This is a genomic window from Morganella sp. GD04133 (assembly GCF_029835375.1).
Lineage (GTDB): Bacteria > Pseudomonadota > Gammaproteobacteria > Enterobacterales > Enterobacteriaceae > Morganella > Morganella morganii_B.
Genome location: NZ_JAODZS010000001.1, coordinates 57,672 through 115,342, shown reverse-complemented (window position 1 = coordinate 115,342; position 57,671 = coordinate 57,672). Strand labels below are relative to the sequence as shown.

Here is a 57,671-nt window from a genome sequence, read left to right as displayed (position 1 = left end):
GGTCTTATCACCGCAGACTCCGATGATGTTGCTTACATTGCCGCTGACGAAGCCACCAAACAAGCACTGGTGGAAGTGGTTTACGGACGTTCCCTGTATGCAGGGGCGTCAAACTCACCATCACCGACCGCCGGTGAAGTGATGATTATCCTCGGTGGTCCGAACCCGGCAGAAGTCCGCGCGGGTCTGGATTCCATGATGGCAACGATTGAGTCAGGCCCTGCTTTTCAGTGGGCGAACGACAAAGAAGATACCGCATTCCTGGCGCATCTGATCTCCCGCACCGGCTCTTACCTGTCTGACGGCGACAAAATCAGACACGGTGACCCGATTGCCTATCTGGTGGCACCGCCGCTGGAAGCCACATTCGGGATCGATGCCGCACTGAAAGCCGCAGATGTGCAGCTGGCTACCTACGTGCCGCCTCCGTCAGAAACCAACTACTCAGCAGCCTTCCTGACCGGCAGCCAGGCAGCATGTAAAGCAGCATGTGATGCCTTTACCGAAGCCGTTCTGGATATCGCGCGCAACCCGGTTCAGCGCGCCTGAGCAGTGCAGTCAGTCGTCAGTTCAGTCATTAACACAGGAGAAAGGTCATGATCGATTCACTGGGATTACTTGAGGTATACGGCCTGGTGTCCGGCATTGATGCGGCGGATGCGATGCTGAAGTCGGCCAATGTCCGCATCCTTAACTATGAAATGGTGATCCCGGGGATGGTGACGCTTGTTGTTGAGGGCGATCTGGCGGCGTGCCGTGCGGCGGTGGATGCGGGCATTGCAGCCGCAAACCGCACCGGTAAGGTGATCGGCCATAAGGTCATCGGTCGTCCGGATGGTGATACCGAATGGCTGGTCACCGGTTTCAGCGGTGTGCCGGTGAAGGTAAAACCACAGTCTCCGGCACCGGTTCCGGCGTCTGAACCGGCTCCGGCAGCGACAGCAGTGTCTGCCGCCGCCCCGGATGCGGATGCCATGATGACGTTTACCGCAGAAGCCAAACACCGCCACGGCGTGACCGCCGGAGAAGCGGCCATGCATTTCAGTTGCCTGATAGAGGACAGCCGTGATGTGCTGGAGAGCCTGTTTAAACAGGGTAAACTGCGCAAGCGCGGCAGCCGCTACCGGGTAAAACAGGAGGGAAACCGCGATGAGTAATCTGATGCCGGGTCTGCATGAGTGCGGGCCCGAAATCATTCGTCAGCGTGTGCAGGATGCAGGGGTTGTCGGTGCGGGCGGGGCGGGTTTCCCGACCCACGTCAAACTGGCGGCACAGGCGGAAATCTATCTGGTCAATGCGGCTGAATGTGAGCCGCTTTTGCAGGTGGATCAGCAACTGGCTGTCCGTGAGGCGGATGCGATGATCCGCGGTTTGCTGTATGCCATGCGGGCTACCGGCGCGAAAGAGGGCATTATCGCCATCAAAGGCAAGCATCAGGCTGCCATTGATATCCTGAATGCCCGCGTGCCGGATTCTGTCCGTCTGCATATCCTGCCGGATGTTTATCCGGCCGGTGATGAAGTGATCACCATCTGGCTGGCGACCGGTCGCCGGGTTCCGCCTGCGGCACTGCCGCTGTCTGTCGGCGTGGTGGTCAGCAATGTGCAGACCCTGATTAATGTGGCGTATGCCGTTGAACAGGAACAGGCCGTGATACACCGTGTCCTGACGGTGAACGGCGCGGTTCACCATCCTGTTACCGTTTCCGTCCCGGTCGGCACCACACTGCGTGAAGTGCTGGCGCTGGCGGGCGGAGCCACCATCAGCAACCCGGCGTATATCAACGGCGGGCCGATGATGGGCAAATTACAGACATCCCTTGATGATGCTGTGACCAAAACCACCGGCGGCTTATTAGTCCTGCCGGATGACCATATTTTAATTCAGCGCCGGACCCGTTCGGAGCGCACGGTGATCAACCAGGCGCGTACCGTCTGTGAACAGTGCGGAATGTGTACCGAGCTCTGCCCGCGTCACATGATCGGCCACGAACTGCCGCCGCACCTGATTGTCCGCGCGGTGGGTTATGAGCAGATCTCCGCGCCGTCAGCCGTCGTTGCGGCACTGACCTGTTCGGAGTGTGCGATTTGCGAAGCCTGGTCCTGCCCGGTGGAAATCTCACCGATGCGGCTCAACCAGATGCTGAAAGTGAAACTGCGCGAAGAAGGGATCCGCTACGAAGGTGAACTGCGCCCGGAAGATCCGATGGCTCAGCACCGTATGCTGCCGGTCAAACGCCTTGTCCGTCGTCTGGAACTGACGGAATACATGCACAAAGCGCCGATGACCGATGAGATCTACGCACCGCAGCAGGTGATTATCCCGTTACGCCAGCATATCGGTGCCCCGGCGGTACCGGTTGTCAGTGAGGGGGATAACGTCACGGCGGGCATGCTGATCGCCGCTGTCCCGGAAAACGCACTGGGTGCGCCGGTTCACGCCAGTATCAGTGGTGTGGTTCGTCATATTGACAGCACGGCTGTCACGATAGAGAAGGAATAACTATGCACAGTGCAATTGCGATGGTGGAATTGTCCAGCATCGCCAAAGGGATGGAAGTCACCGATTTTATGCTCAAAAGTGCGGAAGTCACTTTGCTGATGGGCAAAACCGTGTGTCCCGGTAAATATGTGGTGATGGTCGGCGGTGATGTTGCCGCCGCACAGCAGGCAATGCAGTGTGGTGTTGAAAAAGGCGGCGCCCAGGTGGTGGATGAGTTTCTGCTCAGTAATATCCACCCGGATGTACTCCCGGCTATCGGCGGTGTCACCGATGTGAATGCCCGCGAAGCCGTCGGGGTCGTGGAAACCTTTAGTGTCGCGACCTGTATTGAAGCGGCGGATTTTGCTGTTAAAGCCGCCGGCGTCACGTTAATACGACTTCATATGGCGTATGGTATCGGGGGTAAATGTTACTTTGTGATGAGCGGCGATGTCGCAGACGTCGAAACCGCTAAAAAAGCCGCATCACAAGTCGCCGCAGATAAAGGTGCGCTGGTTTACAGCATGGTCGTACCGAATCCTCATCCCGATTTCTGGCAGCAATTGGTCGCTGGTTAACATTGATGGCGGCCGTTCATTTTGGGGAAAAAATAATGATGAAAAAAATCACACCCGATTTACATTACCTGAATGATGAAGTGCCGCATGACCGCGATCTCAGCCCTATCGTGATCGAGCAGAATTTTACACAGCGTTATACGCATGATGCTTACGAACAGGCCTGTTCCATCACCGCCTGGCAGCAGCTGTATGATCAGCTGACGCCGGGCCGGTTTGAAGGGGAACTGACCGAAACCCTGTTTGACGGCCTTCAGGTGTTCCACGAATACACCAATCTGTCTCTGCGCCAGTCCTGCATGGTCTGGCCGAATGCTTTTTGGTTCGGCATTCCCGGGGAGCAGCAGAATACCGGTTATATCGGCAATCAGATGCTGTGCCGCCAGAAAATCGCGGTGCGTCCGGGCGGAAAAGAGTTTGAACTGAGCACACCGGATGACTATCACATCCAGGGGCTGGTGATCTCTCACGATATCCTGAAAAAACACTCGGTTGTGTTACAAAACCCGGAGCGGCTGATGAATCTGCTCAGCGAAAATCCGGCTGTGGGCGTGAACCCCTTCAAAAAAGAGGCGATTTGGCAGTATATCCGCCATGCCCTCTGGCACTCCAAAATTGAGCAGGAACGCAATCGTACCGTCAGCCGCGTCCTGAGCCACAACCTGCTGACGGCATTCCTCGGGTTACTGGAAGATGCCAGCACCGTGGCGGATGAGCACTACACCAACCGTGTGAACTACCTGAAACTGGTCTCCAAAGCCCGTGAGTATCTGTTTGAGAATGCCACCGAACCGGTGACTGTCCTGGAGCTGTGTAACGAGCTGTATGTCAGCCGCCGTACCCTGCAGAATGCCTTCCAGCAGGTGCTGGGGATCGGCCCGAATGCCTATCTGAAAACCATCCGCCTGAACGCGGTGCGCCGTGAACTGGTCAGCCCGTATTCAAAACAGACCACCGTCAAAGACGCGGCAATGCAGTGGGGATTCTGGCATCTCGGGCAGTTCGCTACCGATTACCAGCGCCTGTTTAATGAAAAACCGTCGGAGACGCTGAGCCGCCGTCTGATGTAGTTTTGTCCCGCTTTCCGCTTTCTGACCTGCATCGTGTTTTTTTCCGGCAGGTCAGAACGGCTTCTTCTGAGTTACCGTTTTAAAATCCCGCTTCTGATCTCATTTTTAGCATCTTGCTGTGAATATTTTCCATAAGAAGAATTTAAATATCCAATTAGTTCTATATTTATTAATTGGCTATTTATAATTCTACTGAGCAATGGAGTATTCAGGTATGAAAAACCGCAACAAGATTCTGCTGTCCGCGTTGATATCTCTCTTTATGACCCCGGCGTTTGCACTTCCTTCCGTGACGGTTCTTGCCACCGGCGGCACCATTGCCGGGGGCGGAGAATCGCCGGTTTCGTCCGGTTACCAGGCCGGAAAAGTGGGAATCGGTGCGCTGATTGATGCCGTACCGGAAGTCAAAGCACTGGCAAATCTCAGTGGTGAGCAGATTGTGAATATCGGCTCACAGGATATGAATGACAAGGTGTGGCTGACGCTGGCAAAAGAAATCAACCGGACCTGTGATAAAACGGACGGATTTATCATCACGCACGGCACCGATACGCTGGAGGAAACCGCGTATTTTCTTGATCTGACGGTATCGTGCCGTAAACCGGTTGTGCTGGTGGGGGCAATGCGTCCGTCCACCGCGCTGGGCGCGGACGGCCCGCTGAATCTCTATAATGCGGTGGTTTTGGCAACGGATAAATCGGCAGCCGATCGCGGTGTGCTGATGGTGATGAATGACAAGGTGATCAGCGGGCGTGATGTGGTCAAAATGAACACGACGGAAGTGCAGGCATTTGAAGCGGTGAATGCCGGTGATACCGGGTTTATTCATAACGGTAAAGTGACCTATTATCAGACCGCGCAACCACGTCAGGCCGGTGCGGTATTTGATATCAGTAAACTCAGTGAACTGCCGAAAGTCGGCATTGTTTATAATTATGCCAATGCGTCAGATGCGCCGGTAAAAGCCCTGCGGGACGAGGGAAATGCCGGGATTGTCAGTGCAGGTGTGGGTAACGGCAATATGTATAAAGGCATTTTTGATGCATTAGCCGCGGCATCCAAAGAGGGTGTGGTGGTTGTCCGTGCCAGCCGGGTACCGGCAGGTTATACAACACGTAACGCAGAAGTGGATGATGACGCATACGGCTTTGTCGCTTCCGGCAGACTGAATCCGCAAAAAGCCAGAGTATTGCTGCAACTTGCCCTGACACAAACCACTGATCCGCAGAAAATTCAGTCATTCTTCGAAAAATATTAATTACGCGTTTTTTCAGGCCGCAACCCTCCGTATTCAGAGAGTTGCGGTTTTTTATTACCGAGTCTGTTTTTATGCCATTATTGTTATGTTATAACATATCAATTAAATGGATCCGAAGGAGATAGTTGTCATTAATGATAATTAACAAATGAAACAAAAAAGACACAGCAACCCACAGGAATTTAAAGAAAAAAGGGGCTGAATCTGTCCGTATTCACAAAGCGGGAAAAAGAACGGTTTTCATATTTACCCCTTGAATTTGTTCAGTATATTGTCTGTTTCTGAGTCAGGGCGACTCTGTCTTCACGGCATGTATCACAACAAAATAATAAAAGAGAAAGGTATGAAATCAGTTAAGTTTGCATTGGCACCATTATCCGCCATGGTGTTGTTATCGTTCTGCGCACACGCCGGAACTCAGGGGAATAATGGCGACACGATTATTGTCCGATCTTCCACCATTGAATCCACCACCGTGAATGAACTGGCTGACTACGGGAACAAATTACAGGTTATTACCCGTGAGGAAATTCAGCGTTCAGGGCCGTCATCCGATTTAAACCAGGTATTACAGCAATATGTGCCGGGGTTATATGTTTCTCTGGGACAGGGGGCTTACGGCTACGGGAAATATTCCTTTATGGGCGGACGTCCGGATGACACCTTAATTCTGATTGACGGTGTTCGTCTGAATAACCGCCTGTTCGGCGGGATCTATCTCGATACTCTGCCGCTGATTGCGATTGACCGTATCGAAGTGTTACAGGGGGCGCAGAGTCTCTCTTTCGGTACTCAGGCGATCAGCGGTGTGATTAATATTGTTACCAAAAAACCGACTTCAGAGGTGCTGTCCGGTGAATTCAGTGTCGGCGCGGATACGGATAAAGGCCGTTACGGTGAAGGGTATATTGAGAAAGCGTTTGATAACGATATCGGCAAAACCGGCCTGATGGCATGGGTAACCCGCAGTAAATCAGATGGTTATCAGCCGTACCGCGACAGTGATTACAATGGCACGATCGGTCAGAAAAAACGTGGCTATGACGTGACCTCTGTGGGTGTTCAGGTCACACAGACCATTGCGGATGCTGCGCAGTTACAGGGATTCTACCAGTATACACAGGCCGATCTGGATATGGTGTCCCCGAACAATCACCGCCAGGCGATGAACAAACGTGATCACCATCTGGCGACGGTTTCCTTTGAGCATTTCCTGAGTGCGGATACCAGCTACTCAATCCGCGCTCATCTTAATGACTGGAATACCCGTTATGACCGCAGCCGTTATCTGGCTGACGGCTCTGTGGATATCCAGAATGACGATTCTTACTGGGGATTCCGCGACTACGGCGTTCAGGCGCAGATCAAATCTTACCTGTTCGGGGATAACGAGTTTGTCCTCGGTACAGATAACCAGTGGTACAAAGGTAAAGATGAGGTCATGAAGATCGAAACGGATACCGCGAAAGCGAACGCTGTTTATCTTCAGGTACGTCCGGATGTGCCGGTGTTACCGGAGCTGAAACCGAGCCTCGGCGTGCGTTATGAGCGCTTTGAGGGCGGTCAGGATGCGACGGTCTGGATGGCAAGCACCAAATATGAAGTGAATGAAAAGCTCAATTTACGCGGCCAGGTGGGAACGGCATTTAAACTGCCGAACGCTGAACAGTTGTTTGTGAATGATGAAAGCAAGCAAACCATCGGTGATGCCAATCTGAAAGCGGAAACCAGTAAAAATATCGAAGCCGGATTCGATTATCTGACGCAGTGGGAAAACGGCGGAGCCTGGCAGTTCGGTGCAACAGCGTATGCGCGTGAAATCAATGATCTGATCACGACAGTGAAAGTCGGTAAATACGACAAATGGGTGAATGGTGACGGTGAAATCCGTACCAAAGGCGTGGTGCTCTCTACAAAACTGAACTTCGATGAATCCTGGTATGTCTCCGGGGATATCACCCGTAACTGGCTGGATACCAAAAACGGTGCGACACTCAACGATATCCCGGAACTCTTTACCCGCGGCCGCATCGGTTATGACGCTCCGGCGAAACAGTGGGGCGCGGAACTGGCTGCCCGCTATGTGGGTGAACTGAAATCCGGTGGTGATACCTACGGTCATTACACCGTGTTTGATGCCAGCGCGTATCTGTATGTGGATCATGCGCAGCAGCATAAGCTCACGCTGCTGGTGGAAAACCTGTTTGATCGCGATTATCCGGCGGGACTGACCAGCAACGGCCTGGAAAAAGTGGACAACCTGGGTCGTCCGTTAACCGCTGAACTGCGTTACACCTACCGTTTCTGAGGACACTGAGCGATGGGAAAGAATGTCACACTGTATCTGAACACGTTGCAGAATGAGGCGTGCTTATCTGCGGATTTCTGGCTGTCACTCAGTGAGAAGGGCTTTCCCGGTGATACCGCCTGCTGTGCGGACAGCGGGGCGGTATTGCATCAGCTGAAGGAAACGGTCACACCGGATACCCGCTGTATCCTGCTGATGGTGCTGACCGATCCGGCGCAATCCGCTGAAAAACTGATGTCCCTGACCTCCGCGCTGGAGCAGGAAATAGCAGCGCATTATCCGCAGTTACGGGTATTCCGCAGTTTGTGTGTACTTACCGGGGCGGACGCGGCGGCGGATGCCAAACAGGCCGGTGAGGTGATGACGGAACTGGAAAAGCAGTCGAACAGCCGTGAGCCGAAAGCGGAATCCAACCCGAACTGGGAAAAAACACCGCCGTACCGCTATCACCTTTTCTTCTGTATGGGGCCGCGCTGTGTCTGTCGCGGCGCCAAATCCCTGCTGATGCAACTGCGCCATCAGCTTGCGGCACGTAACCTGTTTGAAAATGAAAACGGCGTACTGCTGACCCGCTCTCACTGTCAGTATCCCTGCAATCAGGGGCCGCTGGTGACGGTGTATCCGGATAATTTATGGTATCGGCTGACCACGCCGGAAGAGATCCATCTGTTTGTGTCTGAACAGATAGAACAGGGAAGAGTGGTGCCGTCATTGCTGGCGGAGCACAAATAACATGAAGATCACCCGGTATGCTGTCAGCGTGGTGTTTTTACTGCTGTCTGCGGGGTCTGCGGCGGGAAATAAGTGCGCCCCGCTGTGGGATAAACCCGCGCCGCCGCAGCATATCATTGCCATGAATCAGCATGCTGCGGATATGGTGCTGGCGCTGGATGCCGGGCCGCAGATGCTGGGCGTGAGTTATATTGATGATTCAGCGGAGGCACTGAAATCAGGGCGCTATCAGGGTATTCCGGTTTTTTCAGCCAAATACCCCGCCACCGAGAAACTGATCGCCTCCGGGGCGGATTTTGTCGTGGCCGGGTTTTCCTCTGCTTTTATGGCTTCAATGGGCGGGCAGGATGATCTGCAACGTGCCGGTATCGGCAGCTATCTGATGGCATTTGCCTGTGAACGTCAGGCATACAGCGGATTTGACAGTATTAAAATGGATTTGCAGCGCCTGGGGCGGGTTCTCGGGCGGGAAAAAGAGGCGGATGCCGCTGTTGCCCGTATCGATGCCACGCTGGCACAGGTAAAAGCCCTGCCGCCGCTGCTCCGGAAACCGGAGATTTTTTATCTCGACAGCCAGAGTGACACCCTGATGTCACAGGGAAAGAAAGGGTTTATGACCGAAGTCATCACCCTGGCCGGGGGCGAAAATGTGTTTATAAACATGCCGATGGCAGGCATTCATGTCTCCCCGGAAACCCTGCTGGATAAACAGCCGGACTATATCATCCTCGCCGATGCGGTCTGGTCACCGGCAGAAAAGAAAAAAGTCTGGCTGGCAAATCATCCGGCACTGTCTCACCTCGAAGCGGTTAAAAACAGGCGCTATATTGTTATCCCGTTCAGCGGCGTTTATCCCAATGTGAAAAGCCCGGATGTGCTGCTGACGATTGCGGAAGCGGTCAGAAAGTAATATGGACAGAACCCGGTGTTATTCTTCGTCCGTCTCCAGATTACGGATAAAACGATAATCAGCCGACGCCGGTTTCAGGCGGTACAGTGCCGCCGGGCGACCGCGCTCCGCCCGTTTTTCACCGGTATCAATCAGCAGATCGGCCTGTTCGAGACGGCGGCGGAATGATTTTTTCTGAATCGGCTGACCAATCAGAATTTCATGAACGTGCTGTAATTCCGGCAGGGTAAAGGTTTCCGGCAGGGCGAATCCCGGCACGACGGAATAGAGCGATTTCTGGCGCAGCCGTGCTCTGGCCTGACGGATAAGTAACTGGTGATCAAACGCCAGTGTCATATTCTCTGCTTCATCCAGCGGTATCCATCTGACGGAATTAACGGTATTAATCTGTTTTTCACACGCCTGCATGGCAATCAGCGCGGTATAGCAGACGGTGACTGACCAGCCGCGTTTGTCCCGCTGATCATTGCCGACCGTACATAACTGCTCAATATACGGTGGTGTCACACCGGTTTTTTCCCGCAGTTTCCGCAGTACGGTATCTTCCAGCGTCTTATCCTGTGCCTCATCCACAAAACCACCGGGCAATCCCCATTTGCCTTTTTCCGGATGTTCCGCGCGTTCAGCCAGCAGTACATGCAGGGTTTCATTGTGATAAGTGAAAAGTACCGCATCAACGGTCATCAGGGGCGACAAAAAATCACGGCGCTGATAACCGGCGAGGTAAGTTTGTTCATCCATTTGTGTCACATCCTGAAATCGGGATAAGTCATTCTATTGTAAGGAGAGAAATCCGGATTGCAAATTAAATGTCATTCAGACACTAATTCGGCTTGACATTAATAGTGTCAATAAGTCACTATATTATTATTGTCATAACGACACTAATGAGGTGATACTATGTTTAATTTAAAATTCTTTAAAGCAGACCCGTCCACATTTGTTATCCGTTCCGTGAACGGTAATGTTAAACGTCAGGGACAAGGGCTGAGCTTCTGGTACAACAGTGCGACCACATCGATCGCCGCATTGCCGTTAACGGCACAGGAAACCCCGTTTATTTTTAATTTTCAGACCGCAGACTTTCAGAATCTCCGTGTTCAGGGACAGCTCTCCTTTCAGGTCAGTGCGCCGGAAAAAACGGCCGGGGTGCTTAATTTTGTGCTGAACCGGGACGGAAAAACTTACGCGACCGACGACCCGATGAAACTGAATGACCGGATTGTCCGTGCAGCACAAACCATTATCCAGGCGGAGATCCAATCCACGCCGCTGCGTCAGGCCTTGTTGCTCAGTCAGTCGCTGGTGGCACTGGTGCAGTCACGTCTGTCACAGCAGGCGGCGGTTGAGGCGCTGGGGATCACAATTCTGGATTTCTCTGTCACCGCGATTACCCCGACACCGGAAACGGCCCGCGCACTCGAGGCGGAAGCCCGGGAATCCCTGCTGAAAGAAGCGGATGACGCGATTTATGCCCGGCGCAAATCCTCGGTTGAGCAGGAGCGCACGATCAAAGAGGCCGAGCTGGAAACCGATCTCTCCGTGCAGAAAAAAGAGCAGCAGATAGAGGAATCCCGGCTGGAAAATGAACGCACACTGCTGCGCGAGCAGGCAGCAATGTCACAGGAACGGCTGGCGGCAGAGATTGGTGAGGAGCAGCAGCGTCAGACACTGGTTTCTCTCAGTGCCGATAACCAGCGCGTTCAGTCCGAAGCGGATGCGTATGCCATTGAAACCAAAATGAAAGCGTACCGTGAGCTGCCGGTGGAGAATCTCAAAGCCCTGGCGCTGAGCCGGATGGCGCCGGAGCAGCTGATGGCGATGGCCTTTGAGTCACTGGCACAGAATGCCGGAAAAATTGGTGAGCTGAATATCGCGCCGGATATGTTCAGTCAGATGATGAGAAAAGGGAGTAAAGCATGAGCCGCCGGGAGGAAGTACGGTTTGTCCTGGTCACACAGAAAACCCGGCTGCAGGAGCTGATCGCCCGTTTCAATACCTGGCCGCAGGCGAAGTTTTATCTGGAGCATAACGGTATCTCTGTCAGTGATTACCTGGCGGAACACGATCGCTACCAGGCGCAGCTGACAGAGGCGAAACGTATTTTGCTGCAGGCAGGACAGGTACAGGTTCCGGATCGCACGCTGCTGCCGGGCTATCAGTTTTCTGACCGCGATATTGTGGTGATTATCGGCCGCGACGGGCTGGTGGCGAATACCCTGAAATACCTGAACGGCCAGCCGGTGATTGCGGTTAATCCCGACCCGGCGCGCTGGGACGGCATACTGCTGCCTTTTGAGCTGCCGCAGCTGGAATCGGTGGTGACGCGGACACTGAACCGGGATATGCCGTCGAAAGCCCTGAGTTTCGCACAGGCGGTCACCAATGACGGACAGAAAATGCTGGCGGTCAATGATCTGTTTATCGGGCCGAAAAGTCACACATCGGCCCGCTATATTCTCAGTCACGGCGGGCAGGCGGAAGCGCAGTCTTCCTCCGGGGTGATTGTCTCAACAGGTCTGGGTTCCACTGGCTGGCTGCAATCGGTTCTGGCCGGTGCGCTGGGGGTGACCGGCGGCAGTTCACATCCGCTGCGTGCCGGGATCGGCTGGGATGAAAAGCGGCTGCAGTTCAGTGTGCGGGAGCCTTTCCCTGGGCGGACATCCGGAACCTCACTGGTTTTCGGGGCGGTCGATAATACGATGACATTACAGCTTGAATCACAGATGCCGGAAAACGGGGTTATTTTTTCTGACGGGATAGAGTCCGATTTTCTGCATTTCAATGCAGGATGTATTGTCACAATCGGTATTGCGGATATACAGGGAAGGCTGATGTATGAATAAGAAACCGGTGTACCGTCAGGGAGCGGATAACAGAACGGGGCACACAGCGTGCCCCGTAAGGAATAAAACCACGTTTGTTTATTGATCAGATAGCCCAGCCACCCGCATAGAACGCGACTAACACGATGGCAATAATCACCGTGCCGGTGTTGAGTTTGCGCCACTCTTTTGCCACCAGACGACCAATCACCAGGGTGACATAACCCAGCATAATCCCGGTGACGATATTACAGGTCAGTACGATAAAGACCGCACACACCAGCCCGGACATGGCATCGACAGAGTCGTCGAAATCCAGTTTTGCCACATTACTCAGCATCAGCAGGCCGACATACATCAGCGCCGGTGCGGTTGCATAGCCCGGGATCAGGTAAGAGAGCGGTGAGAAGAACAGGATCAGCAGGAACAGCACACCGACGGTCACGGCAGTCAGTCCGGTTTTACCGCCTGCGGCTGTCCCCGCCGCGGATTCAATATATACCGCTGCCGGAGAGGCCCCCACCGCACCGGAGATAATGGAGCTGACGGAGTCCACGGTCAGCGCTTTGCCGCCGTTGATAATCTGATTGTCTTTATCCAGCAGGTTGGCCTGTCCGGCGACGGCGCGGATGGTGCCGGTGGCATCAAACACCGCCGTCATCACCAGTGCCAGCACACTCGGCAGAACGGCGGTTTGCAGCGCACCCATAATATCCATGCTGAAGATCAGGGATTTACCGTCCGCGCCACTCAGTGACGGCATAGCGATCAGCCCCTGGTAGGTGACGTTCGGGTCAACAATCAGGCCGATAACCGAAATCCCGATAATCACCAGCAGGATCCCGCCCGGCACGTGCATTTTTTCCAGGCTGACAATCACCGCCAGCCCGATCAGCGACATCGCCACCGGGAAAGAGGTAAACGCCCCCATTGCCACCGGCAGACCTTCGAGCGGGTTTTTTATTACAAGGCCGACGCCGTTGGCGGCGATCAGCAGTAAGAACAGACCGATACCAATCCCGGTGCCGTGGGCTATCCCCATCGGCAGGTTGCGCAGGATCCAGTTTCGTACCCCGGTAACGGAAATCAGGGTAAAAATCACCCCCATCAGGAAAACCGCGCCGAGTGCAACCGGAATACTGATTTGCTGCCCGAGCACCAGGCTGAACGCGGTAAAGGCGGTGAGTGAGATAGCACAGCCGATAGCCATCGGCAGGTTTGCCCACAGTCCCATCATCAGAGAACCGATACTGGCGACGAGACAGGTGGCGACAAAAATAGCGCCCGGCGGGAACCCGGCTTTGCCGAGCATGGAAGGAACGACGATGACAGAATAGACCATGGCGAGGAAGGTGGTGACCCCGGCGAGGATCTCCCGTTTGACGCTGCTGCCGCGGGCGGAGATTTTAAAGTACGCATCCAGTGCGCCTTTTGCTGCCGCCCCGGTGTTATCCGGTGTTGTATTATCAGACATAATTGCAGACCCCGAGAATGAAATTAAAATGTGTTTTAATCACAGCATTGGTGTGCGTCAGGTCCGTTCATAGACCAGGCGTCCATCGATGTAAGTCCGGTAAATCGTGCGGTCATCACCAAGCGCAATCATCACAAACAGTTTCTCCGCCAGCGTGCGAGAGTTGTCATAACGCAACTGCTGGAGCGGGGTCGCGGTCGGTTCAAGTACCACAAAATCCGCTTCTTTGCCGGCGGCAAAGTTACCGATACAGTTATCCAGTCCTAATGAATGTGCCCCGCCGAGGGTGGCGAGATAAAATGCTTCAAAGGCGGTTAAACAGGTTTTCTGCAACTGCATCACTTTGTAAGCTTCACTCAGTGTCTGCAGCATGTTGAAGGTCGTTCCGGCACCGACATCGGTACCAATCCCGACTTTCACTTTTTTCGCCAGCGCCTTTTTCAGGTTAAACAGGCCGCTGCCGAGATAAAGGTTTGATGTCGGGCAAAATGCCACCGCCGAGCCGGTATCGTGCAGGCAGTCCCACTCTTCTTCCTCAAGGTGGATACAGTGCGCAAACACGCTGCGTTCGCCGGTCAGTCCGTAGTGGTGATAGACATCCAGGTAGTTTTTGCTGTCCGGATAGAGTTCTTTTACCCACTCAATTTCTGCTTTATTTTCATTAAGATGAGTGTGAACCCAGGTGTCCGGATACTCCTCGCGCAGCCGCTGACAGACAGCCAATTGTTCCGGGCTGGAGGTCGGCGCAAAACGCGGGGTGATGGCATAGAGCAGACGTCCTTTTTTATGCCAGCGTTCGATCAGCGCCTTACACGCTTCGTAGCTGCTTTCCGGTGTGTCGGTGAGGTAGTCCGGCGCGTTTCTGTCCATCATCACCTTACCGGTGATGAGGCGCATATTGAGCTGGCTTGCCGCATCAAACAGGGCATTGACCGATTCCGGGTGAACAGTACTGAAGACCAGTGCGGTTGTGGTGCCGTTACGCAGCAGTTGTTTGATAAAAAACGCCGACATTTCACGGGCGTAATCAATATCCTGATACAGTTTTTCGGTTGGGAACACGTGGCGGTTCAGCCATTCGAGTAACTGCTCGCCGTGAGCACCGATCATCTCACTCTGCGGATAGTGAACGTGGGTATCAATAAAGCCCGGCACCACCAGTTTCCCGGTGTAATCGCGGACACGGACGGTTTCCGGGATCAGATGCTTCCCGTCTTCCCATTGTCCGAACCACTCTATTTTTCCGTGCCGGATGAGCATCAGGCCGTCATCAATCAGGCGGACTGCATCAGGCAGATCGTCCATCGAGGTCACTACGCGGGTGATATCCAGAAACTTCCCGCGTACCGCTTTGACGGTATGTTCAGATGACATAGCTGACTCCTCTGCTTACAAAAAGCCCTCACCGGAACCGGCGAGGGCAGGGTTGATTTAATTATATTTTGCTCAGGCCGCGCAGGATTTTTTCCGGCGTGAAGTGCCATTCACGCAGCCAGACACCGCAGGCATCATGAATTGCGGTGGCGATCGCCGGTGCCGCGCCGTTAACCGCGATTTCCGAGATGGATTTCGCGCCGTACGGGCCGACCTGGTCATCACTCGGCACCAGGAAGGCACGGAAGTCACGCGGGATATCGCCGATTTTCGGTGCGCCGTAGGTTTTGAGATCGCGGGTCAGCGGCACACCTTTGGCGTCGTAGCGGATCTCTTCTGACATACTGTGGCCGATAGCACGCATGGAGGCTCCGTAAATCTGACCTAAGGCCAGATCCGGGTTCACCGGCGTACCGCAGTCGAGCAGCGCGTAGAATTTATCCAGACGGATCTCACCGGTACGGGTGTTCACCGCCACTTCGGCAAAGTTTGCCCCGTACGGGAAGGCAAAGTCCGGGGTGATATAACTGGCGTTAGCCACCAGCACACCAAACCCGGTGCCACCCTCGGCAGCATGCGCCAGATCCCCGAAGCTGATTTCACCTTTCTTACCGCGCACCACACCCGGAGCCGCCAGGGTGACATCCTCCACCGGCTCGCCGATTTTCGCGGCACCGTGGAACAGGATTTTCTTGCGCAGATTCTCTGCCGCCATTTTCGCCGCATTACCGGAGAAGCAGGTACCGGAGGAGGCATACGCACCTTTATCAAACAGTGCGTGGTCAGTATCCCCGGAGATAACATGGACATCATCCGGGCAGCAGCACAGCACTTCGGCGGTCAGTTTTTTGACCACGGTGTCGAGGCCGGTCCCGATATCCGCACCACCGGAGTGGACGATAAAGGTGCCGTCAGATTCCAGTTTGACCATACAGTTTGCCTGGTCGATATCCGGAATCCCGGATTTCTGCATGATAATCGCCACGCCGCGCCCGGTTTTCCAGTCGCCGTCCTGTTTGCGCGGGGAATCCCAGTTGATAAGTTCGCGGCCTTTTTTCAGGATCGGACCGAGGGCACAACTGGCGGCAGTCGGTACCGAGGTCGGCATTTTTCCTTCCCCGATAGCGCCGAGGATCTTCAGTTCCTGGCCTTCATGCACGCGGTTGGTTTCAATCAGATCCAGCAGGTCGATATCCAGTTCTTTTGCCAGTTCAGCCAGGATCATGGTCAGGGCGAAGTTACCTTTCGGTGCCCCGTAACCCTGATATGCCCCGGTCGGACAGATGTTGGAGTAGTAAGTGGTTACCTGAAAATCGACGTTATCACACGGATAGAGCGGCAGTGACAGCGCCGGGCCGTTACTCGGTACCGTCAGTGAGTGGTTACCGTAAGGGCCGGTGTTCGCCAGGAATTCCATGTTGATGGCGGTGATTTTCCCGTCTTTTTTTGCACCCAGTTTGATTTTCACTTTCGCCACATGGCGGCTGGTGTTCGCGATAAATTCTTCTTCACGGGTGTAGCGGAATGACACCGGACGACCGGTAACATACGTTGCCCACGCACAGACCTCTTCCAGCAGGATATCCTGCTTGGAGCCGAAACCGCCGCCGACACGCTCTTTAATCACATGCACTTTGTTCTGTTTCAGGCCGAGAATACGCGCCACCTGGCGGCGTAAGTGCCACGGTACCTGAGTGGAGGCGTGGATCACCAGACGGTCGCCGTTCATGTAGGTGTAGCAGATATGCGGTTCGGTCGGGCACTGCTGAACCTGGCGGGATTCATAGGTACGCTCGATAACGGTATCTGCTTCCGCAAAGCCTTTATCCAGATCCCCGATATGGCCGTGAACTCCGGCAGCAATGTTTTTGCACGGTTTTGCGCCGATCGGGAAGTTAATCTGCAAATGCTCGCCGCGATCTGCCGCGTTCTTATTCTGCTCTGCTAAGTCAGCCGGTGCGCCGTTAACATAAATCACCGGCTCATCATGCACCAGCGGTGCGCCGTCAGCTTTGGCTTCATCGATAGACAGGACCGGTTTCAGTACTTCATAGTCGACTTCGATTAACGATAATGCTTTCAGTGCGATAGCTTCGTTTTCTGCCACCACCGCAGCCACGCGGTCACCGACGTGACGGAGTTTTTTACCGAACATGCGGCGGTCAAGCGGAGACGGTTCCGGCGCACTCTGTCCGCCCGGGGTGTAATACACATCCGGACAGTTTTTGTGGGTGATAACATGCACCACGCCCGGCAGCGCTTCCGCTTTGCTGACATCCAGACGGGTGATCAGCGCGTGAGCGTGCGGGCTGCGCAGCATTTTAATGACACAGGTATTGGCCGGAATGCGGTCTTCCACATAGCACGGTTTTGCCTGCACCATCACAGCAGCATCGGTTTTCGGCGTGACTTTCCCGACAACGGTCAGGTCATCACGGAACGCCGGGGCGTTATCGGCTTTGTAGTGCGGATCTTTACGGCGTTTTACCAGCAGATCAATGACTTCATAGAATTGCTGATAACCGGCATCACGGCTGAACAGACCGGAAAGCGCATCATCAATCTGGTCGCGATCCGGCTCCGGAATACGTTTGATAAGATCAGTCAGGATCAGGGCCGCCGCCGGATCGTTATAACCGGACTGGATCACCCCCACATCGACCATCGCCTGCTGAACATCACTTAATTCATTCCACTTGCCGAGTGATTCGGCGGTTTCAATCACTGCACCTTCCAGTTGGGCGGCGATCAGCAGCGAGGCGTTAACAATCCGGCCGTTGAATAAAATGGCATCAGAGCCTGCGAAGCCATAGCCGTCATCACTGTTACGCACAGAGTGCATACCCAGGCTGAACAGAATGTTGCGGACGTTTTCGCCCGGGATGCAATCGGGTGAATGCGGGGTGCCGTTAAGTATAAAATGGACGTTCATGTCTTATTCCTCCCCCATTTGCCGGCAGTCTGTCAGCAGATCTGAAACTAAAATTCCGGTGATATAGCGTTTATATTCTTCACTGCCCAATAAATCCGCTTTCGGCTTCACCGCCTGACTGACGGCTTTCTCCAGCGCTTCCCCGCTGAGATTTTTCGCCTCAACCTGCGGCAGACGGCTGATACAGCAACCGACACCGTCCACGGCGATCCGCTGCTCATTATTGCCGGTCAGTGCGACAGCGGCAGTGACCACCGCCCAGCCGTCAGCGGTTTCGCGGACAGTTCGGGTGGCACAGCGGCGGAACGGATCCTGTAAAATAAGATGGGTGATCAGGCGGTCATCCGGTGCGGCGAGATAACTTTCCAGCGGGATCACATCATTGCTGGCCAGTTGAACCTGCGCATCCAGCACCAGCAGCACCGGCAGCAGCGCGTGCTCGCGCTGACAGGCGGCGATCTCCCCGCCGATGGTGGCCTGATTACGGATGTGGCGTGAATAAACGAAACCGAGCGCATCATACAGCGCACGCGGGATCAGCGGGCTTTCACGCAGCGCTTCCAGCGTGACCACCGCGCCGATGCGCAGAATACCATCCTGCCATTCGATGGATTTCAGCGGCAGCAGTGACAGTGAAATAGCGACAGTGCGGTCAGTTTTGGTCGGTACTGCATTCAGTTTACTGCCGCCTGCAAACCAGACGGCATTTTCCTGAAAGCGTTGTTTCAGCTCAGTTGCCTGCGTTAAGGTGGCAGGGCGGAAAAATTGTTCGATCATGGGTTACCCCTACATTGCTCTTCAGACCTGCGGCAGTGCCGCAGGTCATGGTTTTTTTATTACAGTGCGTCCATCCGGGCCCACATCTTTTTCGCGGCTTTGCGTGCTTCTGCAAAGAGCGGTCCGATATCGAACGGGAACTGACGGTTTTCATACACCATCACACCATCCACCATCACGCTGTTGACACTGTTGGATCCCAGACCGAAGGCCAGATGGCCCGGCAGGTTATCCCCCACGAATGGTGTCGGTGGTGTGTAATCACAGATGGTCAGATCCGCCTGATACCCGGTTTCCACGCGGCCGAACTGTTTGCCGAAGTTGCGTGCCAGCAAGCGGTTACCGTTCCACAGGAAACGGGTGAAGCTGTCCGGCCACATCGAACCGCCTGCATCGCGGTGTTTAAAGAAGGCAAACTTCATTTCTTCTAACATATCGGAGCCGATACCGTCCGTGCCGAGTACCACGTTGTTGTAGTCACCGAGGCGGTGGTTGTAGCCGACATGGTTGTTCATATTGGAGCGGGCGTTGTGAACCAGGAAGCCATCTTTTTTATTCAGCAGCTCAATATCTGCGGAAGAAAGATACAGGCCGTGGGCGATCAGGGTTTTTTCATCAATCAGATCAAACTCACCGAGGCGGATCAGCAAATCCTTGCCGTATTTGTCGTGGCTGAAAGAGACGTCATAACTGTCTTCCGCCGCATGGATATGCAGGCCGCGACCGGTTTTCTTAATCGCTTCGCGCAGCATTTTCAGACCTTCATCTGCTACGGTAAACGGTGCGTGTGCCCCGATGTGCGCTTCCACCAGATAGCGGGACTTGCCGCTTTTGCGTTCGCTGTCGATAAGTTCCGCAAAGGCGATATTCTCTTCCACCCCGGCTTCCAGCTCTTTCAGGCCGCCGTTACGGTCGGTGGTTTCGTAGCAGGTCATGCCGCGCAAACCGGCTTTCAGGAAGCCGTCGCGCAGGGTTTTCAGGGAACCGGCGATATAGTTTGGTGAGGCGTGATGGTCAATCACCGAGGTACAGCCGCTCTTAATCGCTTCGAGAGAGCAGATAAGGCCGCTGTAATAAAGGGATTCCTCATCCAGCGCGCGGTCGAGCCGCCACCACAGGTTTTTCAGGGTGGAGATAAAATCCGGGCTCGGCGCGATATTCGCCATAATGCCGCGTGACAGGCCTGAATAGAAATGGTTATGGGAGCAGACGATCCCCGGCATCACCAGTTTGCCGTTCATCTCTTTGACTTCCGCGCCTGGGTAACGGGAATGAAGCCCGTTACCCACCGCCGTAATTTTGTCACCCTCAATGGCGATATCGATTCCTTCGCGGATCCCCGCCGGTTCGAACTCAGTGATGGTGGCATTTTTCAGAATCAGCATAATTATTTCTCCACCCGGCCTAACAGATAACGATAATGTTTATGAACATGGCTCATGATGCGGCACATCTCTTCCAGCTCCTGAGGAACCTGACTGAATTCCCCGTCAGCATCCAGTTGCAGTTTGCTGACTTTGCCGTCGAGGCGCACAGTAAAGGTGCTGCCGTCAGCCAGGAAGCCCGGGTTGGTGCTGTTTTCGAAGTCTTCCGGCAGACTGAAGATAGTGACTTTGTCTTTATACGGCTTGCCCTGCCACGGACAGAACTGGGCACAGTTGCCGCACTCGTTACACATCGCATCCAGGTGCAGGGTCTGATAACGGTTACGGAAGCCCGGAATCGCCACTGAAATGTTGGCGCGGTTCGGGCACACATCGACACATTTCGCACAGATGTAGTTACACTCCAGGCAGCGCTCTGCTTCCTGTTTCACGAACGCTTCGCGGTCGTCGCTGTCCACCATCTGCACGGCGATAGCGCCTTTGCGGTCCGTGATATCCTGCGGATCGACATTGAGCCAGTATTTATCGCTGTAGTGAGAGAGGATATTTTCGCGCGCCAGAATGGCATCCGTTGCACGACCCGCATCACCGATAGCTGCCACGATAGAAGACGGGCCGCTCTGCACATCACCAATCAGGAACACATTGGCACGGGTGGTTTCACCGCTGTTGCGGTATACCGCAGGCCAGCCGTCGTCACCCATCGGCACCCCGATTTGTGACAGTACTTCGCAGTCCTGCTGTTCGCCGATAGCGGTGATCACGCTGTCGATTTTCAGGGTGACAGTCTCTTCTGTCGCCACCGGACGGCGGCGGCCTGATTCATCCGGTTCACCCAGTTTCATGGTGCGGACCAGCAGGGTGCCGTCAGCATTGAACTGCTCCGGATTGTGCAGGAACATGAATTTCACATCATCTTCCACTGCTTCTTCATACTCTTCCGGCCAGGCAGGCATTTCTGCCTGAGAGCGGCGGTAGATAACGGTCACATCTTCCACACCGGCAATCCGTTTGGCGGCGCGGGCGCAGTCCATTGCGGTGTTACCGGCACCGATAACGGCAACATGTTTGCCCATTTTCAGCGGCGCATTGTTGTTGTAATCATGCAGGAACGGCAGGGATTTATAGATGTTGCGGTTGTCACCGGCGAGTTTCACGCCGCTGTTTTTATCTGTTCCGATCCCGACCAGCACATAGGTGAAACCCTGCTCCATCAGCTTATCGACGGTCAGACGCGGGTCACAGCCGTATTCAAATTTCACGCCGTGGTCGGCGACGAACTGAATATCGTGTTCGATGGTTTCACGCGGGATACGGAAGTGCGGGATGATATTCGCCACCACACCACCGGCATTGGCTTCTTTCTCAAACACGGTCACCGGATGACCGGCACGAGCGAGGAAATACCCGGCCGCCAGACCGGCAGGACCGGCACCAATCACCGCCACCGGGTTTTTATCACCGGAACCGGCCGGTTTGTGCCAGCGGGCTTTGTATTCTTTCCAGCCTTTTTCCACCGCCACTTTTTTCAGTTCGCGGATATTCAGCGCACTTTCGTAATCCAGGCGGGTACAGTTGTACTGGCACTGGTGATCACAGATATGACCGGTAATGGCAGGCAGGGCGTTGCGCTGGTAAATCAGTTCCAGTGCATCCGCATAGCGGCCTTCGCCCAGAAGGCGGATATATTCAGGAATGTCCTGCTTGATGGCACAGGCGGTCACACACGGCGCGACATAACAGTCGGTCAGCGGCAGCGGGCCGCCCGCGTCGATTTCCTGGTCTGATTTCCAGTGTTTCTGGGTATATTCCATGCTGACGGCGCGTTCTGCCAGCGCATTCAGTTTACCCGTATCAATCTGCGTCATGCCCCACGCATCGGACTTATCCAGCTCACGCAGACACTCGGTCTGGCGCATATAACCGCCCGGTTTCAGCAGGTCAGTCGCCATGGTGATAGGGCGGATACCGGATTCAAAAATATCGCGGATATTGAACTTACTGGCACCGCCGGAATAGGAAATCGGCAGTTTACCGTCAAAATGACGGGAGAGCAGCGCGGCAACGTTAATGGAGAGCGGGAACAGGGCGCGGCCTGACATATACATTTCGCCGCCCGGCAGACGTCCTTTATTATTGATGGTGCCGAGGGTGTTGGTCAGTTTGACCCCGAAACCGCGATCCACTTCCTTCGCCAGATCCAGCAGGCGCTGTAACATCTCGAGCGCGCGATCCAGTTTCAGGTCATGAGAGAATGACTCCTCACTCAATCCGATGTAATCAAAGCCGCAGGTGTCGAGAATTTCACGGACACGCGCGAAGCCGAGCAGTGTCGGGTTCAGCTTCACATAGGTATTGATGCGCTTTTCTTCCAGCATGTAGCGGCAGATAGCCTCGATTTCATCCGGCGGGCAGCCGTGCATGGTGGAGAGGGTCACACCTTTGGATAAATCACCCGGTACACGGTCAGTCATGGCTAGCAGATCGGCTTTGCGATCCTCCAGACCCAGCTCTTTCAGGAAGCCCGGACGGGAAATAAAGACTTTCATTTCCTCACGGTATTTCGCGAAGACCGGCAACTGAGAGGAATCCATCATCGCGTGGATATACTGCTGCATACGCGGCTGTTTAATCCCTTCCAGGTTATAGCCGACACTCATATTAAAGATGAAGGATTTGGCCTCACCTTTGGTGCGCGGGTCAAAAATCGCTTCTAATAAATGAAGGGCAAACCAGGCTTTGAGGTATTCGTCGTGGGCTTTCGGCAGGGTAAATTCGGTGGACCATTCGGTGTTGAAACATTCGTCCTGAGCATCGATACACGGCTTTTCGAGCTCAAGTTCATCGAGGATCTGAACGGTTTTCACCTCGATAAAACGGCCGCCGGTCAGCCAGGAAACCACAATATTCTGAGCAAGCTGAGTATGGGGACCGGCCGCCGGGCCGATCGGCGTCTCGCAGGTTTCACCGAAGACAGACATCAGAGGATGCTGATGTTCTCTGCGGTAAAACTGCCGTTCATTGATACCAAAAATGGAACGGCTCGCCTTATATTCTTCAAAGATCCGGTTCAGAAGTTCGCCGAACGGGACGGGACGCATTATATCTCCCATAAAACTCTCCTTGCTGCAATATGAGGGGGCATGCCGGTGGTGCCGGACATGCAACTGTATGCACTCACAGTTGCAACAATTACGCCAGGATTGTTTAAGGCTGCGGATTTGGCGTTCAGAGAAATAAAAAAATGTGAGACAAATCTAATCTTAATGTCAAAGTGTGAAACAGCTCGCACAGCGCTAAATGAGAATATGAATCAATAAAAAATATCTTGATTACCATGGAATTAACAGGTGAATAAGATTCTCAAAAAAAGAAAAAATGTATCACATTGATAATGGAAAAATGATGTTAACAATTAATGTTATTAATGGGATGGGTGTAATAGTGTACATCCGGATTACCCGCGATAATGCTGATAAGCCTCCGGGGTATCGATGTCGGTAATCACCGCATCACTCTGCATAGTCAGAAAACGGTGAGGACCGGCCAGCAGCCGTTTTTTCATGGTATTGCCCGCCGGGTGTGACAGTGCCGCGAGCAGACATGCGCGGGAGAGCAGTACGGGGTGGCCCGGAACTTGCTTGTAACAGGGAAGGAGTGCGGCATCACCGCGCTCTGTCCACAGCGTCTGCCAGATCTCAGGGGCGAGAAACGGCACATCACCGTGGGTGAGAAAACAGTATTCGCTGGTCACCGCCTGTGCGGCAAGGCGCTGAGAGGAGAGCAACCCGGTTTCATAATCCGGATTATGCAGAATCTGAATGCGTTTTACGGACTGATAACGCGCAGCGAGTTCCGCGCCGCGAAAGCCGGTCACCAGCAGGACCCGGTGACAAAAGCGCAGTGCATTCGACAGACTGGTATCCAGCAGAGTGGCACCGCCGCTGCCCCACGGCAGCATCATTTTCCACTCACCCATGCGTGAGGAGAGCCCGGCCGCCGTCATGATGCAGTCCGTTTCCTGCGGACAGAGCGGCTCCCGGACTGATAACCAGGATAAAGCGGTATCGGCTGGGGTCGGGTGAGACGGCATAATGGGTATAAACTCCGCTGATAAATATTGAAAGTGACTGATATTCAAAGGATTCGGTAATGACGATGACAACGGCCCTCAATACACAGATCCCTGTCCGAAGTTGCGCCACTATACCTGAACCGCTGCGCCGGTTATGTGATACACATCCGGGCGGACACGCAATGGTGATCAGTATTGTCGGGGCGGGCGGTAAAACCAGCTGCCTGTTCTGGCTGGCGCGGGCTTTTTCTCAGTCAGGGAAAAAGGTGATGATCACCACCACCACGCATATGTTTCTGCCCCGTGAAGGGTTTCCGGTCATTCTCGCCTGTCACCCGGTCTGCCTGCCTGATGCAGTGACGAACCGTGGCTCATTTGCCTGTTATACCGGCTGGAACCCGCTGAATAATAAGGTGCGCGGTTTTTCTGCCGCTGATATTAACGCCCTGGCGGAACAAAATGCCGTTGATGTTATTTTAGCCGAAGCTGACGGAGCTCGCGGTTTTGGCATAAAAGCGCCGGCTGAGCATGAACCTTGCATACCTGATTACAGTGATTGTGTTATTGCTGTGACGGATGGCCGGCTTCTGGGGGCGTCCGTCGGGCCTGATAATGTTCACCGGTGGTCACATTTCTCTGCCGTTACCGGCTTAAACAGCGGTGATACGCTGGATTTGGGAGCGATAAGCCGCCTGATCCGGCACCCGCAGGGGATGTGGAAATCAGCACCACCGGATGCATTACGGATCTGGCTGATAAACCGCTTTTCTCAAAATGAGAATTTTTCGCCGGATATACTGGCAGACTGGATCCGCGGCACTCCGCTGAACGCTGTATGGTTCGGTGCCGTCAGGGAAGATCCCGCAATTACACACATATTGCAGCGACAATAATATCAATGATAAATGCAGGGATATCCATTGAGGTCTGTTTATGAAAATTTTTACCGAAGCAGCGAAGTTGGTTGAGAAGAATTGCCCGTTTGCCATGGCAGAAATTATTGAATGCTCAGGCAGTACCCCCCGCCACAGTGCGCAAATGCTGGTGCTGGGAGACGGAAAAACCATCGGTACCATCGGCGGCGGTATGGTGGAGCGTAAAGTGATTGAAGAGGCGGTGGAAGCGCTGCACGAGGGGCGCTCCCGTATGTTTCACGGCCGGATGGCCCGCAACGGGCAGCATGCTGTCGGCTCTGACTGCGGTGGTGCGATGTCGGTGTATATCGCGGTACACGGCGTGCGTCCGCGTCTGATCCTGCTCGGCGGCGGTCACGTCAACCGTGCCATTGCACAGCTGGCGGCTTTTCTGAATATCGATATTCATGTGGCGGATGTGTATGCCGGCAGTCTGGAGCCGGATCTGTTCCCGCCGTCAACCCGCCTGTGGCACGTACCGTCATTTACCGATGCCGTTAACCAGCTGGATCCGCAGCCGGAAGATTATGTGATTATCGCCACTAACAGCCAGGATCTGGAATCCCTCAACTGCCTTATCGAAAAACCGGTGAAATACCTCGGATTACTCGGCAGCCGCCGCAAAGTGCAGACATTCACCAAACAATTAAGCGAATCCGGGGTATCTGATGCACAGCTCTCCCGGCTTCATGCGCCGGTTGGCTATGATATCGGTGCGGAAACGCCGCATGAAATCGCGGTCAGTATTCTGGCTGAGCTGTTACAGGTCATGAATGATGCTCCGGGCGGGGCAATGAAACAGAACCCGGCGGAGATCCGCAGAGCAAAACGGGTGGTGATCCGCGGCGCGGGTGACCTGGCAACCGGCGTGGCATTACGTCTGTATCACAGCGGTTTTGAGGTGGTGATGCTGGATGTCTGCAAACCGACCGTGATCCGCTGTACGGTCTCTTTCGCCCAGGCGCTCTATGACGGCGAAAGCTGCGTGGAAGGGGTCAGTGCCCGCTATGCTCATGATATTGATGAAGTAAACCGCTATCTGAAAGAAGGCACTATTCCGGTGCTGGCGGACGAGCACGGCGAACTGTTACCGGCGCTGCACCCGGATGTGGTGGTGGATGCGATTATCGCCAAACGTAATGTTGCCGGTACCCACCGCAAGATGGCGCCCTGCACCATTGCCCTCGGGCCTGGCTTTGAAGCGGGTGTTGACTGTGATGCGGTGATTGAAACGCAGCGGGGCCATCACCTCGGACGGGTGATTACTCACGGCAGCGCGGCACCGAATACCGGCATTCCGGGCAATATCAACGGTAAAACCACCGAACGGGTGTTACGCGCACCGCACAGCGGCATGATGACCCGTCATGTGAATATCGGCGACCTGGTACACGAAGGGGATGTGATTGCCCGTATCGGTGATACTGAGATTCTCTCGCCGATGGACGGTATGGTGCGCGGCCTGCTCAATGAAGGGCTGTGTGTGCCGGAAGGGTTTAAAATCGCTGACGTTGACCCGCGCGGCGCACTGGCAGACTTCCGTTCGGTCTCTGACAAAGCCCGCGCTATCGGCGGTGGTGTGCTGGAGGCTATCATGACACGGCTGAATAAAATGGACAGCGCACCGAAGTGCTGATCACGTATTTTCCGGGTACGGCACCGTACCCGGATTATTCAGGCACGAAACAGCATCCCGGCCACTTCCCGGATCAACTGTAAATTGAGGATCACCAGTGCCACAGCGGACACCGTCCCGAGTATGATCGTCAGCCGCGAATTGACAAACACCCCCATGATTTTTTTGCTCGAGGTCATCAGCAGCAGCGGGATCATTGAGAACGGCAGGGCAATACTCAGAAACACCTGGGTGTAAATCAGCAGACTTTCCACCACATCCTCACGATCGCCCCACAGGTAAATACAGATAATCACCGGGATCACGGCCAGACCACGGGTGATCACGCGGCGCAGCCACACCGGCAGGCGCAGATGAATAAAGCCTTCCATCACAATCTGCCCGGTCAGTGTACCGGTGATCGTGGCGTTCTGCCCGGAGGCGAGCAGCGCCACCGCGAACAGTGTGGAGAGCGTGGCACTGGCGATACCGCCGACGATACCCGGATTCTGCAGCGCGTCATACAGCTGGGTGAAACGCCCGAGGTCAGACGGATCGTTACCGAAAAACAGCGCTGCCCCCAGTACCAGCAGCAGACAGTTGATAATAAAGGAAAATCCGAGCTGGATATTGGAATCAATTGTCGCAAAGCGGATCGCCTCACGCAGCCCGGCTTCACTGCGGCGGTCATACTGACGGCTCTGCACAATAGAAGAGTGCAGATAGAGGTTGTGCGGCATCACGGTGGCACCGACAATCCCCAGCCCGATCAGCAGGGCGGAATCCTGCCCGGCCAGTGTGGCGGTAAAGATTTTCTCTGACGGAATAAAGCCGCGCAGCACCGCGCTCATGTCCGGATCTGACAGCATCACCTCGTAGGCAAAAATCAGGAAAATCGTTAAGATCAGGACAAACACAAAGGCTTCGATTTTACGGAAACCGAGTTTCATCAGCACCAGCAGCAGAAATACATCCAGCACGGTCAGCAGCACACCGGCCATCAGCGGAATGCCGAACAGCAGGTTCAGTGCCACCGCACTGCCGATCACCTCCGCAATTTCAGTCGCCATAATTGCCAGTTCAGTGGTGACCCACAACAGTGCAGCCAGCTTCGGCCCGACCCGCGCCCGGGTGGCCTGCGCCAGATCCTGTCCGGTCACGATCCCGAGTTTCGCGCACATTGCCTGTAACAGCATCGCAATCAGGCTGGACAGCAAAATCACCGACAGCAGCAGATAACTGTACAGCGCACCGCCCTGAATCGAGGTGATCCAGTTACCGGGATCCATATAACCCACCGCCACCAGTGCACCCGGGCCGGAAAAGGCAAACAGCTTGCGCAGGAAACCGGACTTTGCCCCGGCAACCGGCACGGTATTATTGATTTCAGCCAGACTGAGTTGCGGTGTATTCAGCATGATAAATTCATCTGTGATCGCAATGAGAATTATTATCACTATATCCCTTATCGTGATGCGGAATTATCACAATTGTGCGATCGTCACAACGGGCGGATTTCGGATGAAACCGGGTACAGGATTTCCCGTAATGCGCTACCCTCTCCGCACAGGCTCTGTGCAAAAGGAAGAAACATGAAAATCGGCAAATACACGGTTTATGCCCCGTTTCTGGCGGATGATAAACCCAGTGAGGCGGAAATCTGGGGGGCATCGGTCTGGTTGTGGATGTTGTCTCCCCGGCACAGTAAAACACCGCTGCGTGCGCTGGGAAAACTGCTGCTGCCGCTTATCAAACAAAAACAGTATGTTCTGGTACTGGAAAACAGCCAGCCCTGTTTTTTCCTGAGCTGGGGGGCGCTGAGTGCGGAAACGGAACAGCGCTATCTGGCGGGATGTGATGAGTCTGAGTTGTATCAGCAGTTGCGCAGCGGTAACCGCATCTGGTTATTTGACTGGATAGCCCCTTCTGATGAGGAAAATGAGATGGCTGAGCTTATCATGAGCACGATTTTTCCGGATCAGTGTTTTCGCATGCTGCGCCTGAATGAAAGTGAAAAAAGTATCAGAATCATCGAATTCAAAGGCCATAAACTCAGCGAAAAACAGGCCGCTGAATGGCGGGCAGCCCATCCGGTGATGTATCCGCAAAAAGCACAACAGAATTCACAGGAGCAGAAATGAAAAGTATCGCCGCTTCGGCACCCGCGATCTGAATCCGGAATCACCGGGGCACAGGGTCTGTGAGCCGCAGAAAAAATCCTGAATTTCCCGCCGGTAATAACCGGTGCCTGATATCACCCGTAATCAAACACACCTATTTTACCTGTGTCAGACTCTATTGCTGATATTTTGATGTATGCTGTGAGATATGATGGAAAAATTATCTGAATTATATGATTTTATTACCGCGAGCGCCGTTTTATCGGCAGTGATTCTGGTGGTTATTCTGCTGGTCACCTGGTTTCTCGGGCGGCTCATATTTCTGCGCGTGGCAAAACGTTTGTTGTCGTTATTTACCAACCTGACTGACGACAGCATGATCCACAGTATTGCCAAGAAAAGTGCCTCTGTCGTGGCGGTCACGCTGGTACTGTATATTAATAAGATGCTGCCGACCTTTTCGGCAGAAATGAATATTCTGTTTAATACCGTATGCAGCGCATTCCTGATTATTAATCTGGCTTCACTGGTTAATGACGGGCTGGATATCTTTATTCTGCGCCATACCGGGCGTTCATCGTACCGTAACAGCTCAATAAAGGGCTATATTGAGATCGCCAAAATCGGGGTGTGGATTGTTTCCTTTATCCTGATTATTGCGTTAATGACCTCGCAGTCGCCGCTGATTATTATTTCCGGTTTCGGTGCCGTTGCGGCGGTGCTGATGTTTGTCTTTCAGCACACCTTATTATCCTTTGTCGCCAATATTCTGGTCTCCAACGGTAAAGTACTGAAACTGTATGACTGGATAGAATTACCCGGCAGCAATATCAGCGGTGAAGTGATTGATATTGCACTGCATACCATTACTGTCCGCAACTGGGATAATACGATCTCAAGGATCCCGACAAAAGATTTCCTGACCGAAAAATACACCAACTGGCAGCCGATGTTCTCTTCCGGCGGTCGCCGTATTAAACGCAGTTTTTATATTGATCAGTCCTCAGTATCGTTTGCCGATGAAACGTTATTAGCGGAGCTGCGGAATCAGGACGCTTTTCGTCAGTCACTGGATGAAATACTGGCGGAAAATACCGGCTACGATGATGTAAAAGAGTGGATGGCTGCAAAAGGCGTCACCAATTTACAGCTGTTCCGCAAATATCTGCTTAACTGGATCAAAATGCGCGGTGATGTGCGGGAGGATATGTATCTGGTGATCAGAACCATGTCGCCGACCCCGGAGGGATTGCCGGTTGAAATATATTGTTTTACCCGCTCCACCACCTGGGTTGATTATGAGGAAACCCAGTCGCAGATATTTGAATATGTGAATGCGTCGGCAAAATATTTCCGGCTGGATATTTACCAGCAACCATCCGGTCACGACCTGGCGAATCTGCGTTACAGAGCCGGACGGTGATGCATCCCGCCCGCGTTGATAACGGGCAAAAACGAAAAGTCGCTGTAAATACATCCCTGTACGCTCAGGCGCGTCATCCATGACGCGCATGCTTTTCGTTTTCTTTTCCCGTTATCGCGGGCTATGTCCTGAGTGGGTTAACTGCACCTCAAACCCCAGAATCAGGCTCTCCAGGCCGTGAAGAAAGGCCTGCTCACCATCATCACTGTCCATAATCTGCAGCGCTTCCCGCAATAACGGCGGCAGGTTTTCATCCGGTGCCGCCGGGCGATCGGTCAGGGCGGCAGTATGCTCCTGCTGCTCCAGCACGGCACCCAGCGTAAAATGACTGACCGCTGAAATTGCATACAGCCCGTCACGCAGGGAAAAGCCGTTTTCGGTCATAAAGCGTAACTGGGTTTCCACCGTATCATACTGTTTTTCATCAGGGCGTGTACCGAGATGCACTTTTGCCCCGTCACGGTAACGCAGTAACGCACGGCGGAAACTCATCGCATTGTTGCGCAGAAATGACTGCCAGGATTCCCCCGCCGCAGGCAGTGAATAATCATGATGACGCGCCAGAATTTCCACCGCCAGCGCATCCAGCAGTGCCCGCTTATTTTTCACATGCCAGTAAAGTGTCGGTTGTTCTATGCCCAGCTTCTGTGCCAGTTTGCGGGTCGTCAGCCCGTCAATGCCCGTCTCATTCAGCAGTTCCAGTGCCGCATCAATAACCGATTCTCTGTTCAGCCGTGCCATGACCTTCTCCTCTGATTTCAGATTGACACTCTATCACTGATAGGGATATATTCCAACTCTATCAATGATAGAGATTTAATACAGGATCTGAAACATGAATAAACCCGCTGTTATCGCGCTGGTGATTACACTGCTGGACGCAATGGGAATAGGTCTGATCATGCCGGTATTGCCGTCACTGCTGCGGGAGTATCTCCCGGAAGCGGATGTGGCAAATCATTACGGCATTTTGCTGGCGCTGTATGCGGTGATGCAGGTCTGTTTTGCGCCGCTGCTGGGCAGATGGTCAGATAAGCTGGGGCGCAGACCGGTGCTGCTGTTATCCCTGGCGGGTGCCGCGTTTGATTACACGCTGCTGGCGCTGTCCAATGTGCTGTGGATACTGTATCTCGGGCGGATTATCTCCGGGATCACCGGTGCTACCGGCGCGGTTGCAGCTTCGGTGGTGGCAGACAGCACGGCGGTCAGTGAACGCACCGCCTGGTTTGGTCGTCTCGGTGCAGCTTTCGGAGCCGGGCTGATCGCCGGGCCGGCTATCGGCGGACTGGCGGGGGATATCTCGCCGCATCTGCCGTTTGTCATTGCGGCGATACTGAATGCCTGCACCTTTCTGATGGTCTTTTTTCTCTTTAAACCGGCGGTACAGGCAGACGAAAAACCGGCGGAGCAGAAAGCGGAAAGCGCAGGTATCCGCTTTATCACATTACTTAAGCCACTGGCGCTGTTGCTGTTTGTTTTTTTTACCGCCCAGCTTATCGGGCAGATCCCGGCTACCGTCTGGGTATTGTTCACAGAGAGCCGCTTTGCCTGGGACAGTGCCGCTGTCGGGTTTTCACTGGCGGGGCTCGGGGCGATGCATGCGTTGTTTCAGGCGGTGGTTGCCGGGGCGCTGGCAACACGGCTGAGTGAGAAAACCATCATTTTTGCCGGGTTTATCGCCGATGCCACCGCGTTTTTACTGATGTCTGCTATCACTTCCGGATGGATGGTATATCCGGTGCTGATCCTGCTGGCGGGCGGCGGGATTGCCCTGCCTGCATTGCAGGGAATTATCTCCGCCGGGGCATCAGCGGCAAACCAGGGCAAATTACAGGGCGTGCTGGTCAGCCTGACTAATCTGACCGGCGTGGCGGGCCCGCTGCTGTTTGCCTTTATTTTCAGTCAGACACAGCAGAGTGCTGACGGTACGGTGTGGCTGATCGGCACCGCACTGTACGGTCTGCTGCTGGCAATCTGTCTGCTGATCAGAAAACCGGCACCGGTAGCGGTCACCTGCTGACCGGTGCTATACAGGCAGCGCTGTTGTGCGGTATGGTGGACGGCATTCGTGCTTATCGCCTGCCATGATAAGCCTCAGACACAGAGGAACCGTTATGAAATCACGTGCAGCAGTCGCCTTCGGGCCGGGTTTACCCCTTGAAATTGTTGAAATTGATGTGGCACCGCCGAAGAAAGGGGAAGTGCTGGTGAAAATCAGTCACACCGGGGTATGCCATACCGATGCCTATACGCTTTCCGGGGATGATCCGGAAGGTCTGTTCCCGGTGGTGCTCGGTCATGAAGGTGCCGGGGTGGTGGTTGAGGTCGGCGAGGGCGTAACCAGTGTGAAACCGGGCGATCATGTGATCCCGCTGTACACCGCCGAGTGCGGCGAGTGTGATTTTTGTACCTCCGGTAAAACCAACCTCTGTGTCGCAGTCCGCGAAACCCAGGGTAAGGGTGTGATGCCGGACGGCACCAGCCGTTTTTCGTATAACGGTCAGCCGCTCTATCACTATATGGGCTGCTCAACATTCAGCGAATATACCGTTGTGGCGGAAGTCTCACTGGCGAAAATCAATCCGCAGGCCAATGCGGAGCAGGTTTGTCTGCTCGGCTGCGGCGTGACCACCGGGATCGGTGCGGTGCACAATACCGCGAAAGTGCAGGAAGGGGATTCCGTGGCGGTATTCGGCCTCGGCGGTATCGGGCTGGCGGTGGTGCAGGGGGCGCGTCAGGCAAAAGCCGGGCGTATCTTTGCTATCGATACCAATCCGTCCAAGTTTGAACTGGCAAAACAGTTCGGCGCCACAGACTGCATCAACCCGAATGATTATGACAAACCTATTCAGCAGGTACTGGTCGAAATGACCAAATGGGGTGTGGATCATACCTTTGAGTGTATCGGTAATGTCAATGTGATGCGGTCAGCGCTGGAAAGTGCGCACCGCGGCTGGGGACAGTCGGTGATTATCGGAGTGGCGGGTGCAGGAAAAGAGATTTCAACGCGGCCGTTCCAGCTGGTCACCGGTCGGGTCTGGAAAGGCACGGCGTTCGGCGGCGTGAAAGGGCGTACTCAGTTGCCGGGAATGGTGGAAGATGCCATGAGCGGTAAAATCGAGCTGGCGCCGTTTGTCACGCATACGATGGAACTGGATAAAATCAATGAAGCTTTTGATCTGATGCACGATGGTAAATCCATCCGCACCGTCATTCATTACTGATAACGTATTCAGGGAGATACTATGGAACGGATTGAACATCACGTCTGTTTCGGCGGCAGCCAGGAAGTCTGGCGTCACCATTCTGCGGTGACCGGTACGCCGATGACCTTTTCCGTGTTTCTGCCGCCGCAGGCAAAAACAGAGAAATGTCCGGTGCTGTACTGGCTTTCCGGGCTGACCTGCAACGAGCAGAATTTTATCACCAAAGCCGGGGCGCAGCGTTATGCAGCGGAGCACGGTCTGGTGATTGTCGCGCCGGATACCAGTCCGCGCGGCAGTCAGGTGGCAGATGATAAAGAGTACGATCTCGGGCAGGGTGCCGGGTTTTATGTCAATGCCACACAGGAACCGTGGAAAGCGCATTATCAGATGTATGATTACATTCTGGATGAGCTGCACACCCTGGTGAGCGGGCATTTCGGCACATCGGAAAAACGCGGTATCTGCGGGCATTCGATGGGCGGACACGGCGCGCTGGTGCTGGCACTGCGTAATCCGGAGGCGTTCCTCAGCGTGTCGGCGTTTGCGCCGATTGTGTCACCGTCACAGGTACCGTGGGGCGAAAAAGCGTTCTCTGCCTATCTGGGCGGGGATAAAGCGGCGTGGGAGCAGTATGATGCGGTGAAACTGATCGAATCCGGCCATAAAGTTGCGGATATGTTGGTTGATCAGGGGCTTGCGGATACCTTCTTCAGTAAGCAGCTGAAAACCGGGTTACTGAAATCCGCCTGTGAAACGCACAATATCCCGCACACCATCCGTGTGCATGCCGGTTATGATCACAGCTATTACTTCATTGCGAGTTTTATCGCCGAGCATATCGCGTGGCATGCAGCACGTCTTAACGCATAAACCCGGTCAGCCGGGTTTTTTCTGCGACAGGTATTTTATCGGTACATGCGGCGTCAGCCAGACGCCGTTATCCGCCAGATAGAACGGATACCCGGTTTTATGCATCTCCCCGGCGGCAATGGTGAGCACCACCGGTTTGCCGTGACGGGCACCGACAGCCAGTGCGGTATCTTCATCCGCGCTGAGGTGGACATAGTGCCGTGATCCGGCAATTAATCCCAGTTCACAGATATCACTGATAAACCGGATAGCCGTGCCGTGATACAGACTATCCGGTGGTGTCTGCGGCGGGTAATCGATCGCCACCTGTCCGGCGGAATGCCCCTGTGCCGCGCGGATATACATGCCGTCGGATGAGATCGTAAACCGTTTTTTGTCGTTGGTTTCCACCACCTTTTCCAGCGTTTCACGGTCAAACGGTGTGCCGTGAGCAGCGGCCTGATGCAGCAGAACGGCGATATCTGTCCAGCCTTCATTGTCGAGGCGGATGCCGATGGACTCCGGCTGGTGCCGCAGGACATAACTCAGAAATTTACTGATTTTATCGTATTGATTCATTTTCTTTTTACGGTTTTTACCGGTGATCCGGTTGTGACATCATGGCGGAATTATACGCGCCTGTTGCGGTAAAGGGGAGGAATGACAGCGATAACTATGCGCTGCATCAGGCCCTGACGGCGGAATAACCGCCGTCAGGATGTGGCTTAAATGGTACTGAGTTCGCGGTTGCGGGTTTCCGCACCGAGAAAAATGACCGCAAGAATGGCGATCACCACCGCTGCACTGAAGATCAGGAAAATGGTGCTGACAGCAAACTGATACTGAATCAGGTACCCGGCCAGCAGAGGGCCGAGGATCCCGCCTATCCGTCCGATGGCGGTGGCAGTTCCCGCGCCGGTGGCGCGGACACTGTCGGGATACTGTTCCGGCGTGTAGGCGTAGAGCGCCCCCCAGGCACCGAGGTTAAAGAATGAGAGCAGCATGCCCGAAATGACCAGTGCCGTGGCGGTTTCCGCGCAACTGAACCCGTAAGCACTGATTGCTGTTCCGGCGAGATAGGTGACCAGCACGAATTTGCGGCCGTAACGTTCAATCAGCCAGGCGGCACTGAAATAGCCGGGCAACTGGGCGAGTGTCATGATCAGCACATACTGGAAGCTTTTTATCAGGCTGAATCCCTTGAGGATCGCCACGCCCGGCAGCCAGAGAAAAATACCGTAATAGGAAAACACCACACAGAACCACAGGATCCACAGCATCAGGGTGGCACGACGGTACTGTGGTGACCAGATCAGGGCCATTGATTGCGCCACGGTGAGTTTCGGGCGTTCCTGCGCGGTATAGCGGGATACCGGCTCCGGCAGTTTTGCCCGCAGCCACAGGGCATACAGCGCAGGCAGGGCGCTGAGCAGCATCGCCGTGCGCCAGCCGTAATCCGGGATAACATAATAGGCAATCAGTGCCGCAATCAGCCAGCCCACGGCCCAGAAGCTTTCCAGCAGCACGACCACGCGTCCGCGTTCGTGAGGAGCCACGCTCTCACTGACCAGCGTGGAGGCCACCGGCAGTTCTCCGCCAAGCCCCATACCGATGAAAAAGCGCAGCACCAGCACCACCGCCAGCGAACCGGCGACAGCCGTCAGTCCGGATCCCAGACTGAACAGCAGCAGAGTGAGAATAAATACCGGTTTGCGGCCTTTTCTGTCTGCCATCAGACCGAAAACAAAGGCACCGACTGCCATCCCGGCGGCATTGAGACTGCCGATCCAGCCGAGCTGTGCGGCACTCAGCCCCCAGTCTGCCTGTAAGGCAGCCAGCAGAAACGCCAGCAGCCCGACATCCATGGCGTCAAATGTCCAGCCCATCCCGGCTATCCATAACAACTTGTTGCGTGAAGTGGCAGTCGCTGCCGTGTGTGTCCGGAGTGTCGTCATGGTTGCGACCTTTTTTATCCGTCAGATGAAACGTGTTTAGTATACTAAACAATAAGCGTGCAAATGTTAATCATAAAATACGGTTTTAAAGAAGCAGTAACATATAAAAAGCCCGGCAAACAGCGGACAGCCGCGCTTTTAAGGTTATTCCGTTATCTTCGTTATGGCAGCTGTTCTACTATGGTGTGTTATGGTGCACACAGCGGCCTGCCGGTATGCGGTGCCGGAATCGTGATGATAATAATCAGGGAGTTACGTAATGGCATTAACCTTTGGCGTTAAAAGTACCCTGCTGATCGCCGGTATGGCGGTAACCGCGGCGGCGGCGGGCAAACCGAATGTCATTGTTCAGGATGTAAAACTTAACACAGCCACGATTTTCCTGCGCGGGGCAGAGCTGAGTAACAGTGCAACACTGAATCTGCCTGCCGGTGACAGTGATGTGATCCTGACCAATGTGGCCGGAAATATTAATCCGGGCAGCTTATCCGTTATGCTGAATAATGATGATGTCATTATTCAGTCCGTCAATCTGCGCAGCGAAATTGAAAAGCCGGTGTATTCAGACGACATCAATGCCATGAAGGCGCAGATTGAGGAGCAGGATCGGGCGATTCAGCAGCTGAATATGCAGACGGAAGTGAATAACGAACAGCTGGGTCTGCTGCGGGATCAGAATTTCTTCGGCACCGGCGGTGCGCCGCTGACACAGGAACAATCGGTGCAGAAGCTGGATTTTATCCGCAGTCAGATGGCAAAAATCTATGCGGAACAGCTGGAATACACCCGGCAAATCAATGAAAAAACCGAAGCACTGAACCTGCTGAAAGCGCAGTATGAAGAGAAAGTCGCACAGTTTAAGGCGCGCCGCACGCAGCTGGTGCTGAATGTGTCCGCGAAAAAAGCGGTGACAGCGGAACTGGATATCGACTATATCACGCCGGATGCGGCCTGGGCGCCGTCCTATGATATCCGCAGCGCCGGTATGGATAAGCCCGTGACACTGACCTACAAAGCGGATGTGATACAGAACACCGGTATCGACTGGGATCAGGTGGAACTGGTGTTGTCATCCGCTGACCCGGTACAGAGTATTGCCCCGCCGCAGCTCTATCCGCAGTATCTGTCACTGATCAATGAGTATGCGGTGATGGGGGAAATGGCACCTGCCCCGTTAGCCATGATGGCGGAGGATAAAGATTACAGCCGTAACCGCTCAGTGAAAAAAGCCCCTGCAGGCGGGATCTCGTCGTTTGTTACCGCAGAAAGTAACGGTATCAGCCTGACGTACCGCATTGATAAACCGTATTCCCTGCCGTCCGTTCCGGAATCCCGTTCCCTGACCATCAAACAGACGGCGCTGGACGGAAAATACCGTTATATCACACGACCGAAGATGGACGAACATGTGTATTTACAGGCGGTTGTGGAAAACGCACCGGCGCTGAATCTGCTCAGCGGTAAGGCGAATATCTATTTTGATAACCGTTATATCGGGCAGACCTATCTCGATTCCGGCCTGATCACTAATGAGCTGGAACTGCCGTTCGGCATGAATAAAGATATTCAGGTCAGCCGTAAGGTGGACAGTAAGCTGACAAAACATCCGGGTATTCTGGGCTCTGCGGTTGAACAGAGCGAAGGCTATATGATTACTTTATCCTCTTTTGCCAAAGCGCCGCTGGTGGTGACGGTTTATGACCAGATCCCGGTCAGTCAGGACAGCAATATCCTGGTGAAAGATGTCAAAACCGGGGAAGGAACTGTCAATAAACAGACCGGTGAAGTGGAATGGAAAGCCGAACTGAAGCCGCAGCAGGTCATGGAACTGCCGCTGAGTTATACACTGAAATACCCGAAAGAAAAACCTATCAGCGGTTTATAATTATCGCAGCAGAAAAACGGCCGGGAAGCCCGGCCGTTATATCAAAAAAAGAAGATTAATCGCCGATAACCGTACCGGTTTTACCCTCAATACCGTCTTTGGCTTTATTCAGTAACGTAATCAGCGCTTTGCGGCCTTTTTTACTGCGGCTGAAGGAGAGGGCGGCTTCCACTTTCGGTAACATCGAACCCGGCGCAAAATGTTTCTCATCGATATAACGCTGCGCATCCGCAGATGTCAGTTTATCCAGCCACTGCTCATTGGGTTTGCCGAAGTTGATGGCAATCTTTTCCACGGCAGTCAGGATAATCAGCATATCCGCATCGATCATCTCCGCCAGTTTGGCGCTCGCCCAGTCTTTGTCGATAACCGCATTGGCACCGTGCAGTGTGTTACCGTCACGGATCACCGGAATACCGCCGCCGCCGACAGTGATCACCAGCTGATCAGCATCCAGCATGGCTTTGACGGTTTCTTTTTCAATAATATCAACCGGTTTTGGTGATGACACCACGCGGCGGTAACCACGGCCCGCATCTTCGCGCATCTCAAACCCTTTCTTGCTCAGAGCTTCCGCTTCTTCTTTGCTGTAGAACGCGCCGATAGGTTTGGTCGGGTTTTTAAATGACGGATCCGCCGCATCCACTTCCACCTGTGTCACGATGGTGGCAACCGGCTTATTGATACCCCGGTTCAGCAACTCTTCACGCAGTGCGTTCTGCAAATCATAACCGATATATCCCTGGCTCAGTGCCACACAGACTGACATCGGCAGAACCGGTGATTTGGCTTCGGTTTTGCTGGCAGCCTCAAAGGCACCGGTTATCATCCCCACCTGCGGGCCGTTACCGTGTGTGACCACAACGCGATATCCCTGAGCAATCAGGTCGGCAATCACGACAGAGGTGGTTTTGACGGCAGCCATCTGTCCCGGAAGATCATTTCCCAGTGCGTTGCCGCCCAGTGCTAATACGATTGTTTTTTTCATCCTTTTTTACCCGTAATAAATGAGTTGAAACGATAATCGGAAAAAATTAATAACACCGGTGCGGCGCCTTAAACGGACGGCGTTTCAGGAAACGACCGCGGCCGGGTTCAGCAGAAAATTCGCCGTCACGGTAAACAATATCACCGCGCGACAGTGTGCAGCGGATTGCGCCCTGTACCGTCATTCCCTCATACGGGCTGTAGTCCGCGTTATCATGCAGATCCGCATGGCGGATAGTGGTTTCCTGCGCCGGGTCGATAATGGTGATATCACCGTCCGCGCCCGGGCGGATCACACCTTTTTCCGGCCAGATACCAAACAGTTTTGCCGGCATCGCACTGGTAAGGGAAACAAAGTGTTCCGGTGAAATCCGTCCCTGCATCACGCCTGCGGAAAACAGCAGTAACATACGGTTTTCAACTCCCGGCAGGCCGTTCGGACAGCGGGTGAAATTCCCGCCGGACAGCGCCAGGCGCTGCTGATACGGGAAGGTGCAGTGGTCGGTGGCGACCACATCAATCGCGCCGTCATCAATACCCAGCCACAGAGCATCGGCTTCCCGGCGGTTACGCAGCGGCGGGCTGAGAATAAATTTCAGGCCGTCATCACGCTCATAACAGCGCTCATCAAGGAACAGATACTGCGGACAGGTTTCTATCCAGACCGGCTGGTGGCGGGCTTTCGCCATCTTCAGGTAATCGAGACCCAATCCGTTGGAAAGGTGGACGATATAGAGCGGCGCATTGCCGCAGATATGCGCCAGATTAATCATCCGGCCTATCGCTTCCGCCTCGCATTCCGCAGGGCGGCTCAGGGCATGGAAAATCGGCGAAGTCTGTCCTTTCTTCACAAACTCTGCTTTGCGCTGCGCTATCACCGCATCATTTTCCGGATGCACGGTGGTCAGCGCCCCGGCGTGGTTAAGCTGTTGCAGGGCACGTAAAATATCCGGATCATCCAGTTTGTACTGATAGGTCAGATAGAGTTTGAAGCTGCTGATCCCGTCCGCCACCATCAGCGGAATTTCCTTTAAAATATCGTTGTTGATATGCTGGATCACGCCGTGAAAACTGTAATCGATAACGGCGCGTCCTTTGGCGTAGCGGTGATAATTCTCAAGCTGGTGGTGCAGTGAACAACCCGCCGGACCAAATCCCATATGATCGATAATGGTGGTGGTACCGCCGCAGGCTGCCGCACGCGTGCCGGTGTAAAAATCATCACAGCTGCGGGCAAGGCCGACATCAATATTAAAATGGGTATGAACATCAATACCGCCGGGAAAAACATAACATCCCTGTGCATCAATAACGCGGTCATCTGTCTCCGGGGCAATGTCCGGTGCAACCTGTGAGATCAGGCCGTTTTCAATCAGAACATCGTGCCGGTATTGTCCGTCTGCATTGACAACGGTGCCGTTGATAATCAGTGTGCGCATAGGGGGTACTCCTGAAAAAGCCCCGCACATCAGTACGGGGCCGGTAAGACAAGATTATTTTTTCAGTTCAGCCATATAGCTTAACGGAATGGCCGCATACATTGCCGCACAGGTCACCAGGTGATCTTTCCAGGTTTTTTCGTTTGGTGCGTGAGCTTCAGGCTCTTTGCCCGGACCAAAACCGATAACCGGAATGCCGTGACGACCCATGATAGAAACACCGTTGGTGGAGAAAGTCCACTTATCAACAACCGGCTCTTTGTTGAACAGGCCGCGGTAAGCGCGATCCAGTGTCTTCACGGTGAAGTGATCTTCTTCCACTTTCCAGGTCGGGAAGTAGCACTCTGTCGGATAGACCAGACCGGTCCAGGAAGCACGCTCATAGGTGTACATAGAAACCACGCCTTTCGCGGCTTTGACAGCCGGTAATGCGCGGATTTCGTCCAGTGCGCCTTCCCAGGTTTCGCCCCAGGTCAGACGGCGGTCGATAGAGACTGCGCAGCTGTCAGCAACCGCACAGCGGCTTGGTGAGGTGTAGAAAATTTCAGAAACCGTCAGTGTGCCCTGGCCGAGGAAATCGTCGTGTGCCAGACGTTTTGACAGTTCCTGTAACTCGCCCAGAATCGGACCCATTTTGAAGATAGCGTTATCGCCGCGCTCCGGTGCGGAGCCGTGGCAGCTGATCCCCGGCACATCAATGCGGATTTCCATCCGGCCGCGCTGGCCGCGGTAAATCTGGCAGTCCGTCGGTTCGGTACTGACCACGAATTCCGGTCTGATTTTGTCCTGCTCGATGATGTACTGCCAGCACAGACCATCACAGTCTTCTTCCTGAACAGTCCCGGTCACCAGCAGGGTGTACTGATCTTCCAGACCTAAATCTTTGATGATTTTACCGGCATAGACCATAGAGGCCATGCCGCCTTCCTGGTCAGAGGTACCGCGTCCGCCGATGATTTCGTCGTTTTCCATACCTTCGTACGGGTCGAATTCCCAGTTTTTGATGTTACCGATACCCACGGTATCGATATGCGCATCCATGGCAATCAGGTGCGGGCCGTGACCGATATAGCCCAGAATGTTCCCCATCGGGTCGATATCCACTTTATCAAAGCCGACTTTTTCCATCTCTTCTTTGATGCGGTGAATCACGCGTTTTTCGTCGCAGCTTTCGCTGGGAATTGCCACCATATCGCGCAGAAAACGGGTCATATCTTTTTTATAGTGTTCAGCTTTTTTGACAATTTCATCAAACGGGATTTGCTTAGCCATGTTTCAATACTCCAATTAGTTAATATTTCTGCGCCGGGTTTTTACCTTCCCAGACAACTTCACGATAATGTTTGGTATCGGTGTCACCTTCGGTGTTGATCACGAGAATGACGGAATCACTGTTCAGGCCGAGTCTTTCCATCAGTTCCGCACGTTCCGGATGATAGTTAACCGCCGCCAGCACACCGAGACCGACTGCGCCGGATTCACCGGAAATCACGCGGCTGTCTTTGCCGTACGGGTTACCGAGGACACGCATGCCGAGAGCAGCCACCGCATCTTCACAGGAGATAAACTGTGTCGCGCAGTTACGCATCAGATCCCAGCCGATAGGGTTCGGCTCGCCGCAGGCCAGGCCCGCCATGATGGTGGCCATATCGCCGCCGACATTGACGATTTCGCCTTTCAGGCTGGAACGGTAGAGACAGTCAGCCAGATCCGGCTCGACAATAATGGAATGCAGATCTTTTGCCCCGAACTCATCGACCAGATAGCCCAGCACACCGCCGGCCATCGCACCCACACCGGCCTGTAACAGCACGTGGGTCGGACGCTGAATCTTCATCTCTTTCATCTGGGCAACGGCTTCGGCAGCCAGCGTGGTGTAGCCCTGCATAATCCAGGTCGGGATCTTGGTGTAGCCTTCGCAGGCGGTATCCTGAACCACGATCCAGCCGTGTTTTTTGGCATTTTCCATGGTGAGACGGACGGTATCGTCGTAGTTCATATCTGTGACGATACACTCCGCCCCGAGGCCGGTAATGTGATTCACACGTTCCTGTGCGGAGCCTTTCGGCATGTACACCACCGCTTTCTGACCGAGTGCGCGTGCCGCCCAGGCCACACCGCGGCCGTGGTTGCCGTCAGTAGTGGTGGCGAACGTCATTTTTTCAGTCAGGGTGCTTTTGAGTTTCTCGAAAGAGAAATCGTTAATATCCATGTTGTACTTTTCGCACAACAGGTGGGCGATAGCATAAGAGCCGCCCAGAATTTTGAATGCATTCAGATCAAAACGCTGTGACTCATCTTTCACCAGGATATGACGTACGCCGAACAGGGCGGCGAGATCGTTCATGTCATACAGTGGTGTCGGATGGTAACCCGTAATTTTCTCATGAAACGTCAGCGCTTTATGTGCTTCTTCACGGGAAAAAAGCGGGGAGTGTTTGCCGTTGAAATAACGGTTATCTGAAATATCTAACTTCAGTGAGAAGACAGACATAGAGCCTCACCTCATATCATCGGGAAAAGAACCCGGCCGGTGACGGCCGGGATCCGGATTTATAAAATACGTTTACGTGCGTTTTTCAGCAGTTGCTCAAGAACCAGGGCAGGCTGCGGGAATTTGCGGGCCAGAATCATGGCGGAGATGATATACGGCTTCCAGCTGGCTTCTTTGTAAGTGGCGATACGGTATTTCTCGAATACAGCCTCTTCCACTTCCCCTTCCTTACAGGAAACACCGGTGATATCCGCAGGCAGACAGTGCATGTACAGCGCTTCACCGTCTTTGGTCAGCTTCATCATCTCTTCAGTACAATGCCAGTCTTTGTGGTTGGCGTTCTGAGCCAGGCAGCGCTGTTCAAGGGCTTTCAGGCCGTCATGGTCATTGGCACGCAGCAGTTCGGTACGCTGTTCCATGACTTTGTAAGGTGCCCAGGATTTCGGATACACGATATCCGCATCTTTGAACGCGTCTTCCATCGATGTAACCTGCTTAAAGCTGCCGCCGGACTGTTTGGCGTTGTTTTTCGCCACATCAATAACGTCAGGGATCAGGTCATAACCTTCCGGATGTGCCAGCGTCACGTCCATACCGTAACGGGTCATCAGACCGATGATGCCCTGCGGTACAGAGAGTGGTTTACCGTAGCTTGGTGAATACGCCCAGGTCATGGCGATTTTTTTGCCTTTCAGGTTTTCCAGTGAACCGAAGTGCTCACGTAACCAGGCCAGGTCAGCCATAGATTGTGTCGGGTGGTCGATATCACACTGCAGGTTAACCAGCGCAGGGCGCTGCGGCAGAACGCCTTCCTCAAAACCTTCATCCAGTGCCGCACCCACTTCACGCATATAGGCGTTACCGGCGCCGAGGTACATATCGTCACGGATACCGATGGCATCCGCACAGAATGAAATCATGTTGGCCGTTTCACGCACAGTTTCGCCGTGAGCAATCTGAGACTTACCTTCGTCGAGATCCTGCTGGGCCAGGCCGAGCATATTCAGTGCAGAGGCATAAGAGAAACGGGTACGGGTGGAGTTGTCACGGAAAACAGAGATGCCAAGGCCATTTGTGAATACGTTGGTGGCGATGTTATCGGCACGCAGCCCTTTCAGTGCGGCTGCAATATCAAGCACCATCGTCAGTTCATCCTGACTCTGTTCCCAGGTAAGTAAAAAATCCTTTTGATGAAGATTCGATTTCAGTCTGGCGATATCTTTCAATAATTCATTAACATTTTTCATCTTTAAATCCTATATGAAATGGCCGGTGACAATTGAATATGCAGTGAGAAGAAGGCATTTCTGCATGTGTACTGTGACTATTAACAATAAGCATGCCAAATCAGCCGGAATGATCTGCCGGAGGTGATATACAGGGTAAAATCGGGATGATGATCACAATTATCAGGGGCTGAGAGCGGGGTTATGTGTGACAAATGCGAATGAAAGTTATTTTCAGTAAGGGTGAAAAGTCACCGGGATCAGACCGGTGAGAGGACGGAACGGCCGGAAGCGGGGCCAGAATGATAAACACCCCGGCGGATTTATCATATTGATAAAATAGAGTGACGGCGGTTCCAGTTTCATTATCAAATCTGAAGAAAAGTGTGATTTTTGTACATGCGTTGGAGTTTCGGTGATAAAACTCTGGCAATCTTGTGCTATTAACGGGTGATAATTCAGCCTGTTGATAAATAACTATAATAAAATCATAAATTTGTCGCGTTATGTACTTTCTTTTAGATATGTCGTTTTAAGAGCATAGGAAGTCGTAAGCATGATCACTGAAAAATCACCATCTGTGCTGATGCAGATACAGCCGACAATTGTTCACTTCAGCAAAATGCTCGCCAGTGTGTTACAGCTTGATGTTGAAATCGTTGATGACAAACTGACAAGGATTGCCGGAACAGGGCTGTTTAACCAGCATCTCGGACACCGTCTGACCAATAATTCCCAGCTGCTCCGCTATGTGCTGGATACCAAAAAAGAAAAGATAGTCACGCACTCCTGTTTTGATCCGCTCTGCCTCAATTGCGTGGATAAAGATAACTGTAAGGAGAAAGCGTTTATCGGTACACCGATCATCTTCCAGGATCGCTGTATCGGGGTTATCAGCCTGGTGGCTGTCACCTCTGAACAGCAGGAGCGCATCCGGGATAATATCCATGACTTCTCGGATTATGTGCAGCATATTTCCACTATTTTTGTGGCTAAACTGCTGGATGAACAGGAAGGCCGTAATGCCGCACAAAAGGTATTACTGAGCCTGATAGAGTTTATGGATCAGGGCGTTCTGATCCTGGATGAGGCAAATCACCTGAAATTTGCCAATCCGCATGCTCTTAAGATCCTCAATGTCCCGCACGAAAAGATTTCCGGCAAAACCATTGCCATCCGCCCGCTGACCTATTTCAAGAGTCTGAACCGCGGGCATTTGCAGCATATTGTCTCCTGGGAAGGGGAGAGCAATATTATTATCGGGCAGCTTCATGTGGTTAACGGCTGTCAGATGTTCCTGATGGCGTTCCATCAGTCTCACGCGGCGATTGATATGAATGAAGTGCGCCGTGATGAAAACGGATTGCTGATTGAGCACCTGGTCGGGGAATCCGAACCTATCCGTCAGCTGAAACACCTGATTTCCCGCGTGGCACCGAGCCCGTCGAGTATTCTCATCACCGGCGAGAGCGGCACCGGTAAAGAAGTGGTGGCGCGGGCTATCCATAAACTGAGTAATCGCAGTGAAAAACCGTTTATTGCCATTAACTGTGCGGCGATACCGGAGCAGTTACTGGAAAGTGAATTATTCGGTTATGTGAAAGGCGCATTCACCGGCGCGTCCGCCAACGGAAAACAGGGTCTGATTCAGGCGGCAGATAAAGGCACGCTGTTTCTGGATGAAATCGGCGATATGCCGCTGATTGTTCAGGCGAAATTATTGCGTGCGATAGAATCACGCGAAGTGCAGCCGATTGGTTCAAGCCGGACCATCCCGGTCGATATCCGGATTGTGTCCGCGACCAACCAGAATCTGGAACAGTTTGTCAGTGAAGGCAAATTCCGCGAGGATCTCTATTACCGCCTCAATGTTATCCCGATTGCCCTGCCGCCGCTGCGTGAGCGTCACGGTGATGTGGAATTGCTGGTACACCATTTCCTCAATGTGCATACCAAACGTCTTGGTCTGGTGTATCCGGGCATTTCGGATGAAGTGATGGCGGTCATTAATGCATGGCCGTGGCCGGGCAACCTGCGTGAGCTGAGTAACCTGGTGGAATATCTGGTCAACGTGGTGCCGCCGGGTGAGGTGATTGATATCTCACTGCTGCCGCCGAACGTTGCCAGACATGCGGCGCAGATGATAAGCGGTACTGCCGCACCGGTTCAGAACAGCGGGGATATCCACCGCAGTGAAATTACCATTCCGGTCAGAAGCGTACCTGCGGCAGCAGCGGATGAGGATCCGGCACTGCACGGGGAAACCATGCTGGAAGAGATGGAAAAACAGATGATCCGCGAAGCACTGCAGCGCTATGACAACAAGCGTCAGGCGGCAGAGGAGCTGGGGATCGGTATCGCCACGCTGTACCGGAAGATTAAAAAGTACGAGTTATCCGCCGGGTAGCAGTAAGCGGAAGAAGAAATGTGTGCCAAAGCCGCACGGATGTTGCCGGTCCGTGCGGCTTTTTCGTATCAGATAACGGTTATGATCTGCGCTTCCGGCAGACGGGATTTTGGCAGCGCAGCGTTAAAATCATCCTCTTTGCGGTAACCGAGCGACACAACGGCCACCGGTGTCAGCCCTTTGGCGGATAAACCAAATTCTGTATCCAGGGTATTAAAATCCATCCCTTCCATCGGAACAGCATCGACACCCAGTGCGGACGCACCCAGCAGTAATGTCCCCATGTTCAGGAAAACCTGTTTTGCCGCCCAGTGCGGCAGATCACCGAGCGTCTCTTTGTGGAGATTAACAAAGAAAGTCCGGCCGCTGTTGTTCATCGCTTTGTGCTCCGGCGTGGCGTAACGACCGTCTTTGTCTTCCTGTTCCAGCACGCTGTTCATGTAGGCTTCATCAACATCTGTTTTTGCACACAGCAGCACAACATGTGAGGCATCGGTGATTTTTGCGGTATTAAATTCAAAGCCCGGGCGGGTGGATGCGGCGATCCGGTTTTTCCCTTCCTCGCTGGCCGCAATAATAAAATGCCATGGCTGGATATTGACGCTGGACGGGCTGTAGCGCAGCAATGTTTTGATACTGTTCATCACCTCATCACTGATTTTTTTCGCCGGATCGAATGATTTGGTGGAATAACGCTGCATTACAGCCTGAGTGATGGTCATGATGACGTCCTTATAAGGTAATTTACATTAACCGGCGCAATGATAAACTATGATATGTTTTTAACAAGTACGTACATTTTTGGTATATAGGTACAAAATGGATACTGTCAGAAAGACGCGTTATGAATCGTATGCCTATGAGGCCTGTCCGGTTGAGGCAACACTGGAAATGATGGGCGGGAAGGGCAAGGGAATGATCCTTTACCATCTGATAAGCGGCATCAAGCGCTTTAACGAGCTGAAACGGCTCCTGATATTTATTACTCCGCGTATGCTGACAAAACAGTTACGGGAGCTTGAGATGGCAGGGCTTGTCCACCGTAAGGTCTATGCGGAGGTGCCGCCGAAAGTGGAATACAGCCTGACGGACGCCGGGCAGTCGCTGGTACCGATCTTACTGATGCTGAAAAGCTGGGGAGAAGAACATGCCCTGCCGGTACTTTTACAGCAGCAGACACCGCAACCCTGACGCCGGGCGCGGTGTCTGTTTTCTGCGGTTTACTGATTACGCTGGAGTTTATCCGTTGCATTGGCAACCATCTGATAACCGGTGCAGCGGCACAGGTTACCGGCCAGGCCGTGGCGGATCTGACGGATGGTCAGGGTCTGCCCTTTGTGTTTTTCCAGCAGGGCGGTGGTCATCATAATCAGGCCGGGGGTGCAGAATCCGCACTGTACCGCGCCGCTGTCGGCGTAAGCCTGCTGTACCGCAGACGGTTTACCGTGCTTCATCTCACCTTCGGCGGTGCGGATCTGCTTACCGTCCGCCCAGACCGCCAGATAGAGGCAGGTATCCACCGCGATACCGTCGATAAGCACCGTACAGGCACCGCACTCGCCGACAGAACAACCGTGTTTGACACTGATAAGTCCCTGCTCACGCAGGACATCGGACAACCGGGCTGCCGGTGACACCGTCAATTCCCGTACCTGTCCGTTGAGTGTGCAGCTGATGGTTTTCCATTCTTTGATATTCATGCGATTTTTTCTCCCAGACGTTCAGCCGCCGCGCAGATCACCCGCTCGCTCAGGACGCGGATCAGGTGTAAACGGAACTCTTTCTCTGCCCGCCATGACGTACGCGGTGCCACATCCTGTTCAATAGCCTGACTGACGGCTTTCAGGGTATCTGCGGTGACCGGTTTTCCGAGCGCAGCCGCTTCCGCGTGTTCACAGCGGACCGGTGTCGGTGCCGCAACGCCGAAAGCAAGGCGCAGTTCCTCAAAACGTCCTTCCCGGATATCACACAGTGCCGCGCAGTTAATGGTGGCGATATCCATCGCACCGCGCATGGCATATTTGTAAGCAGCGGAGCCTTTGCTGCGGTAATTCTCCGGTGAGAAATGGAACGCGATCAGCAGTTCACCCGGTTCAAAGGCCACTTTACCCGGGCCGGTATGGAAGCCGCGCAGTGGTCTGCGGCGGATGCCGTCCGGGGTGGCTATCTCCAGCTCTGCCTGATAAACCAGGGACGGACAGGCGGAGTCGCCGCTGGTGGCACCGTTACAGATATTGCCGCCGTAAGTGGCAACGTTGCGGATCTGCGGTCCGGCAATGGTGGCTGCCGCTTCACTCAGTGCGGGCAGATATTGATTAACAACCGGGCTGTCAATCAGTTCGGAGAAGGTGGTTGCGGAGCCGATACGGATATGCCCCGCATCATCACAGCTGATCCCGCGCAATTCCGGCAAATTATGAATATCCACAATACGGCGGAAACGTTCATTGAGGTGATGAAGCTGGATCAGCACATCCGTTCCGCCCGCCAGCAATCTGGCCTGCGGATCTGCCATCAGCAGTGAGACGGCATGTGCGACACTCTCCGCGCGGTGATACGTTTCAAAATCATACATGGCAGTTACCCCTGATAAGCCCGGCATTAACAAATTCCCGGTACAGCCGTTTTGGTGTCAGCGGGATAGTATTGACAGAAATCCCCGTCGCCATGCGCAGGGCATTACGGATAGCAGCCGCCGGTGAAATAATCGGCGGTTCGCCCAGGGATTTATGGCCGTAGGCGGACTGCGGCTCGTAGGTTTCGACAAACCCGCACTCCAGATCCGGCAGGTCAACCATGGTCGGCATCTTGTAGTCGAGCAGGTTCGGGTTATGGACAACCCCGGATTTTTCGTTGATCAGCATCTCTTCAAACAACGCCCAGCCGATCCCCATCCCCATCCCGCCGTGGACCTGGCCTTCCGCCAGCTGCGGGTTCAGGATCCGGCCGGAGTCGTGCATATTGATGATCCGGTTAATGGTTATCTGACACATCGGAATATCCACGGTGATATCGACAAAGGTACAGCCGAACGCCGGTGGGTTGGTCTGTGTTTTGTGAGAGGATTCGGCAGAAAGCTGACCACCGATCTCCTGATGATAAAAACTGTGCATAGCCACTTCCGCGACGGTGGTCACCACCACGTCCGGCTGCGCTTCAAGCACGACATTGCCGTCGAGAATGGTCATATTAAACGCGGCCTGATGTGTCATCAGCGAAGCGTGATCGAGAATTTTCTGCCGCAGTGACAGCGCCGCTTCTTTCAGTGCCGGTGCGGTGACATAACTTTGCCGTGACGCGAACGCGCCGGGGTCAAACGGGGTGATATCCGTATCCTGGGTGGAGATCATCTGAATGGTACTGACCGGTACGCCGAGAGTTTCCGCCACCATCTGTGAGAACACAGTATCCGAACCCTGACCGATTTCCGTTGCGCCGACCTGCACATTGATATTGCCGTTCTGGTTCATCAGCAGACGGGCACTGGCGATTTCCACGCCGACCGGATAGGTGTTGGATGAATAGCTGAAACAGGCCACGCCGACACCCCGGCGGATATCCCCGCGTGTTGCCAGCGCCTCTGCTTTACGTTCATCCCAGCCGAACAATTCTTTACCGCGCTTCAGGCACTCAATCAGCCCTGCACTGTAAATGGTTTTTTTGTTGACCGGATTGCAGTCACCGGATCGCGCCGCATTGCGCAGACGGATATCCACCGGGTCGATGTTCAGCTGTGCAGCGGCATCATCCATCAGGCATTCAAGGGCGAACGTGACCTGTGGTGCCCCGTAGCCGCGCATTGCGCCCGCTGACGGATAGTTGGTATAGACGGTGGCGGCGGAATAGCCGTAATCGCAGCGTGGATACAGGTACGGGATTTTGTTCCCGCCCGCTGCCGCGATGGAGTGCCCGTGAGAGGCATAGCCGCCGGTATTGGACAGCACATCAAGATGATAGCCGTTCAGGGTACCGTCAGCGGTCAGTCCCATTTCCGCATCAATATGAAAGGCGTGACGGGTGCGGGAGGCAAAGAAGCACTCTTCGCGGCTCAGCTCCACTTTCACCGGAATACCACCGAGTTTCAGGGTCAGCCAGGCAGCCATCGGCTCTTCCAGCACATCCTGCTTATTGCCGAAACCGCCGCCGATATACGGCTTAATCACCCGGATATGCGACCACGGCATATCCAGCGCCTGACCTGTCACACGGCGGACGATATGCGGGATCTGGGTGCTCGACACCACGGAAATCTTATTATCCGCTTCCTGCCAGGCATAACAGGTGACGCCTTCCATATGGCAGTGCTGGACAACCGGGGTATCAAAATGACCGCGGAACTGAAACGGAGACCGGCTGACCGTCGCTCTGGCGCTTTCCGCATTGATCGCGGTGCGCTTCAGCAGATTACCGCTGTTGTGGATTTGCGGGGCATCTCCCGCCAGCGCGGCTTCCGGTGAGGTGATAACCGGCAGTTCGTCATAAGTGACGCTGACGAGCGCCGCCGCTTTTTCGGCGGTCAGTTCGTCACGGGCAACCACAATCGCCACACCGTCGCCGTGGTGGCGTACATGGCGGTTCAGCAGCAGGCGGTCTGCCACATCGCGTTTGGCCGGTTCCAGAGACCAGGCGTGACCGGCGGTGGCGAACGGGATCTGCGGCACATCGTCACAGGTGAATACCGCAACCACGCCCGGCATGGCAAGCGCCCGTGATGTATCCACAGACGTCACCATTCCGTGGGCAATGGTGCTGCGGACATATTTGGCGTAATGCATACCCGGCATCGGCAGATCATCCGTGTAGCGCGCCCGCCCTGATGTTTTGCTCAGAGCATCAACGCGCAGGTAAGGTGTACCCAGCGCGCGTTTTCCGACTGCTTCAGACATTATTATTTCTCCGGCTTCAGGAAAAAGTAAGCATGCAGAAAAACAAGCAATAAATACGCCAGCAGAGAGAAAAACAGCAATTTATCGGGGGATTTGTGACTGAGGTAAAAAAAATAAAGGCATCCGGCTGAAAACAGCGGCATTTCCTGTCCTGCTTTCTCTCAATATGAGAGAAAAATGTGTCGGTATTGATAATTCAGGGATACCACAGAAGCAGAATGATAATGTACAGTTTGATAGCGTTACTAATCATATTATGCGTAATAAACCTGATAAGTTCTGTCACTTTTAAATTATAAGAATATAATAGATTACAACGAAAATAATGATAATAATTAGTCAGGGAAAAGGAACGGAATCCCGGTCGCATAATTGAAAAAAAGAGAATCCATAACGGGAGTATTGATTTATACTGCCGTGAATCATCCGGGATAACAGTTGGTTATGTATTTGTTCTGTATCTGTCGTTTTATTTTCATATTTACAGAATGGTCGTCTGCGGCGGTTAATCGATTTTATTCGTGAATAAGATATAATGCCGTGTCAGGTACAACTGTGCTTATATTTTTTTATGGTGAACAGATACCGGGTGATACGTGTTTTTAAAACTTGTTACAAATTGTCCGGCAAATATCCCGGTACGGTTTTGTAAAGCAAAATGACTAATTTATGTTCTCGCCTGTGATAAACAGAGCGGCAGAGCAGAATAATAACGATGCCAAATCATTGACGCTGACAAGCGTGAAAATTCAGATTGTGCGGCTGCAGTAAGGTGTCCGGATAACAAAAAACAAATAGTTCAGACTTGCCCGTGACGTAGTGTATGTTACATAAGGCTGAGTTGTGACACGTCAGAGTTTATTTTCCCCGGCTCTGGCTATACAATTGGTGCCTATTTTTGCACAACGCAGCAGTGGCCAAATTATTTCTCTAAGGTGAAACTTATGTTATCCAAGACAGCACTGAACAAAATGGCGGGGATACTCCTGTTAGGAGGCGTTGTAACCCTGTCAGGTTGTTCATTAACGACACCCTCTGCGCCGAAGCCTGCGGCACAACCGGTTCAGCCGGCGGAGCAGGAGCCGGTGAGAACGACAGCACCTTTGCCAAAACCTGAATTACAGCAACCCTCCGGACTGATTTCGCCTGAGCTGAGTATGTGTGTCAAAGAACTCGACTCACTCAAAACGATCTCTCCGAAAGATTACAGTCAGATGGTCGCCGGTTTCAGTGAAATCAGCCAGATCAACAAACTGTACCGTCAGCTCGAAAGAACCGCCAGCCCGGATACGCTTAAATTACTGAAAATGTCGATTGAAGCGAAAACCAAAGTGATGTGCGCGCAGGTTCGTTATTATTCTGTTCTGTCTATTGAGAATACCCTGGAGAAGGTTAACGGGTTATGAGACTGAACATCAGGTTGTGTATTACTGTCGCGTTATTTGCGGCAGTGCAACCGGCAACTGCATCTGAATTTAATCAGGTTATCGAAGATTTTGACCGTTATATTCAGACTGAAAAAGAATCAGGCAATTTTCCGGTATCAGTACAGCAACCTGACCGGTATCCCGCAAAACGGGTTACCGCGCCGGTAAACACGGCGGGTAAGGCCACTCAGTCACAGCGTCAGGGCACACGTAAAGCTGCCCGCACAGGAAAACGCGCTGTTTCGTCCGCGCAGGAAGGCCGGACACAAACAGCTGCCGTACAGAAAACGGACACAACAACCCCGGTACTCTCTGTACCGGCACAATGTGACAATATTGTGGTCAGGGAACCGGTTGTTGTGACAAATCCGGTTCCGATCGGATACCCGCAGTGGTCTCCGGCATATCTGGTCCGTGACAGCCAGAAGTGGGGCGGGAACCACGGCGGATTTGTGTTTTCACCCGTTCCTTCCCGTATGACCTCCTCACTGACTCTCACACCGGAAGTCCTGTTTACCGTTTTGGGTGAACCTTTCCGTTCAATGACGTATTTCTCTGATCTGCCGCTGACGGTTGCCCGTGTGCTGAAACCGGAAACCTGGTTTACGCCGTCGGATCCGCAGAAACAGCTGCGCCTCACCCGCCTGACATTACAGGATGTGAAACGCGAACTGGCGTCACTGAACGAAAAGTACCGGAATGTTCAGCGTGATTATGAACAGGCGCTCGCGGATATTGCGAAAAAAGAGACAGAACTGAAAAATCTGACTCTGGCAAATAATGCGTTACAGGCTGCGGCAGAAGGCGATAATGCCAGACTGACTGCAGAGCTGGAACACAACCGCAAAACGATTGATTCACTTAATCAGCAGATAAGTGAAAATCTGGCGCGTTTTGGTCAGGCGGAAAGTCAGGTTGCGACTCTGACAGCAGAAAAAGCCGATCTTGAAAAACAGATTGCGGCACTGAATAAAGAAAAAGCGATATCAGATAAAAACGTCGCGTTGCTGGAAACCAAAAATGCCGATATGGCAAAAATTACGCAGAAACTGGCAGAGCTGGAAAAACAGCTGGCTCAGCGGGATGCGGAAAAACAGCAGCTGAGTGACAACATCCTCGCGCTGACCGGTGAAAACAGCCAGCAGCGTGAGGCACTGAAAAAAGATCTGAACGCACTGACAACAGAAAAAGCCGATCTTGAAAAACAGGTAGCCGGACTGAAAGCCGATAATGCACAGGCGGAAAAAAATCTCGCCCTGTTGCAGGATAAAAATGCCGATCTGGCAAAAATCGCGCAGAAACTGGCAGAGCTGGAAAAACAACGGCAGGCTCAGGATGCGGAAAAACAGCGACTGGCAGCAAAACTGCAATCTCAGGAAACCGAAAACGGCAAACAATCAGCTGATCTGGCAAAACGGATCACCGCGCTGACTGCGGATAAATCCGCGCTTGAGAAACAGGTTGCACAGCTGAATTCAGAGAAGCGCCGGGCAGAAGAGAGCGTTGCACTGCTCAGCAGTAAAAATGCCGATCTCACAAAAATTACGCAACAGCTGACAGCAACAGAAAGTCAGCTGAAACAAAGTGATACCGAAAAACTGGCACTGACTGCGCAACTGGCGGAGCAGGGCAGTAAAAGTGCGAAACAGAGTGAAGCGCTGAAAAAATCCCTCGAGGGTCTGGCGGCAGAAAAAGCGGCACTGGAAAAACAGATCACCGCACTGACCGCAGACAAAAGCAGTGCTTCAGCCAAAAATACCGAACTGCTGAATGCGAAGACAGCAGAAATGGAGAAAACTGCCGCACAGGTAGCGGAGCTGGAAAAACAGCTGAAAGAAAGTGCTGCAGAAAAACAGCTTATTGCGCTTGAATTACTGCAGAAAACCACTGATAACCAGCAGCTGAATACACGGCTGCAAAAAGATCTGGCAGCGCTGACCGCCGATAAAGTGGCGCTGACCGGGCAAATCACCCGGCTGACCGAAGAGCAGGCACAGGCCGAAAAAAATATCGCGCAGCTGAGCGATAAAAATGCCGATCTGGCAAAAGTCACCCGCAACCTGACGGAGACTGAGCAGAAGCTGAAAAATGCCGAAGCAGATAAGCAGAAACTGGCGGAGCAGCTGGTCAGTCAGGATAAAGCCGCTGCGGCGCAGGGTGATAAGCTGAAAAAAGAACTCAGCACCCTGGCAGCGGATAAAACGGCACTGGAAAAACAGATTGCACAGCTGACAGCGGATAAAGCGCAGTCAGAGAAAAATGCGGCGCTGCTGAGCGATAAAAATGCCGATCTGGCAAAAGTCACCCGCAACCTGACGGAGACTGAGCAGAAGCTGAAAAACGCCGAAGCAGATAAGCAGAAACTGGCGGATCAGCTGGTCAGTCAGGATAAAGCCGCAGCGGCACAGGGCGATAAGCTGAAAAAAGAACTCAGCACCCTGGCAGCGGATAAAACCGCACTGGAAAAACAGATTGCACAGCTGACGGCGGATAAAGCGCAGTCAGAGAAAAATGCGGCGCTGCTGAGCGATAAAAATGCCGATCTGGCAAAAGTCACCCGCAACCTGACGGAGACTGAGCAGAAGCTGAAAAACGCCGAAGCAGATAAGCAGAAACTGGCGGATCAGCTGGTCAGTCAGGATAAAGCCGCAGCGGCACAGGGCGATAAGCTGAAAAAAGAACTCAGCACCCTGGCAGCGGATAAAACCGCACTGGAAAAACAGATTGCACAGCTGACGGCGGATAAAGCGCAGTCAGAGAAAAATGCGGCGCTGCTGAGCGATAAAAATGCCGATCTGGCAAAAGTCACCCGCAACCTGACGGAGACTGAGCAGAAGCTGAAAAACGCCGAAGCAGATAAGCAGAAACTGGCGGATCAGCTGGTCAGTCAGGATAAAGCCGCAGCGGCACAGGGCGATAAGCTGAAAAAAGAACTCAGCACCCTGGCAGCGGATAAAACGGCGCTGGAAAAACAGATTGCACAGCTGACGGCGGATAAAGCGCAGTCAGAGAAAAATGCGGCGGATAAAACGGCCCTGGAAAAAGCATTGCAGCAGCATGAGGCGGATAAACTTAAGCTGACGGCGCAATTACAGAGCCGTGAGGCAGATAATACCCGTCAGAGTGACAATCTGAAAAAAGATATCGCTGCACTGACGGTGGACAAAGCCACGCTGGAACAAAAAATTGCGCAACTGACGGCGGATAAACAACAGTTATCCGCGAAAGTATCCGGTTCAGATAAAGAGAGCAGCGCTGTTCAGACAGAAAATGCCGAGCTGAATAAAAAATTAGCCGCAGAACAGCAGCGGGCTGCTCAGCTGGATAACGCGTTAAAAGAGAAAACACAGCAGGTTGCCGCACTGGAAAAATCTGATGCGGAATTAATTAAACTGAATGCGCAGCTTGATAACCAGAAAAAACAACTGGCTGATAAAGAGGCCGAGCTTGCCAAAGCAGCGGTTAAGCTGAAAGAAAATGCGGATATCGCGGCGAAGTATACTGCATTACAGAAAGAAATGGATAAACAGAAGGCGGTTGTCAGCGCACAGCGGACTGAAAATACCAGCCTGAATACACAGATTGCAAAAGCGGAAGAAAAAAATAAGGCCGTGGCTGCTTATACTTTTCAGCAGGTCGGTGAGCTGAATAAACGGAAAAATCAGGAGCTGATCAGCCGGCTGGAACGGCAGAATTACGCAAAAATGTCACCGGATGTTTATTACCGCATCACCAAACAGGGACAGAAATATAAAGCGCTGAAAGGCAAAACGATCACGTTTGCAATGCATGAAGAATTAACGGACGGTAAAGTGACCGTGTCGCATCCGGTAAATGCACCGGCAGTTGTGCCGTTCAATGAGTTACCCGGAGACCTGGCCAAATTTATTTCGCTTGTCGGTGCCGGTGGTTCAGTTGATGTGTATATTAAACCGGAAGGTGGTTACGGGGCTGCCGGTATTGCAGGGCAGATACCACCGAACTCAATGTCTATGATCAAACTGAACGTGCTGAAAATAGAATAATCCGGCGGTCAGACGACTAGCAAAAGCATCCTGTCGCGGATGCTTTTTTATCGCTTTTTATTACAGGAATACAGAGCGGATATCAGGGAGTAACGGCGGGGCGCGTTGTTATTGCAGGTAATTCCGGCATAAAAGCGCTCAGGGAGAGTGGCGTAAAGAGGGAGGCAGGCAGCGTGTGTTACCTGTTTATTCTCAGGTAAATAAAAAATATCACACCGCATTTGTAAGTGAATATTAAAATGAGTAATCGGGTGTCAGGTGTTATTAATAAGATTTCATATCAGTATTGCAGGGTATCAGATCTCATAATATCTGCTTTCCGGTATATATGACTACCGGCATGTATTGTCAATATCAGAGTAAAACCCTGGCGAATTATCAGCATATTACAATTTGTCACCCGTAGTAACAATGGTGTAACCCGGAATATGACAGGGAAATATTCTGTATTAACCGTGAAGCATCAGAAGCAGTTAAATAAGAGAATAAAAACAGGTAAAACATCGGTATATTTATTAATTACAAAACCGGAATATGAAAATTATTATAAAGCCGGTAATGTTCAGACTGAATCTGAATAGTTTTTGTAAAAATCATATTCCTGTACAAGTTGCGGTAATGATTTAATACGCAG

Annotated in this window: 45 protein-coding genes (2 of these 45 cut by a window edge); 23 read left to right on the top strand and 22 right to left on the bottom strand. The window is 53.2% G+C overall.

The window, feature by feature from the left end; all coding sequences use genetic code 11:
- The 9 genes from eutL to N7387_RS00420 form a co-directional block, all read left to right on the top strand.
- A protein-coding gene (eutL, locus tag N7387_RS00460) for an ethanolamine utilization microcompartment protein EutL (protein ID WP_279796087.1) crosses the window boundary here: on the top strand, positions 1–549 show its 3' portion. 111 nt of this gene lie to the left of the window's left edge; the window shows 549 of its 660 coding nt (coding positions 112–660); the start codon falls outside the window, past its left edge; the stop codon is at positions 547–549.
- 47 nt (positions 550–596) lie between these two features.
- Positions 597–1,157 (top strand): BMC domain-containing protein, encoded by a 561-nt coding sequence (locus N7387_RS00455; protein ID WP_279796086.1) that lies wholly within the window; start codon positions 597–599, stop codon positions 1,155–1,157.
- Positions 1,150–2,502: a 4Fe-4S dicluster domain-containing protein gene (locus N7387_RS00450; RefSeq protein ID WP_279796085.1), complete on the top strand. Its 1,353-nt coding sequence runs from the start codon at positions 1,150–1,152 to the stop codon at positions 2,500–2,502. The genes N7387_RS00455 and N7387_RS00450 overlap by 8 nt, the downstream gene beginning before the upstream one ends.
- Before the next feature lie 2 nt (positions 2,503–2,504).
- Complete coding sequence (locus N7387_RS00445; RefSeq protein ID WP_046892034.1) at positions 2,505–3,059, top strand: BMC domain-containing protein; 555 nt, start codon at positions 2,505–2,507, stop codon at positions 3,057–3,059.
- A gap of 35 nt (positions 3,060–3,094) precedes the next feature.
- Positions 3,095–4,129, top strand: coding sequence for an HTH-type transcriptional regulator EutR (gene eutR, locus N7387_RS00440; RefSeq protein WP_279796084.1), 1,035 nt, complete (start codon positions 3,095–3,097; stop codon positions 4,127–4,129).
- A gap of 214 nt (positions 4,130–4,343) precedes the next feature.
- Positions 4,344–5,387, top strand: a complete 1,044-nt coding sequence (ansB, locus tag N7387_RS00435; protein ID WP_279796083.1) for an L-asparaginase 2 — start codon at positions 4,344–4,346, stop codon at positions 5,385–5,387.
- A gap of 343 nt (positions 5,388–5,730) precedes the next feature.
- Entirely contained in the window at positions 5,731–7,695 is a 1,965-nt protein-coding gene (locus N7387_RS00430; RefSeq protein WP_279796082.1) for a TonB-dependent receptor, read from the top strand.
- Positions 7,696–7,707: 12 nt separating this feature from the next.
- Positions 7,708–8,427: a (2Fe-2S) ferredoxin domain-containing protein gene (locus N7387_RS00425; protein WP_279796081.1), complete on the top strand. Its 720-nt coding sequence runs from the start codon at positions 7,708–7,710 to the stop codon at positions 8,425–8,427.
- Between the two features lies 1 nt (position 8,428).
- A complete protein-coding gene (locus N7387_RS00420; protein WP_279796080.1) occupies positions 8,429–9,337 on the top strand; it encodes an ABC transporter substrate-binding protein in 909 nt (302 codons plus the stop codon).
- 18 nt (positions 9,338–9,355) lie between these two features.
- Here the strand turns inward: N7387_RS00420 and N7387_RS00415 are convergent, their stop codons facing one another.
- Positions 9,356–10,078 (bottom strand): NUDIX domain-containing protein, encoded by a 723-nt coding sequence (locus N7387_RS00415; RefSeq protein WP_279796079.1) that lies wholly within the window; start codon positions 10,076–10,078, stop codon positions 9,356–9,358.
- Between the two features lie 159 nt (positions 10,079–10,237).
- Between N7387_RS00415 and N7387_RS00410 the strand changes: the two genes are divergently transcribed.
- Together N7387_RS00410 and N7387_RS00405 are read left to right on the top strand one after the other, a co-directional pair.
- Positions 10,238–11,260, top strand: a complete 1,023-nt coding sequence (locus tag N7387_RS00410) for an SPFH domain-containing protein (RefSeq protein WP_279796078.1) — start codon at positions 10,238–10,240, stop codon at positions 11,258–11,260.
- Positions 11,257–12,183, top strand: a complete 927-nt coding sequence (locus N7387_RS00405) for a sugar kinase (RefSeq protein ID WP_279796077.1) — start codon at positions 11,257–11,259, stop codon at positions 12,181–12,183. The genes N7387_RS00410 and N7387_RS00405 overlap by 4 nt, the downstream gene beginning before the upstream one ends.
- A gap of 85 nt (positions 12,184–12,268) precedes the next feature.
- On the opposite strand, the gene N7387_RS00400 is transcribed toward N7387_RS00405, so the two are convergent.
- The 7 genes from N7387_RS00400 to N7387_RS00370 form a co-directional block, all read right to left on the bottom strand.
- On the bottom strand, positions 12,269–13,636 hold the full coding sequence (locus N7387_RS00400; protein WP_025154294.1) for an NCS2 family permease: 1,368 nt from the start codon (positions 13,634–13,636) through the stop codon (positions 12,269–12,271).
- A gap of 57 nt (positions 13,637–13,693) precedes the next feature.
- Positions 13,694–15,010, bottom strand: coding sequence for a guanine deaminase (gene guaD, locus N7387_RS00395; protein ID WP_279796076.1), 1,317 nt, complete (start codon positions 15,008–15,010; stop codon positions 13,694–13,696).
- A gap of 61 nt (positions 15,011–15,071) precedes the next feature.
- The gene (locus tag N7387_RS00390; protein WP_279796075.1) at positions 15,072–17,942 is read right to left on the bottom strand and encodes a molybdopterin-dependent oxidoreductase Mo/Fe-S-binding subunit; all 2,871 of its coding nucleotides are present in this window, start codon (positions 17,940–17,942) and stop codon (positions 15,072–15,074) included.
- Positions 17,943–17,945: 3 nt separating this feature from the next.
- Positions 17,946–18,719 (bottom strand): molybdopterin-dependent oxidoreductase FAD-binding subunit, encoded by a 774-nt coding sequence (ygfM, locus tag N7387_RS00385; protein ID WP_279796073.1) that lies wholly within the window; start codon positions 18,717–18,719, stop codon positions 17,946–17,948.
- A 59-nt stretch (positions 18,720–18,778) separates the two neighbouring features.
- Positions 18,779–20,104 carry a putative aminohydrolase SsnA gene (gene ssnA, locus N7387_RS00380; protein WP_279796072.1) on the bottom strand — a complete coding sequence of 442 codons (1,326 nt, stop codon included), beginning with the start codon at positions 20,102–20,104 and terminating at the stop codon, positions 18,779–18,781.
- A 2-nt stretch (positions 20,105–20,106) separates the two neighbouring features.
- Positions 20,107–23,217 carry a putative selenate reductase subunit YgfK gene (ygfK, locus tag N7387_RS00375; RefSeq protein ID WP_279796071.1) on the bottom strand — a complete coding sequence of 1,037 codons (3,111 nt, stop codon included), beginning with the start codon at positions 23,215–23,217 and terminating at the stop codon, positions 20,107–20,109.
- A gap of 344 nt (positions 23,218–23,561) precedes the next feature.
- Positions 23,562–24,197 (bottom strand): NTP transferase domain-containing protein, encoded by a 636-nt coding sequence (locus tag N7387_RS00370; protein ID WP_279796070.1) that lies wholly within the window; start codon positions 24,195–24,197, stop codon positions 23,562–23,564.
- A gap of 59 nt (positions 24,198–24,256) precedes the next feature.
- Here N7387_RS00370 and yqeC point away from each other — a divergent pair, with 59 nt between their 5' ends.
- Positions 24,257–25,072: a selenium cofactor biosynthesis protein YqeC gene (gene yqeC, locus N7387_RS00365; RefSeq protein ID WP_279796068.1), complete on the top strand. Its 816-nt coding sequence runs from the start codon at positions 24,257–24,259 to the stop codon at positions 25,070–25,072.
- A 40-nt stretch (positions 25,073–25,112) separates the two neighbouring features.
- On the top strand, positions 25,113–26,729 hold the full coding sequence (yqeB, locus tag N7387_RS00360) for a selenium-dependent molybdenum cofactor biosynthesis protein YqeB (RefSeq protein ID WP_279796067.1): 1,617 nt from the start codon (positions 25,113–25,115) through the stop codon (positions 26,727–26,729).
- Between the two features lie 38 nt (positions 26,730–26,767).
- Here the strand turns inward: yqeB and N7387_RS00355 are convergent, their stop codons facing one another.
- Complete coding sequence (locus tag N7387_RS00355) at positions 26,768–28,165, bottom strand: Nramp family divalent metal transporter (protein WP_279796066.1); 1,398 nt, start codon at positions 28,163–28,165, stop codon at positions 26,768–26,770.
- 135 nt (positions 28,166–28,300) lie between these two features.
- Between N7387_RS00355 and N7387_RS00350 the strand changes: the two genes are divergently transcribed.
- Together N7387_RS00350 and N7387_RS00345 are read left to right on the top strand one after the other, a co-directional pair.
- Positions 28,301–28,849 carry a toxin-activating lysine-acyltransferase gene (locus N7387_RS00350; RefSeq protein ID WP_262858859.1) on the top strand — a complete coding sequence of 183 codons (549 nt, stop codon included), beginning with the start codon at positions 28,301–28,303 and terminating at the stop codon, positions 28,847–28,849.
- 190 nt (positions 28,850–29,039) lie between these two features.
- On the top strand, positions 29,040–30,251 hold the full coding sequence (locus N7387_RS00345) for a mechanosensitive ion channel domain-containing protein (RefSeq protein WP_346275052.1): 1,212 nt from the start codon (positions 29,040–29,042) through the stop codon (positions 30,249–30,251).
- A gap of 111 nt (positions 30,252–30,362) precedes the next feature.
- On the opposite strand, the gene tetR(D) is transcribed toward N7387_RS00345, so the two are convergent.
- A complete protein-coding gene (gene tetR(D) / locus N7387_RS00340; protein ID WP_279796063.1) occupies positions 30,363–30,992 on the bottom strand; it encodes a tetracycline resistance transcriptional repressor TetR(D) in 630 nt (209 codons plus the stop codon).
- A 94-nt stretch (positions 30,993–31,086) separates the two neighbouring features.
- On the opposite strand from tetR(D), the gene tet(D) reads away from it, so the two are divergent.
- The 3 genes from tet(D) (at position 31,087) to fghA (ending at position 34,327) form a co-directional block, all read left to right on the top strand.
- Positions 31,087–32,271, top strand: coding sequence for a tetracycline efflux MFS transporter Tet(D) (gene tet(D) / locus N7387_RS00335; protein WP_279796062.1), 1,185 nt, complete (start codon positions 31,087–31,089; stop codon positions 32,269–32,271).
- A 94-nt stretch (positions 32,272–32,365) separates the two neighbouring features.
- A complete protein-coding gene (locus N7387_RS00330) occupies positions 32,366–33,475 on the top strand; it encodes an S-(hydroxymethyl)glutathione dehydrogenase/class III alcohol dehydrogenase (protein WP_004236057.1) in 1,110 nt (369 codons plus the stop codon).
- A gap of 21 nt (positions 33,476–33,496) precedes the next feature.
- A complete protein-coding gene (gene fghA, locus N7387_RS00325; protein ID WP_279796061.1) occupies positions 33,497–34,327 on the top strand; it encodes an S-formylglutathione hydrolase in 831 nt (276 codons plus the stop codon).
- Between the two features lie 6 nt (positions 34,328–34,333).
- On the opposite strand, the gene N7387_RS00320 is transcribed toward fghA, so the two are convergent.
- Together N7387_RS00320 and N7387_RS00315 are read right to left on the bottom strand one after the other, a co-directional pair.
- A complete protein-coding gene (locus N7387_RS00320; protein ID WP_262864613.1) occupies positions 34,334–34,885 on the bottom strand; it encodes an RNA 2'-phosphotransferase in 552 nt (183 codons plus the stop codon).
- Between the two features lie 146 nt (positions 34,886–35,031).
- Complete coding sequence (locus N7387_RS00315) at positions 35,032–36,261, bottom strand: MFS transporter (protein WP_279796059.1); 1,230 nt, start codon at positions 36,259–36,261, stop codon at positions 35,032–35,034.
- A 259-nt stretch (positions 36,262–36,520) separates the two neighbouring features.
- Here N7387_RS00315 and N7387_RS00310 point away from each other — a divergent pair, with 259 nt between their 5' ends.
- Positions 36,521–38,146 (top strand): mucoidy inhibitor MuiA family protein, encoded by a 1,626-nt coding sequence (locus tag N7387_RS00310; protein WP_279796058.1) that lies wholly within the window; start codon positions 36,521–36,523, stop codon positions 38,144–38,146.
- Positions 38,147–38,201: 55 nt separating this feature from the next.
- Here N7387_RS00310 and arcC read toward each other — a convergent pair whose 3' ends face one another.
- Genes arcC through ygeW form a run of 5 tightly spaced genes read right to left on the bottom strand, consistent with a single transcriptional unit; the run spans position 38,202 to position 44,313 of the window.
- Positions 38,202–39,134, bottom strand: a complete 933-nt coding sequence (gene arcC / locus N7387_RS00305; protein WP_262858866.1) for a carbamate kinase — start codon at positions 39,132–39,134, stop codon at positions 38,202–38,204.
- Positions 39,135–39,180: 46 nt separating this feature from the next.
- Positions 39,181–40,572 (bottom strand): dihydropyrimidinase, encoded by a 1,392-nt coding sequence (gene hydA / locus N7387_RS00300; protein ID WP_279796056.1) that lies wholly within the window; start codon positions 40,570–40,572, stop codon positions 39,181–39,183.
- A 54-nt stretch (positions 40,573–40,626) separates the two neighbouring features.
- A complete protein-coding gene (locus tag N7387_RS00295; protein ID WP_046892061.1) occupies positions 40,627–41,844 on the bottom strand; it encodes a YgeY family selenium metabolism-linked hydrolase in 1,218 nt (405 codons plus the stop codon).
- Positions 41,845–41,863: 19 nt separating this feature from the next.
- The gene (gene dpaL / locus N7387_RS00290) at positions 41,864–43,066 is read right to left on the bottom strand and encodes a diaminopropionate ammonia-lyase (RefSeq protein ID WP_279796055.1); all 1,203 of its coding nucleotides are present in this window, start codon (positions 43,064–43,066) and stop codon (positions 41,864–41,866) included.
- A 59-nt stretch (positions 43,067–43,125) separates the two neighbouring features.
- Positions 43,126–44,313, bottom strand: a complete 1,188-nt coding sequence (gene ygeW / locus N7387_RS00285) for a knotted carbamoyltransferase YgeW (RefSeq protein WP_279796054.1) — start codon at positions 44,311–44,313, stop codon at positions 43,126–43,128.
- A gap of 535 nt (positions 44,314–44,848) precedes the next feature.
- Here ygeW and N7387_RS00280 point away from each other — a divergent pair.
- Positions 44,849–46,699, top strand: coding sequence for a sigma 54-interacting transcriptional regulator (locus tag N7387_RS00280; protein ID WP_279796052.1), 1,851 nt, complete (start codon positions 44,849–44,851; stop codon positions 46,697–46,699).
- A gap of 68 nt (positions 46,700–46,767) precedes the next feature.
- On the opposite strand, the gene nfsB is transcribed toward N7387_RS00280, so the two are convergent.
- Positions 46,768–47,421, bottom strand: coding sequence for an oxygen-insensitive NAD(P)H nitroreductase (gene nfsB, locus N7387_RS00275; protein WP_279796051.1), 654 nt, complete (start codon positions 47,419–47,421; stop codon positions 46,768–46,770).
- A gap of 97 nt (positions 47,422–47,518) precedes the next feature.
- Here nfsB and N7387_RS00270 point away from each other — a divergent pair, with 97 nt between their 5' ends.
- On the top strand, positions 47,519–47,890 hold the full coding sequence (locus N7387_RS00270; protein ID WP_141178641.1) for a helix-turn-helix domain-containing protein: 372 nt from the start codon (positions 47,519–47,521) through the stop codon (positions 47,888–47,890).
- A 29-nt stretch (positions 47,891–47,919) separates the two neighbouring features.
- Here the strand turns inward: N7387_RS00270 and xdhC are convergent, their stop codons facing one another.
- From xdhC to xdhA, 3 genes are read right to left on the bottom strand one after another with little or no spacing between them, the layout of a single operon-like run.
- Positions 47,920–48,399 (bottom strand): xanthine dehydrogenase iron sulfur-binding subunit XdhC, encoded by a 480-nt coding sequence (gene xdhC / locus N7387_RS00265; RefSeq protein ID WP_025154266.1) that lies wholly within the window; start codon positions 48,397–48,399, stop codon positions 47,920–47,922.
- Positions 48,396–49,274, bottom strand: a complete 879-nt coding sequence (gene xdhB, locus N7387_RS00260) for a xanthine dehydrogenase FAD-binding subunit XdhB (RefSeq protein WP_279796050.1) — start codon at positions 49,272–49,274, stop codon at positions 48,396–48,398. The genes xdhC and xdhB overlap by 4 nt, the downstream gene beginning before the upstream one ends.
- The gene (gene xdhA / locus N7387_RS00255) at positions 49,267–51,585 is read right to left on the bottom strand and encodes a xanthine dehydrogenase molybdenum-binding subunit XdhA (RefSeq protein ID WP_279796049.1); all 2,319 of its coding nucleotides are present in this window, start codon (positions 51,583–51,585) and stop codon (positions 49,267–49,269) included. Before xdhA ends, xdhB begins: the two co-directional genes overlap by 8 nt.
- Before the next feature lie 944 nt (positions 51,586–52,529).
- On the opposite strand from xdhA, the gene N7387_RS00250 reads away from it, so the two are divergent.
- Positions 52,530–52,991: a hypothetical protein gene (locus N7387_RS00250; protein WP_025154263.1), complete on the top strand. Its 462-nt coding sequence runs from the start codon at positions 52,530–52,532 to the stop codon at positions 52,989–52,991.
- On the top strand, positions 52,988–57,037 hold the full coding sequence (locus tag N7387_RS00245; protein ID WP_279796048.1) for a hypothetical protein: 4,050 nt from the start codon (positions 52,988–52,990) through the stop codon (positions 57,035–57,037). Before N7387_RS00250 ends, N7387_RS00245 begins: the two co-directional genes overlap by 4 nt.
- Positions 57,038–57,599: 562 nt before the next feature.
- On the opposite strand, the gene N7387_RS00240 is transcribed toward N7387_RS00245, so the two are convergent.
- Positions 57,600–57,671, bottom strand: the final stretch of a protein-coding gene (locus N7387_RS00240) for a LuxR C-terminal-related transcriptional regulator (protein ID WP_262858876.1). Its footprint extends 558 nt past the window's final position; 72 of the gene's 630 nt are visible here — the last part of the coding sequence; its start codon lies beyond the right edge, outside the window — the gene reads right to left on this strand; the stop codon is at positions 57,600–57,602.

Excerpts from the sequence above, each read along its gene's own strand:
- N7387_RS00455 (WP_279796086.1), top strand. The coding sequence starts at position 597 with ATGATCGATTCACTGGGATTACTTGAGGTATACGGCCTGGTGTCCGGC.
- N7387_RS00450 (WP_279796085.1), top strand. The coding sequence starts at position 1,150 with ATGAGTAATCTGATGCCGGGTCTGCATGAGTGCGGGCCCGAAATCATT.
- N7387_RS00445 (WP_046892034.1), top strand. The coding sequence starts at position 2,505 with ATGCACAGTGCAATTGCGATGGTGGAATTGTCCAGCATCGCCAAAGGG.
- eutR (WP_279796084.1), top strand. The coding sequence starts at position 3,095 with ATGATGAAAAAAATCACACCCGATTTACATTACCTGAATGATGAAGTG.
- ansB (WP_279796083.1), top strand. The coding sequence starts at position 4,344 with ATGAAAAACCGCAACAAGATTCTGCTGTCCGCGTTGATATCTCTCTTT.
- N7387_RS00430 (WP_279796082.1), top strand. The coding sequence starts at position 5,731 with ATGAAATCAGTTAAGTTTGCATTGGCACCATTATCCGCCATGGTGTTG.
- N7387_RS00425 (WP_279796081.1), top strand. The coding sequence starts at position 7,708 with ATGGGAAAGAATGTCACACTGTATCTGAACACGTTGCAGAATGAGGCG.
- N7387_RS00420 (WP_279796080.1), top strand. The coding sequence starts at position 8,429 with ATGAAGATCACCCGGTATGCTGTCAGCGTGGTGTTTTTACTGCTGTCT.
- N7387_RS00415 (WP_279796079.1), bottom strand. The coding sequence starts at position 10,078 with ATGGATGAACAAACTTACCTCGCCGGTTATCAGCGCCGTGATTTTTTG.
- N7387_RS00410 (WP_279796078.1), top strand. The coding sequence starts at position 10,238 with ATGTTTAATTTAAAATTCTTTAAAGCAGACCCGTCCACATTTGTTATC.
- N7387_RS00405 (WP_279796077.1), top strand. The coding sequence starts at position 11,257 with ATGAGCCGCCGGGAGGAAGTACGGTTTGTCCTGGTCACACAGAAAACC.
- N7387_RS00400 (WP_025154294.1), bottom strand. The coding sequence starts at position 13,636 with ATGTCTGATAATACAACACCGGATAACACCGGGGCGGCAGCAAAAGGC.
- guaD (WP_279796076.1), bottom strand. The coding sequence starts at position 15,010 with ATGTCATCTGAACATACCGTCAAAGCGGTACGCGGGAAGTTTCTGGAT.
- N7387_RS00390 (WP_279796075.1), bottom strand. The coding sequence starts at position 17,942 with ATGAACGTCCATTTTATACTTAACGGCACCCCGCATTCACCCGATTGC.
- ygfM (WP_279796073.1), bottom strand. The coding sequence starts at position 18,719 with ATGATCGAACAATTTTTCCGCCCTGCCACCTTAACGCAGGCAACTGAG.
- ssnA (WP_279796072.1), bottom strand. The coding sequence starts at position 20,104 with ATGCTGATTCTGAAAAATGCCACCATCACTGAGTTCGAACCGGCGGGG.
- ygfK (WP_279796071.1), bottom strand. The coding sequence starts at position 23,217 with ATGGGAGATATAATGCGTCCCGTCCCGTTCGGCGAACTTCTGAACCGG.
- N7387_RS00370 (WP_279796070.1), bottom strand. The coding sequence starts at position 24,197 with ATGCCGTCTCACCCGACCCCAGCCGATACCGCTTTATCCTGGTTATCA.
- yqeC (WP_279796068.1), top strand. The coding sequence starts at position 24,257 with ATGACGATGACAACGGCCCTCAATACACAGATCCCTGTCCGAAGTTGC.
- yqeB (WP_279796067.1), top strand. The coding sequence starts at position 25,113 with ATGAAAATTTTTACCGAAGCAGCGAAGTTGGTTGAGAAGAATTGCCCG.
- N7387_RS00350 (WP_262858859.1), top strand. The coding sequence starts at position 28,301 with ATGAAAATCGGCAAATACACGGTTTATGCCCCGTTTCTGGCGGATGAT.
- N7387_RS00345 (WP_346275052.1), top strand. The coding sequence starts at position 29,040 with ATGGAAAAATTATCTGAATTATATGATTTTATTACCGCGAGCGCCGTT.
- N7387_RS00330 (WP_004236057.1), top strand. The coding sequence starts at position 32,366 with ATGAAATCACGTGCAGCAGTCGCCTTCGGGCCGGGTTTACCCCTTGAA.
- fghA (WP_279796061.1), top strand. The coding sequence starts at position 33,497 with ATGGAACGGATTGAACATCACGTCTGTTTCGGCGGCAGCCAGGAAGTC.
- N7387_RS00320 (WP_262864613.1), bottom strand. The coding sequence starts at position 34,885 with ATGAATCAATACGATAAAATCAGTAAATTTCTGAGTTATGTCCTGCGG.
- N7387_RS00315 (WP_279796059.1), bottom strand. The coding sequence starts at position 36,261 with ATGACGACACTCCGGACACACACGGCAGCGACTGCCACTTCACGCAAC.
- N7387_RS00310 (WP_279796058.1), top strand. The coding sequence starts at position 36,521 with ATGGCATTAACCTTTGGCGTTAAAAGTACCCTGCTGATCGCCGGTATG.
- arcC (WP_262858866.1), bottom strand. The coding sequence starts at position 39,134 with ATGAAAAAAACAATCGTATTAGCACTGGGCGGCAACGCACTGGGAAAT.
- hydA (WP_279796056.1), bottom strand. The coding sequence starts at position 40,572 with ATGCGCACACTGATTATCAACGGCACCGTTGTCAATGCAGACGGACAA.
- N7387_RS00295 (WP_046892061.1), bottom strand. The coding sequence starts at position 41,844 with ATGGCTAAGCAAATCCCGTTTGATGAAATTGTCAAAAAAGCTGAACAC.
- dpaL (WP_279796055.1), bottom strand. The coding sequence starts at position 43,066 with ATGTCTGTCTTCTCACTGAAGTTAGATATTTCAGATAACCGTTATTTC.
- ygeW (WP_279796054.1), bottom strand. The coding sequence starts at position 44,313 with ATGAAAAATGTTAATGAATTATTGAAAGATATCGCCAGACTGAAATCG.
- N7387_RS00280 (WP_279796052.1), top strand. The coding sequence starts at position 44,849 with ATGATCACTGAAAAATCACCATCTGTGCTGATGCAGATACAGCCGACA.
- nfsB (WP_279796051.1), bottom strand. The coding sequence starts at position 47,421 with ATGACCATCACTCAGGCTGTAATGCAGCGTTATTCCACCAAATCATTC.
- N7387_RS00270 (WP_141178641.1), top strand. The coding sequence starts at position 47,519 with ATGGATACTGTCAGAAAGACGCGTTATGAATCGTATGCCTATGAGGCC.
- xdhC (WP_025154266.1), bottom strand. The coding sequence starts at position 48,399 with ATGAATATCAAAGAATGGAAAACCATCAGCTGCACACTCAACGGACAG.
- xdhB (WP_279796050.1), bottom strand. The coding sequence starts at position 49,274 with ATGTATGATTTTGAAACGTATCACCGCGCGGAGAGTGTCGCACATGCC.
- xdhA (WP_279796049.1), bottom strand. The coding sequence starts at position 51,585 with ATGTCTGAAGCAGTCGGAAAACGCGCGCTGGGTACACCTTACCTGCGC.
- N7387_RS00250 (WP_025154263.1), top strand. The coding sequence starts at position 52,530 with ATGTTATCCAAGACAGCACTGAACAAAATGGCGGGGATACTCCTGTTA.
- N7387_RS00245 (WP_279796048.1), top strand. The coding sequence starts at position 52,988 with ATGAGACTGAACATCAGGTTGTGTATTACTGTCGCGTTATTTGCGGCA.